Raw genomic sequence first — 53,078 nt, 5'->3', positions numbered from 1 at the left:
CATTGTTATAATCAATAGTTTTTGCTTCTTTTATTATGTCGAACTTATACATTCCACATAGGTATTTATGTGTGATATTAATTACTGTTGTCCGAGCAATATCGAACGTTTCATCGGCCGCTGTTGGTTTAATTGCAAAGTTTTTTTGTTCTTTTGACTCAACTCCAGGGTAAGAGATTGCATTAATGTTATTGTTTTTGAATATTAACTGGGATAGTGTTCTTGTATAAATATAATTGTTTTTTACTGCGTTTGAATCGGATAGTAATGAAGCCAGGAAGGTATCTGAAAAAATTAAACTATCTAAAGATGCTGGGTCTGTTTCCTCCACTACATTACGAATTATATCTTCGAATTTTGAGTCACCCCATCTAAAAAATTTTGATATTTCACCAATCGAGCAACAATTTATAAACCTATTCTCCTTAAATTTGAATCCTGTAAGCTGTATGTAGTCTCCCACATTTGCATGAACCTCTGACAAAGCGGCATGATGCCCTGTGGATAAATAAAAAATTGATTCATTTATATTGTTCAGCCTGCCTGCTTTTACTACATACTCTTCACGAGGATAAATTACATCACTAATGTTATTGAATCCATCGTGTTTATTATTGCATATCCTTGCTCTCCATAATGGAGTATCTACAGTATAATCATACATCATTATAGCTGTGTTTTTTCTGATGGTGTTTATTGTCTGATGAATGGTTTCTACATCATTGAATATATTTAGTCCAGAAGCCAAGTTGTTTAATTCATCCAATGGTAGTAGTTTTTTTAACACAGTCATTACATTCTCAATGTTCAGAATAAAACAATAGGGAATAATTCTAACTCCCCTTGATGTTTCATTTCATTAGCTATAGTCTGCGCATGTTACACCGTTGTCTCCGACAACAGCCAATGCTTCAGCGCAATCGGAACTGCGCCAGCGATTTGAGAGAAGCGCCTTCGGGTGATCGCAAGCCAATATCATAGGGAAAGAAGCGTGGCCTGAGACTGATGCCTTCGGGTGGCCGCAGCCAAAATCGTCGCAATCTGAGAGACGATGCCTTCGGGCGATAACACCGTTTAACCTTTGAGAACGGTGATCGCAAACGCGATAAAGGTACACTTCAACGCAGGGCAACAATGTCTGCCCGACATCCTTAAAGCTGTTTTCCTTTGGACTTACGTCCAGCTTATCCCGGCAACATTTGCGGCTCGTTGCTATGCCAATTGGAACATTTGGCATCTGCAAGAGCAGCATTTGGCGGCGGGATATGTGCAGCGTCACTTGTGTAAGAGCGGTTAGCGATACCAAGTGACGCTGCGCGAAAGGGCACCGTCTTAGCAGGCGGAATGCGGTCTTTCAGCACTCTGTACAGTCTGACGCACACGTAGCCACGGTGTTCAGACTGGGGAAATAGCATCTTTAAGCACACTTTTTAACCATAACGTCTTATCACGGAACGTATCCATTCACGGAGAAACCATGAGATCAGGCGTATCAACTTCAGGAGAAAATTCGACTCGGTATCGATGGCAATGTCAGTGAAAGCTGACGTATGGAGGTAGTCTGACTGACGTCAGGACGGCATACGCCGCGAACAGCTCTGCGAGCTGGGGAACCTCGTAAAAACTCAACATGTTGTCACCCCGATGCACAGATACCCGTCGAGACGCAGGAAGCGCAAAACCTAACCGTGCCGTCGGGGCCAGATGTATCACTCATGTTCTGTGTGAAGACTCGGAATATAGATCGCGCTTGTTTTCTTATTTTCGGAAGAAGAGCTTGATCTGTATTTCTTTGTGAAGGAGGACAGGTATGTCGAAATTAAGTAAGCAGCTGGTTACGTTGGCAAGGCAGGGAGGTGGTGGGTTCAAGACTATCGCGGATCGTTCAAAGATCGCCTCCCGTGTATCGGAGAGAATAGCCAAATTAAATATTCAGATCCGGGATGTGAAGCATATAAAAACTAATCATATTGAGCTGTATATCAGGAGTCGCCAGGCCGAAGGGATATCTAAAAGAACGATGCAGAATGAGATGGCAGCAATCAGAAATATGCTGACTGTTGCTGGTCGGACAAAACTTGCTGATCCTGGTCATGAGAAATTAAGTAATTCAGCTCTCGGATTAGCCGATGCCAGTCGTGACGGTACTAAAGTCGCAATAAGTAGCGAACGCTATCTCGCAGCGTTCGCTTATTCAGAGAGGCAAGACGTTGGCGTAGCCGCTGCAATGCAGGTTGCTCGTTATTTTGGTTTGAGGACAGAAGAAGCAGTGCAATCTGTTAAATCATTAAAAACCTGGCAACGTGCATTATCGTGTGGTGATGATCGTGTCAGGATCGTATTTGGCACAAAGGGAGGACGGCCAAGAGATACGACGATTATCGATCGCGATAAAATGCTAAGTGCTGTCAATTATGCGCTGAAAGTTGCTTCTGAAAATAATGGTAAGCTGGTTGATAAACCGGATCTGAAATCAGCGATTGACCGCTATCGAAATATTGTCAGAGATGCGGGATTAGTAGGAAAATATGCGCCTCATAGTCTGCGATATGCCTGGGCTGGTGAAGCGATGGAATATCATAAAAGCAAGGGGATGAGTGACGATGAGGCGAAAGCCATGGTGTCTATGGATCTGGGGCACGGTGATGGTCGGGGGCGTTATATTGAACGTGTTTATAATAAACCAGATATCGAGGAATAATTAAACCCGCTTGCCTCTGCGGAATATAAGCGATAGCATTTAAACGCTAACTCGTTGTCTTCGACAACAGCCAATGTCCCGGTAATCAGAGAGGGACGCCTTCGGGTGATTACCAGCCAAAATCGTCATGACCTGAGAGGCGATGCCTTCGGGCGGTAACGTTGTTTAGCCTTTGAAAACAGCGGTCGCTTTCGCGATGAAGGTACACTTCTCACCACAGCGGATTTTCCGCTATCAATGTTGTTACTCACCCTAAGGGAATACGCTTCCCGCAGGGGATCGGTGTTCCCTTTTTTACGTAAGGAATACACCGATGACGAATCGCTTATCTCTGGCATTTACGCCTGTTTCTATCACGCTCCCGGCCTGGGAACACGCTATTGAAGTGTTTGATTTTTCCCAGTGGGAACGTCGGCAATTTGCGCTGATTAAAGCTGCGCAGGATGCCTGGAACCATCGCTCAGATCCTGACATTCAGCAGGTGACATTTTCGCTGACGTTGTTTGTCCGTCTGGGAGGTGAAACTGCCGAACGGACGCAAAACTTTGTCGCCAGATATGTTGACGATGCACTGGTTGTAACTCTGGGAGAATGAGAGATGAAAATTCAGCTTGAACTGACTGATGACGAAGCGCTGGCATTGTCGCATCTGGCTCAAAGTCTGACATGGAACACGATGCGTGATTTTGTCATGACTAACAGCGAATGCGATGAAATGCTTGATGCGGTCCAGAAATTAGAAAGAACGTTGACGGAACATGGCTTCAGGCACCAGTACGGCTGTCTCGCTTAAACCTTAGCTTGACCCTTGCGGGGATTGATTTCCCGTCAGGGAGCAATCCCTGCTTTTATTCACAGGGATATCAATATGACATCGAAATACACTTATCTTCCGGTTGCGGATTATCGCAATACGACTGAGCGATTATTCCGTCAGGCGATTGTTCATTACAGTGCCTGCGTGGGGAATGATGAACGAGCTTCCTGGCGTAGTCAGTCCATTATGGCACTGGAAATCACAGCGGATATCAACTGCAAGCGTGCAACCGAACGTGACCGGCGAAATTTTCTTTCTGCCAGGAAGCGTTTACAGGAACGCGTTAACAGTGTGCTGGCTTCCGGGGAGGTATGTCATGGTTAACGTAACGATGATTGACATGCAGCCCGTTCCCTTTGGTCTGGTTCTTCTGAAATATCTGCATACTCCACGTCGCGTGGCTCCGTTTTTAGCGTGGGCTAAGCGTTTGGGTGATGATTATGAAGAAACCAGCCGGTGGGAAGGTCGGACGTTGTCAAACAACGGATTCTATCTTGTCCCAAACTCCCGTCTGACTTATGGCGTCAGCGTGGCCGGGAATGGCTATGAAGGCACCATGACGGCAGAGGCTTTTGGCATCACGCTGTCTTTATTTGCCCTCGGGCAGATCGCCAATACGACGGAAGAGGACAGCGATATCCTGCTTTACCACGCTTTGCGCGATTACGCGTTGGATCACTCTGAATCGGTCGAAATTATGGCCGCGATAGACTGATGTTCTACTTTAGCCCGTGCAGGGATTTTTCTGCCTGGTTACATCAATCCATATCGCCCCTACAGGGAACTCGTTTCCCGGTGGGGAGGACGGTTCCTTTTTAATTACTGAGGAACTGACCATGATGACAGACCAGACAAATAGCGTATTTTCTGTTGAAGATTTATGCGAGCTGGCAAAACTTGAAGGTGATTTATTGGTTGTGGCCGCATTCGAACGTCTGGATATCGGAACACAACCGGATGAGGATAACTTCACGGATAATCAGTGGACGATTGCCAGTCTGGCCCGAACTTTTGCACGGGGATGTGCTGGCGATTTGCCGCGTTATGCGCACCCTTCATGTAAAGCTCTTTTCGATGAGGTTATGGAGTTTGCCAGAACAGTATGTCCGGGAACTTGGGATCATTTTTTCAAGATTGGCCTGGATGAATCGATAGCTATGGCTGCGATGGACTGACTTTTTACTTTAACCCGAACGGGGATTGTTCCCCGTTCGGGAGCCATCCCCGTTTTTTTATTGACGGGAATGGCATATGACGAAGAAAACTACCAACCGCAAATCAGCCCCACGGCAGGATTTGTTCCAGACAGTTACTGATAAGATTATTACGGCGCTGGAGAACGGGACGACACCCTGGCGTAAAGCATGGCAAACCGGAAAAGAGGGTTTGCCTGCTAATGCCATCACTGGTCGGAACTACAGCGGTATTAACGTGATGCTGTTATGGATCGATGCCGCCGATAAGAGATTTCATTCCAATCGCTGGCTGACGTTCAAACAGGCGCTGGATGCCGGTGGTAATGTCCGGAAAGGTGAAAAATCGACGCTGGTGACGCTGTTTAAACCGTTCCAGAAAGAGGCTACGGATGACAGCGGTCAGCCGGTGTTTGATGAGAATGGTGAGGTGGTTATGCGGGATCGCTGTTTTATGACCAGCTTCCACCTCTTCAACGTTGAGCAGTGTGAAAACCTGCCCGACAACCTTTACCCGGAAATACCGGTTTTGCCCGACGTGGAACGTATCGCCCGGGCAGAACAGATCGCAGCCTGTAGCGGCGTGTCTGTGATACACCTCCATCAGGATCGTGCGTATTACCGCCCGGGTGTTGACCACATTATGATGCCGGAAGCCGCTCAGTTTGATTCGGCGGAAGACTACTACAGTACGCTGTTGCATGAACTGGTGCATTCCACCGGTCATACTTCACGGCTGGCACGTGAAGGCATTGTTTCTACCTCGCAGAAGTTTGGCGATCCAATTTATGGATTTGAAGAGCTCATCGCGGAGATGGGATCGGCATTTCTGTGTGCTGAACTTGGCATTCATGGCGACCTGCAACATGAGAGCTATATTGCCTCGTGGCTGCAAACGCTGAAGGAAGACAACCGCGCTGTATTTCGTGCCGCTCGCTTTGCCCGCGAAGCGTTTGAATATTTGGTGTTGCGTGAACAGGCGCTGGCAGCGTAACCCGCTTTACCAACGTTGATTTAATCAACCCGTCACCTCTCAGGGGAAACATTCCCCTGAGGGATGTTTCCCTTTATTTACGGAAACATCCTTATGGAAAACCACAATTCGCATATTGCGGAATTTATCTCTTTGTTTAACCAGACTGCGCGTTATCACCGTCGTTATGAAGTCTTTCGGGATTTTGTGCAAATGGCTGTATGTGCATTGCACAACGGTATTGTTCATTCTCCTGAACTGGAAAATGAGTACCTGTCGATTGTGAAACGTTATCAGCGTGAAGATGTTGAGCGATTGTCGCAATTACTGGGAATACTGGTACTTGGGTTGTCGATCACCCCGGGGGATTTTCTTGGCCGGGTATTTATGATGATGGAACTGGGAGAGTCGCAACGGGGACAGTTTTTCACGCCGTACGACGTTTCCCGGATGATGGCAAAGATGACATTCACCGGCATTGATAAAGTGATGGTGGGAAAACCGTTCATTACGGTCAGTGAGCCAGCTTGTGGGGCCGGTGGGATGGTTATTGCACTGGCAGAAGAGTTTGCTGCTGCGGGATACCATCTTCAGCGGCAGTTCTTCGTGGTTTGCGTGGATGTCGATCCTGTCGCCGCTGCGATGTGCTTTATCCAGTTAACTCTGCTGGGGATACCGGCAGAAGTGATAACCGGTAATTCGCTGACGCTTCAGCATACGCGAGCGTTGAGAACCGCAGCGTACTATCTGAATGGCTGGCAGAACCGTTTACAGGACAGTTAACAATAATTATTTATACCTGGATACTTCTGTGGGAATATCCAGGTGTTTTTTAAGATCTGACTCTCTCGAAAGAGAGATCTTTACCTTCAAATTCACCATGTTGTGACAAGGTAATCTTGAATCGTTTGAAGGTACTGAAAAATTCGTCTCTGCTCATCTCAATGTCGATTTTTTTAAGATTTTTTATGTTACTGCCTACGTAGGCATGAATTAAGACGCAATGAATGCCTGAGTAGAATTCAATAGCATGAAGCATTTCGTCTTGTGTCAGCTGACCACTATTTTCCAGGTAACGATGGAAGTCTGTCAGGTCAGCGTTATCGGCTGCGACAGATCCCTTCCAGTCATCATATTGGACGCTTGCTGTAAAATTGGTGGTTTCCATTCTCATCCTCTAAGTGGATTTTTTATTCAGGGAGTATCTGATCATATCGAACCTGGAACGATATGGACTATATGTCAGATGACCTACACTATAGGCATCCTCTTCATGGGAGGTACTTATTGTTCTGGATAAATAATTATTGATTGCCTGATTATCAGAGAGATTTAACGTAGCAATTTTGTCTTATGACAGGTTTCCACTATGTTGAATCTGAAATCTTTTCTCCGTCCGGGACGTTCACGCCCGGATGCTCTCCCGGACGTTGAGGCGACAAAACCCTCTTTGCCTCCTGGATACTTCCGCCCCATGACAGCCAGCGAACTGCTGGCGACAACCCGCCGCCAGCAATGGCTGCAATCACTCTGGGATTATTCGTCTCTGCCAAAAGACATGTATCGACAGTATTACCTTGCTCCGCTGGAGCATTGTGTGACGCTGATGCAGCAGTTTCCTCTTACGGAAAGTGGGCCGTATGCCCGTCCCGGAGGGATGGCTGACTATATGCTGGAAACGGTGTCGTATGCAGCACGATTGTCGAAAAGCTACATGTTGCCGGTTGGCGCTCCGCCTGAAGAACAGGCGGCGCAAAACGCGGTCTGGAATGCGGTGGTGGTTTATGCGGCAATGCTGCCTTCGCTTGAATATCTTTGTCACCTCCACGTCGAGCTGGAGAACGGTAAATGCTGGTTTCCTCTGCTGGATGTACCTCCAGAACCTTATCGCTTTTGTTTTGCGCCGGAACAGTCTCCGGAACGGTTGCAAAGTTTTGGCGCAATGCTGGCATGGAAGATTATTCCTCCTGAAGCGATTAACTGGTTGAGTAGCTGGCCGGAAGCCATCAGGAACCTTTCAACATACCTGACCGGTTTTCGGGCGCAGTCGGGCGTAGTCAATGCCATTGTGTCTGAGGCTATACGCCTCACTGCCGGAGCGCCGGAAAGTGAGACACTGGTTGCACCGGTGGCAATAGTTTCGGTTCAGGCGGAACCATTGCAGGGGGACGCGTTGTTGTCCGGATTAGCTGATGATGTGCCAGCGCTGATGGCATCGTATTCCGAAGCGGAAACCCTTCCGGCAGCGGAACCTGTTCCCGCAATGGATGCGGGCCTGGTATTACCGGATGTGCAGGAGGAGCGGGACGATACTGATGCGTTGCTGGTAATGATGGGCTTCGCCACCGCTGATGCAGCAGAAACCGGAGAAATCACACCATCCGCCGAGTCGAATGAACCCGGAGAGGCATTCTGGCAATGGCTGGTCAAGGGATGTCGTTCCGGTAGTCTGATTCCGAACAAATCTGACGGGCGGATTCATCTGGTCGCCGGTTACGTGTTTCTGCGTGCGCCGGGGATTTTTCACCAGTATCTGACAGAGACGAATGCGCCGGGAGAGGATAAGGCCCGGCTTCAGAAAGCATTTGAGAGACTGGGGCATCATCGGCAGGACAATGGCACGATGTATACCTGCCAGCTGTACCAAAACGAGCAACGGGAAGGGCGCTTTCAGAAACTGAGTGGCTACCTGGTACTTGCCAGTAAGGTCTATGACAGCGATAACAATCCAGGGGATAACCCGTTATTGATTGTTATATAAGGATATTCTAATGAATTCGTGTACCTTTGGGCTTCTTACTGAACAGTATTTTTACAGCAAATCATTACGACCGGCGACGGAGTGGAGCTACCAGAAAGTGGTTCGTTCATTTGAAGGGTTTACATCGTTTAACCCGACTAAGATCGATCACCTGACGGTGCTGAAATGGCGTCATACAGTGCTGAATGACCAGAACTGCGCGACCCGAACGTGGAATAACAAAGTTGCCCACATGAGGGCGTTGTTTAATTTTGGCATCAAGCAGGGGCTTTTGCCGCAGACTGAAAATCCCTTCAATGGCGCGGTTGTTCGCCCGGGCACGAAAAAGAAGAAGACGCTGACACAGACGCAAATGGACGCGATGTACCGACTGATGGAACAACATCTGGACGCAGAGACAGGGAAGGGGAACAGCAGCATGTTCAATGGTCGCAGAAATGCGCTACTCCCGGCGTGGTTCTGGCTGACGGTGGTAAATGTTTTTCGTTATACCGCGATACGGCAAAACCAGCTTCTGCATATCCGGCTGGGTGACATCAATCTTGAGGAGAAGTGGATTGATCTGAATATCGAGGGGGCGAAAAACCATCGCGAGCATCGGGTTCCGATTGTTTCGTCGTTGTATCCTTCGCTGGAGGAACTGGTGAGAAAAGCCGGTGAGGCAGGGATGGAGTCGGGTGATCAGGTGTTCAATGTGGGTTGGTTCGACCTGATGAGAAAAAGTAAGTACCCGAAGGTGATGAACGAGTACCCGCTGAGAGCGTTCTTCCGGCGTTTATCCCGGGAATGTAAGTTTACAATCACACCGCATCGGTTCCGACATACGGTGGCAACACACATGATGAAATCACCTGAGCGTAATTTGTACGCGGTGAAGAAACTGCTGGGTCATGTCAGCATTACATCGACGCTTGAATACATTGATGAAAGTGTTGATAGCCTGCGGGATATACTCGAAACCGAATTGATGTAGTGAGGAAGGCTTCAGGAATGGCGTCAAATACTTACATTATTTGACATTGAAAAGATTTCTTGCAAATATCAGACGTGAAAAAACAGACTTGCTCGAACAAGTCTGTTTCTCAAGAGCCTTTCTTTCAACAACAAGTAACAGCGTTACATCGTGTTTTTACTGGCTCGCCTTCTTGTCCGTCAAGATTGCGTCATGCAAATCTGACCAACCGGCTTTGAATAGTGGTGCCCGGACTCGGAATCGAACCAAGGACACGGGGATTTTCAATCCCCTGCTCTACCGACTGAGCTATCCGGGCAACGGGGCGCATTAAACCGTATTCACGTCTGTCAGTCAATCAAATTTCTGGAAACATTGTTCAACCGCTTAATATTGCGGCAATCTGCATGGTTATGCCTGAAGTTTGCACAAATCTTTCCGACAGAGGCGACGAAAACAGATAATGCTCGCTTAGGTCAGCGCACCGCCCATTCGACACTGGGCAAAGCGCAGGATATCTTCAGCCAGGCGGTGTGCCGTTTCGACATCTGCATGGCTACGATTAACCAGCATGCGGCTCAGGCAGCCTTCCAGCACCAGTTCCATCTGTTTGGCGACCATTGCCGGGTCGTCAACTTCCAGCGTCGTCAGCAGCTCATGGGTGAAGTCATGTGCCGCCTTTTTTTGCTGATCGGCTAACTGATGGATCGGATGCCCGGGATCGGGGTAAAACGTACAGGCGGCGATGAACAGACAGCCGGGATAGCGATTATTGCTCACGCATTCGGACAGCGCAGTGTAGCGCGCCAGTAATTTCTGCTCAGCGCTCAGCGTGTCATCCAGTAAAAGCTGACGCCGCCAGATATCCACCCGCTGGCTGAGGTAACGTAGCGCATCGTACAGAATGGCCTCTTTATCGGGCCAAAAGCGCTGCAGTTCATCCAGAGGATAATCGATGCGTTCGGCCACCATTTCCAGCGTGGTATTGGCTATCCCTTGCACCTCAAGTAATTTCAGGGCTTCTCCCAGGACATCTTCACGTTGCACGGTATTCTCCTCCGTATTTCCTGTTGCAAGTGTCGCTCACGGTTGACGATCGCGCAAATGTGCGCTGAAGGTCGCGGCATCCATAAAGCCCGTAACCCGAGCTTCCGGGTGCTCTTTCCCCTCGGCATCAAAGAACAAGATAGTCGGCAAACCTAAAACCTGTAGATGTTTCAGGAGAGCGACATCCTGGGTATTGTTTGCTGTCACATCCGCCTGCAATAGCACCGTGTTGCCTAGCGCTTGCTGAACTTGCGGATTACTGAACGTGTACTTTTCAAATTCCTTACAGGCTACACACCAGTCGGCATACAGATCCAGCATGACTGGCCTGCCTTTAGCTTGCGCCAGTGCTTGATTTAACGCATCTACCGATGCCACCGGCGTGAAGTTAAGATGTGCCTGGGTTTGAGCATGTGGCGCGCCGAACGCCCAGTCTTGCAATGGACGCACGCTTACCAGTGCTGCGGCTAACAGGACAATCTGCACGATACGCATCCAGGCGTGCTTTGCCTGTAGGCTGGTGATGAACGCCCAGCCAAAGAACGCGACGCTTAGCAGTGACCATAAGCGAACGCCCCACTCGTCGCCAACGATACGTTCGAGTAAGAAGACGGGAAGCGCCAGAATGACAAAGCCAAAAGCGGTTTTGACATGTTCCATCCATGGGCCACTTTTAGGCAGCAAGCGGTTGCCAAATACGGTAATCAGCATCAGGGGTAATCCCATCCCCAACGCATACAGATACAGTGTGCCACCTCCCAGCCACATGTTCCCGCTCTGAGCGATATACAGCAAAATCGCGCTTAGCGGGGCCGTTGTGCAAGGAGAACAGATGAGGCCAGCAATCGCCCCCATCGCAAAGACGCTGCCGGGAGATCCGCCTTGCTGGCGGTTACTCATTAGCGTGAGGCGCGTTTGCAGTGATGAAGGCAGTTGCAGCGTGAACAAGCCAAACATCGACAGAGCCAGCAGCGTAAAGATGACGGCAAGGCCAATCAGGACGTAGGGATGCTGAAGCGCAGCCTGGAACTGCAAACCGGCGGCTGCAACAACCAAACCCAGCGTGGTATAGGTGAGCGCCATTCCTTGAACGTAGATAAACGTCAGCAGCAGTGCCCGTCCGGTTGATAAGCGTTGCTTGCCACCCAGTACGATACCGGAAATCAACGGATACATCGGCAGTACGCAAGGCGTAAACGCGATACCAATTCCGATCAGCAATGCCCACAGCGCGGAGAAGGGGAGTTGGGCCGCGGGCTGCGGTTTCTCTTGCGGATCTGCAGTGGTTGAGGCTGGCGCAGAGGCGGCCGCGGAACCAGCAGACACTTCACTTAATGGCACCGTTTTTGTTTCTGGCGGATAGCAAAATCCGGCGTCGGCGCAGCCCTGATATGTGATCGTTAATGTTGCGCCAGACTTAGCCTGATTGACTGTGATCGGGACAGTCAGCTGTTTACGGTAAATCTCACTTTTGCCGTAAAACTCATCTTCATGCCAAACGCCTGGCGGCAGTTTTACCTCAGCAATATCGGCCTGAGATGGCGTAATGCTTATCTGTTTGCGATACAGATAGTAGCCATCTTTAACCTGCCATGTGAGGTTCAGATCGTGTTGGTTTTGCTGAAAATCAAAAACAAACGCCCGATCGGCAGGAACAAACTGCGAGCGGCCAGGCGCGTCAAATAATCCGGCAAAGGTAGATGTGCTGCACAGCAGCAGGATCAGCGTAAGGATGCGTTGAGCCATGAGCGGTAATCAAAGTCTCCGTGAGTGACGGGTAAAACCAGAAGTTCAGGCGTTTGATACGGATGATGTGACTTCAGGCAATCGAGAAGGGCTTGCTGGTGTGTGACGGTGGTTTTTAAAATCATCTGGACTTCATATTCCTGTTCCAGTTTGCCTTCCCAATAGTAGAGGGAGGTCGCACCGGGTAGCAGGGTCACGCAAGCAGCCAGCTTTTCCGCCAGCACTTTGGCGGCGAGATCCTGGGCGGTTGCTTCATCCGGGGCGGTACAGAGCACCACAACGGTATCGGGGATGGAAATATCCTGACTCTTTACATCAAGCATAAACACCTCGAAAGAACAGAGTAACCAGCAAAAGAATGGTCACTATACAACGGACGAGGGAAGGATGTTAGTTAAAGCGGGGTGGGGAGGAGGAACTGCAGGGCGCCCAGGCACCCTGCAGGAAAAACTTACAGCATGAAGCTGCCCAGCAAGAAGCCGAAGCAGACAGCCAGAACCACACCCAGAGTACCCGGGATGAAGAACGGATGGTTAAAGACGAATTTACCAATGCGAGTTGTACCGGTGTCATCCATCTGAACTGCCGCAACCAGAGTTGGGTAGGTTGGCAGAATGAACAGGCCAGAAACCGCGGCGAAAGACGCAACAGCAGTCAGTGGGGAAACGTTCAGAGCCAGAGCCATCGGCATCAGTGCTTTAGCGGTTGCAGCCTGAGAGTACAGCAGTGCAGAAGCAAAGAAGAAGATGACAGCCAGCAGCCACGGATGACCCTGAATTACGCTACCTGCAGTATCTTTGATCCAGTCAATGTTGTGAGATACGAAGGTATCACCCAGCCATGCAACACCCAGGATACAAATACAGGCGCTCATACCGGCTTTGAAAGTGCTGGAGTTCAGGATGGAGTCAGTTTCAACGCGGCAGATGATCGTGGTCAGCGTCGCGATGCTCAGCATGATGATCAAGATTGCGTTGGTGGTGTTCATCAGCGGTTTAGCGACCAGACCGAGGCTTGGGCTGTTGACGATCGCATATACGACGACACAAACCACGCCCAGCAGGAACAACCAAACAGAAGTTTTTGCGCCCGCTTTGATTTCAACTTGTCTTTCACCACGCAGTTCAACCAGGCCTTCTTCCAGACGCTTACGATAAATCGGATCGTCAGACAGTTTGGAGTTGAACAGCGCAGTTACCAGGAAGGACATGACCAGAACAGCCAGCAGGGTGGACGGAATGACCACGGACAGCAGGTGAATGTAGCTGATGCCATGACCTTCCATTACGGAAGACATGTAAACCACGGCTGCGGAGATTGGAGAAGCCGTAATCGCAATCTGTGCAGAAACCACTGCAGTAGAGAGCGGACGGCAAGGTTTGATCCCTTGTTCTTTCGCAACTTCAGCGATAACTGGCAGCGTTGCCAGAGAGATGTTGCCGGTACCTGCGAAGATAGTCAGGAAATAGGTCACGATAGGTGCAAGGATCGTGATGTATTTCGGGTTTTTACGCAGCAGTTTTTCAGTTTGATGAACCAGATAGTCCAGACCACCTGCAATCTGCATAGCTGAAATGGCAGCGATAACCGCCATGATGATGGAAATAACATCGAACGGGATATTACCGGGTTTTACGCCGATAGCGGCGAGAACCAGAACACCCAGCCCACCTGCAAATCCAATACCGATACCCCCAAGTCTGGCACCTAAAAAGATTGCCAGCAAAACGATGATAAGTTCTAAAACTATCATATTAGCCTTCCTTGTTGTTTAACAAGTTGATATTAAATTGTTGTTTTTAAGTAACTTCGAGTAAGAAAAAAGGCACGTCATCATGACGTGCCTTCTCCGGTACTACCCTACACGATTACTGTTCGCTTTCATCAGTATAACGTTTTGCTTTATAAGCAGGGTGCATCAGGTTCTGTGCAGAGAAGATATCGTCCAGTTCAGACTCGGTCAACAGACCGCGCTCCAGGACAACTTCACGTACGCTCTTACCAGTTTCGGCACAAATTTTACCGACGATGTCGCCGTTGTGGTGACCAATGAACGGGTTGAGGTAAGTAACGATGCCGATGGAGTTGAATACAAACGCTTCACAGACTTCTTTGTTAGCAGTGATACCACTAACGCATTTTTCCAGCAGGTTGTAGCAAGCATTGCTCAGAATGTGAATGGATTCAAACATTGCCTGACCAATGACCGGCTCCATTACGTTCAGCTGCAGCTGACCAGCTTCAGATGCCATGGTTACAGTGATGTCGTTACCGATGACTTTGAAGCACACCTGGTTTACGACTTCCGGAACAACCGGGTTCACTTTAGCTGGCATGATAGAAGAACCAGCCTGCAGTTCCGGCAGGTTGATCTCGTTCAGACCCGCACGCGGACCAGAGGAGAGTAAACGCAGGTCGTTACAGATTTTGGACATCTTCACAGCCAGACGTTTCAGTGCGCCGTGCACCATAACGTATGCGCCACAGTCAGAAGTTGCTTCAATCAGGTCTTCTGCAGGAACACAGGCGAAGCCGGTGACTTCAGCCAGTTTCTGTACTGCCAGCGGAGAGTACTCTTTCGGCGTGTTCAGACCAGTACCGATTGCTGTCGCGCCGAGGTTAACTTCCAGCAGCAGCTCAGCGGTACGGCTAATGTTTTTCACTTCTTCTTTCAACAGTACGCTAAAAGCATGGAATTCCTGACCGAGGGTCATCGGTACAGCATCCTGCAGCTGGGTACGACCCATTTTCAGGATGTCCTGGAATTCAACAGCTTTTTTCTCGAAGCCTTCGCGCAGCTGGTTCAGTGCATCAACCAGTTTGATGATGGATGCGTATACAGCGATACGGAAGCCAGTTGGGTATGCGTCGTTGGTAGACTGACATTTGTTAACGTGGTCGTTCGGGTTCAGGTACTGATATTCACCTTTCTGGTGACCCATCAGTTCCAGACCGATATTGGCCAGAACTTCGTTGGTGTTCATGTTGACGGAGGTACCCGCACCACCCTGGTAAACGTCTACCGGGAACTGATCCATGCATTTTCCGTTATTCAGGACTTCATCACACGCCGCGATGATGGCATTTGCCACACTCTTAGGAATGGTTTGCAGCTCTTTGTTGGCCATAGCCGCTGCCTTTTTAACCATTACCATACCGCGAACAAATTCAGGAATATCGCTGATTTTGTTGTTGCTAATGTAGAAGTTTTCAATCGCTCTCAGAGTGTGGACACCGTAGTAGGCGTCCGCTGGAACTTCCCTGGTACCCAACAAGTCTTCTTCGATACGAATGTTGTTTAACATGTGAACCTTCTTTTTCAAGCTGCCAATGATTTGACTAAACACACAGGATATATGTGATTTCGATTGTTTCTCGACCGACGATTATCCCCTGCATCGGTCTGATACCCGAGATCATATGCTGGTTCAGGATTTCTACCGTAATCTGGATCACTTAAAGCGTGGAATTTACCCCTTATTTATTATTCTGTGAAATGGATCACCCCTTTGTGATTAACCCCAAATATTAGTGTACAAGCCACTTGAAATTTTGCTAACCACCACAATATCAAATCGATGCGATTAACATAATTTTTCGAACAGAAGTTGAACAAAACGGCTGTTATTAACAGGAGATCCCTTTGCGCTGGATACCATTACTTGCCATTTTTCTCTATGTTTACATAGAGATATCTATTTTTATTCAGGTTGCCCATGTGATGGGCGTCCTGATGACGCTGATTTTGGTTATTTTTACATCGGTTATCGGTATGTCTCTGGTTCGTAATCAGGGATTTAAGAACTTTTTACTGATGCAACAGAAAATGGCGGCAGGTGAAAGTCCGGCTGCAGAAATGATCAAAAGCGTATCGCTGATTATTGCCGGTCTGCTGTTGGTGCTGCCCGGATTTTTCACCGATTTCCTCGGTCTTCTTCTTTTATTACCCCCGGTGCAAAAACATCTGACGATGAAACTGCTGCCACATTTGCGTTTTTCGCGTATGCCTGGCGGTGGTTTTAGCGCCGGAACGGGTGGCGGTGAGACTTTTGATGGTGAATTTCAGCGCAAGGATGACAAGCGCGACAGCATCGAACATAAAGACGATCGTCGGGATTAAGCATCAGTATGTAGGCCGGATAAGCGTTAGCGTCATCCGGCAAAAGTGTTTATAGGCCGGATGATGGCGTCAACGTTGCCTTATCCGGCCTGCGGGGTAAAAACAGCCACAGTCCTGCCAGCATAATCAACGCGTACAGACTCTTCCAGCCGACCATCGCCAGTAGCAGTAGGCACAGCAGACCGCCAATGACTGCCAGTACGCGATAATGCCCTTTCAGTAATCGACAACCTGCCAGCATGCACAGCAGATAAATCATAATAAAGATGCCGTTGGCGTAGACGATTAACGCATCGAGATTGATTTGCAGCATATAGATGCACAGAGTACTGATTACGCAGCAGCCCAATACGGCGTTTAGCGCATTGCGCGGAAGGTGTCGGGGGGACAGACGAGCCAGATAACTCTCCGGCTTATACTGCGCTTGTGACCAGACCAGCCGGGCGAAGCTTTGTATATAAATGTTGAGGCTGGCAAAACAGGCCAGATAACCAATGATGCAGGCGACCCACAGAGCTTGTACGCCAAACAGTTGCACGACGATCTCTGGCAGCGACGCTGCGGCCGCCATTTGCTCGCCGTAGGCACCAAAATGGAGAACGACAACGGTGCATGCCCAATAAACAGACCCTGCCAGCAGCAGGCCGATCATCAGTGCGCGTGGGAAGTCTCGCTCCGGATTTTTGAATTCAGACGCCAGGTGAGCAAACGCTTCAAGGCCGACAAAGCACCAGAACATGACCGACAACGCGGCGAACAGGCCGGGAAGCTCAATATCGGTAATCGCAGGGAAGGGGATTTCGCCAGGTGTCAGATCGCCCGCCCACCAGATAGCAACAATCAGGGCAACAATCAGTCCTGCAATGACCGTTTGTAGATTCGCGCTGGAGCTTGCGCCGCGAGAGCCGATGTACCAAACCAATGCCAGCGTACCGAGCTCAGCCAGCAAAAGCTGCTCGTCATGCCAGCCAAACATCGCCTGACCGAATCCGGCGGCGATATGCAATGCCGCAGGCAAACCGACAGGAATGACCGACAAAAATAGCCATCCGGTGACGCGCTCCAGGCGTGAACCAAAGGCCATGCCGACAAAATGCGCCACACCGCCTGCGCTGGGAAAATGACGACCCAGTACGGCGAAGACAATCGCTACGGGAAAGACCAAAACAATCAGCACCGGCCATGCCCACAGGCTGTTGTTGCCCGCAACCAGTGCGGCCAGCGCGGGGACGGCAAAAACGCCTGTACCTAACAATGATGTCGACAACAGGCCAACGCCCTGAGCCAGTCCCAGCTCTTGTTTCAGTCCGCTCATAAGTTGTTATCCGGTTATGCCCATTGACCGGGCTACAGCGCAGATTTTTGATGGTATCACAATCAGATTTGCTTATGACGACGTGACTGAAATCGTTATGAAATGTGAGGTGCGTCGGCGTTTTGACGGGATTTTCTGCTGATAAAAAATTTTTTTCGCTTGCCCCCTTGAAGGCACAAAACCCCATCCCCATCTCTCTGGTCACTAGCCGGGAAACCGTTTACGGGCCGGCGTCACCCATAACTGATAAAGACTTTCTCAAAGGAGAGCTATCAATGAGTATTCGTCCGTTACATGATCGTGTGATCGTCAAACGTAAAGAAGTTGAATCCAAATCTGCTGGCGGCATCGTACTGACTGGTTCTGCAGCAGGTAAATCAACTCGTGGCGAAATCATCGCTGTCGGTAAGGGTCGCATCCTGGACAACGGTACCGTACAGCCGCTGGACGTGAAAGTCGGCGATATCGTTATTTTCAACGATGGCTACGGTGTTAAATCTGAGAAGATCGACAATGAAGAAGTGTTGATCATGTCTGAAAGCGACATCCTGGCGATTGTTGAAGCCTAATCCGCGAACGACACTGAACATACGAATTTAAGGGAAAGAGAAAATGGCAGCTAAAGACGTAAAATTCGGTAACGACGCTCGTGTGAAAATGCTGCGCGGCGTAAACGTACTGGCAGATGCAGTGAAAGTTACCCTCGGTCCAAAAGGCCGTAACGTAGTTCTGGATAAATCTTTCGGTGCACCGACCATCACTAAAGATGGTGTTTCCGTAGCACGTGAAATCGAACTGGAAGACAAGTTCGAAAACATGGGTGCGCAGATGGTGAAAGAAGTTGCCTCTAAAGCGAACGACGCTGCAGGTGACGGTACCACCACCGCAACCGTACTGGCTCAGTCCATCATCACTGAAGGTCTGAAAGCCGTTGCTGCGGGCATGAACCCGATGGATCTGAAACGTGGTATCGACAAAGCTGTCGCTGCTGCTGTTGAAGAACTGAAAGCACTGTCCGTACCGTGCTCCGACTCTAAAGCTATTGCTCAGGTTGGTACCATCTCCGCTAACTCCGACGAAACCGTAGGTAAACTGATCGCTGAAGCGATGGACAAAGTCGGTAAAGAAGGCGTGATCACCGTTGAAGACGGTACCGGTCTGCAGGACGAACTGGACGTGGTTGAAGGTATGCAGTTCGACCGTGGCTACCTGTCTCCTTACTTCATCAACAAGCCGGAAACTGGCGCAGTAGAACTGGAAAGCCCGTTCATCCTGCTGGCTGACAAGAAAATCTCCAACATCCGCGAAATGCTGCCGGTTCTGGAAGCTGTAGCGAAAGCAGGCAAACCGCTGCTGATCATCGCTGAAGATGTTGAAGGCGAAGCGCTGGCAACTCTGGTTGTTAACACCATGCGCGGTATCGTGAAAGTCGCTGCAGTTAAAGCACCTGGCTTCGGCGATCGTCGTAAAGCAATGCTGCAGGATATCGCTACCCTGACCGGTGGTACCGTTATCTCTGAAGAGATCGGTATGGAGCTGGAAAAAGCAACTCTGGAAGATCTGGGTCAGGCGAAACGCGTTGTTATCAACAAAGATACCACCACCATCATTGATGGCGTGGGCGACGAAGCTGCAATCCAGGGTCGCGTGACTCAGATTCGTCAGCAGATCGAAGAAGCAACTTCCGACTATGATCGTGAAAAACTGCAGGAGCGCGTAGCGAAACTGGCAGGCGGCGTTGCGGTTATCAAAGTTGGTGCTGCGACTGAAGTTGAAATGAAAGAGAAGAAAGCCCGCGTTGAAGATGCCCTGCACGCTACCCGTGCTGCGGTAGAAGAAGGCGTGGTTGCTGGTGGTGGTGTTGCGCTGATTCGCGTAGCGTCTAAAATTGCCGGCCTGAAAGGTCAGAACGAAGACCAGAACGTAGGTATCAAAGTTGCGCTGCGCGCAATGGAATCCCCACTGCGTCAAATCGTACTGAACTGCGGCGAAGAGCCGTCTGTAGTGGCTAACACCGTGAAAGCGGGTGACGGTAACTACGGTTACAACGCTGCAACTGAAGAATACGGCAACATGATCGACATGGGTATCCTGGATCCAACCAAAGTAACTCGTTCTGCTCTGCAGTACGCGGCTTCTGTTGCGGGTCTGATGATCACCACCGAGTGCATGGTTACCGACCTGCCGAAAAGCGATGCGCCTGACTTAGGTGCTGCCGGTATGGGTGGTATGGGTGGAATGGGCGGCATGATGTAATTGCCTACACCCTGCATCCTTCAGGCTGCAGATGCGTTGGCTGCGTTTGCTAACCCCAGTCACTTACTTGAGTAAGCTCCTGGGGATTAACAAACTGGCCGCCTTCCTGCAACCAGAATGATTTGGGTGCTCATCTCCCAGAATTGAGAAACCCTCGGGCAGAAATGTCTGGGGGTTTTTCTTTTGGTCATCTTTTTAGTATATGATTCAGCTACGGACATAAGGTCCAACTAATTGAATATGGGGAATGACATGCACGTGAAATATTTAGCAGGGATCGTTGGTGCCGCGCTACTGATGGCGGGTTGTAGCTCCAGCAATGAACTGAGTTCTGCCGGGCAAAGCGTACGTTTTGTTGAAGACAAGCCTGGCGCAGAGTGCCAACTGATAGGCACCGCAACCGGTAAGCAAAGCAACTGGCTTTCAGGCCAGCACGGCGAAGAGGGCGGCTCAATGCGTGGCGCAGCAAACGATCTGCGTAACCAGGCTGCGGCAATGGGCGGTAACGTGATTTATGGCGTCAGCAGCCCATCGCAGGGAATGCTGTCCAGCTTTGTTCCTACCGCCAGCGAGATGATTGGACAGGTTTATAAGTGCCCTAATTGAGAACTGCTGCTGATGCCGGATGGCGACGCTAAAGCGTCTTATCCGGCCTACGGTACGAATGATCGTAGGCCTGATAAGCGCAGCGCCATCAGGCATTCTGAGTCTTATGCGCAGACTGAACGCGTAAATGATGCAATGCGCGCAGGCACTGATCCTGATTGAGCTTTTGCGTCTTATCACCCGTCAACGTTCTGACAAACACCTGGCACGGTACACCGGCAAGTTTTTTCAGCCGCGGGCTGAAGTCGAGAAGACGGCGAGTAATGGCTTCGGCTTCTTTGCTACCGGAAAGGGCGCGAGTTTTCACTACCGAACCACAGAACTGGGCTTTTCCTTTATCATCTGTATAGCGGTAAATAATAGCCAGATAATGATTAAACAGGTTATGTTTCCATTCGGGGTGTGTATAAGAGTCGTATTCCAGATTGTCGTTTTGCTGACAATCAACATCGTACAGCGGCAGGAAATCCAGCAGCGATGTTATTTGTAGCGCGAGTTCTCTCATGCCAGCATTATTTATTGCGTGAATAATTACATGCGCCAACACCTGAATCTGTAATTCATTAACCAGTAATTCGCATGTTTGTCCGTCATGTAACGTCAGAGAAAATGTTAAATTCTCGCCTTTGTCATCCACTAACATCAGCGAATTTATGCGACGGTTAATATCCGCATTTTTTAGTTCATCTTCCTGAATTGACGGAATATTCTCGTGCATTTTTTTGCTGGCTTTATCACATGCCTTTTCATATTGCATACGCTCGTCTTTGTTTAGCTGAGAAATAGCGTACAGCCGGCTCTCCAGCGCGATAAGCAGGTCTCTAAGTCCAAGTGGAGAGAGAAAAAAGAGAGATTCTTTGTTTCTTGGTTCTTTTATTTTTAATGCCATGGCAACAAATTCATTCTTTTGGCGAATAATGCCAGTATTAACGCCCTTAATACTTATAGCCATAAAAGGTTCTCCCTAACCATATATTTATTAATATTCTGCATTTGAAACTATTGATAAAATTTACGAATGAATAATTGAACTGCGCTAATTAAAATAGCACAGATTAAAAGCGAGGCTCCACTTGTGGGTATTTAAATAATAAGTAATCGTGGTGAGTGTCCGGAATCGGACACTCAGTAATAGCTATTGTTGACGTAACTGCAGATCCAGCGGTGTTTTACTTGGCTCTCCACCAATTTCACGTGCCAGTTTGGGGACCATATAGCCGGAAACTAGCGTCAGAAGCTCACGCATAATGCGACGCGCTTCATCGTCGCTGACCATAAAGTGTGCGGCACCCTGCACTTTATCCAGCACGTGCAGGTAATAGGGCATCACACCGGCATCAAACAGTGCGTTGCTAAGGTTAGCCAGGGTTTGTGCGTTATCGTTCACGCCACGCAGCAATACGCTTTGGTTGAGTAACGTAACGCCCACGGCGCGCAGACTGCTCATCGCCTGGCGAAACGTCTCATCAATTTCATTGGCATGGTTAATGTGATTGACCAGCAGAATCTGCAAGGAGGAGTGCGCAAAGCGCTCGACCAGTCCTTCTGTAATGCGCGCCGGGATCACTATCGGCAAACGGCTGTGAATACGCAGACGCTTAATGTGCGGGATAGCTTCCAGTTGCGTGAGCAACCAGTCCAGTTCGTGGTCCTTGGCCATTAACGGATCGCCACCAGAGAAGATGATTTCATCCAGCTCAGGGTGCGCGTTAATGTAGTCGATGGCGACCTGCCAGTTGCGCTTATTGCCCTGATTTTCGGCGTATGGGAAATGCCGGCGGAAGCAATAGCGACAATTTACCGCGCAACCGCCTTTAACCAGCAGCAGTGCCCGATTGCGATATTTATGCAGCAGACCGGGAACCACGCTGTGCTGTTCTTCCAGTGGGTCGGTTGAGTAGCCTGGCGCGGCCACAAACTCTTCCTGGGCAGTCAGTACCTGACGTAAAAGCGGATCGTCCGGGTTGCCTTTCTCCATGCGGGCAATAAACGCACGCGGCACGCGCAGGGCGAAAAGCCGTCTCGCGTCGCGTCCGGCCAACAGTTTTTCATCTGCATCTATGTTCAAAAGATGCAGAAGTTCATCGGGATCGGTCACAACATCGGCAAGTTGCGATAACCAATCTTCTCTGGATGGGGTATTTAGGGTTACAATATGCGCCATTTTGTGGCTTAGCTACCAGTTAACAATTTTCAGAGGGCCTTATGGCAACGTACTATAGCAACGATTTTCGTGCTGGTCTTAAAATCATGTTGGACGGCGAACCTTATGCGGTTGAAGCCAGCGAATTCGTTAAACCAGGTAAAGGCCAGGCGTTTGCGCGCGTTAAGCTGCGTCGCCTGCTGACCGGTACTCGCGTAGAGAAAACCTTCAAGTCTACTGACTCCGCTGAAGGCGCAGACGTAGCCGACATGAACCTGACCTTCCTGTATAGCGACGGTGAGTTCTGGCACTTTATGAATAACACCACTTTCGAACAGCTGGCTGCAGACGAGAAAGCGGTAGGCGATAACGCTAAATGGCTGCTGGACCAGGCTGAATGCATCGTGACCCTGTGGAACGGTCAGCCGATCTCCGTAACTCCGCCGAACTTCGTTGAGCTGGAAGTTGTTGAAACCGACCCAGGTCTGAAAGGCGATACCGCTGGTACTGGCGGCAAACCGGCTACCCTGTCTACCGGCGCAGTCGTTAAAGTTCCGCTGTTCGTACAGATCGGCGAAGTGATCAAAGTGGATACCCGCTCCGGCGAATACGTTTCTCGCGTAAAATAAGTCTTCCATTTGATCTTATGGCGCAGGTTGCTGCGCCATACTTTTTCCAGGGCAGGAATGATGAAACGTCTTCTCGGTCTTGTAATGCTACTCCTTTTCACCAGCACCCTTCTGACAGGATGCAATACCGCACGCGGCTTCGGTGAAGACATCAAACATCTTGGCAACTCAATTTCACACGCCGCCAGCTAATCCTTTCATATAGTCTTAAAAACGGTTGTTTATCCATCACACTCCCGGATCTTGTCTATTATTAAGTAGCTATACACAAACAATATTGGCTAGAAAAGGAAGACGTTATGGTTAAGAAGACAATTGCTGCGATCTTTTCTGTGTTGGTACTTTCTTCCGTTTTAACCGCGTGTAATACCACACGAGGCGTAGGACAGGATATCTCTGAAGGCGGTAGCGCAATCTCTGGTGCAGCGACAAAAGCTCAGCAATAGCAATAATGAAGAACGGTACGACGTCGTGTCGTACCGTTAATCACCCTTCCTTGGGAGTGACAGGAACGGCGAGAAGCGGTTCCCCAGGTGCAGTTTCATACGGATATTCCGCTTATAGGTGTAGACCGTTTTGCCATGAATGCTGAGCGCGGCGGCAATGGCATTGTTACTCACACCATCCATCCACATTGATAATACTTTCTCCTCTTGCGGCGTAAGCAAAGGCGTGGCGTTTTTGGCTATTTCTAATGCGGGGCGAACCTGAAGCGCTTCCTGAATTGTGTGGGAGAGTGTGTTCAGCGTGGTGTGCTTGGTCAAGACCGAATGGGCTACGGATTGAGAGGGCACGATGGGGGCATGCTGTCTGTCTGCTGATTGCAGTAAAATCAGTGGGATGACGCCACAACTCATAAAAAAAGGTTTAATTGGCGGACTGGAGTGCGTCTCGCTAATAAAACTGTATAAATCCGCGATCACCAGATGCGGTTTCCATTGCAAAATATGCTCTTTTGCTAACAGGAGATTATTGATTCCTGATACCAGAAATGAGGAGCTGAACCTGCCAGAATGATTAAGCAAGGCCTCTATCCCTGTGCGGGTAAAGTGGCACCGGTCAATCACTAAAATTTTAAGCATAAACGTTTCGCATTCAGAAGAGGGGCAATCGACTTTCTGGTTTCAGAAAGCCCTTCATCATAGAGAACTCCGATGAGTGCCAAATGCGGGAACTACGCCGCTAATTATGCTTAATTCTTGCTTTTAGCAGGCAGTGAATAAAAAGGTTGAAATTCATTTTCTTCCGGGCAAAAATGCCATTTCACACATCAGCTTTGCAGGACGACCTGCAAACGCTTCATTCACCGGGGACGGCCCCATAGTTCTGGAGCCTGATATGTCCTGGATCGTTTTATTAATTGCAGGTTTGCTCGAAGTCGTATGGGCGATTGGCCTGAAATACACCCACGGTTTTACGCGTCTTACGCCAAGCATTATCACTATTGCGGCGATGATCGTCAGCATCGCCATGCTCTCCTGGGCAATGCGCACGTTGCCTGTTGGAACAGCTTATGCGGTCTGGACCGGTATTGGCGCTGTTGGGGCGGCCATTACAGGGATTTTACTGCTGGGTGAGTCTGCCAGCCCGGCACGTTTGCTGAGCCTTGGGCTGATCGTTGCTGGTATTATTGGTCTGAAGCTGAGCACTCACTAAGCGCCAGGCTGTTTCACCCAAATCAGTTTATTCACTTCAAACCCTTCCCGGGTCGCGATGGCTAACATTTGCTGTTTCATTTCATCTGAAATAGTAGGGGTCCGTGAAAGGATCCACAGGTAGTCGCGATCCGGGCCACAAACCAGCGCGTGACGATATTCCCGGTCGAGTGCAATTACGTTATACCCGCCATAGAAGGGGCCGAAAAAAGAAACCTTAAGCGCGGCTCTGCTTGGGTCGCCGGTGAAATAGGCTTTCCCTTCCGTTTTCTGCCACATCTCCCTGTCAGGGTTATAGCCCTTGTTAATAACGTTGATGCCGCCGTCGTCGCGCAAGCTGTATGTTGCGGTCACTTTATCCAATCCGCGCTCGAAACGATGGTCGAAGCGCGCAATTTCATACCAGGTTCCCAGATAGCGTTTGGCATCAAAGTTATTTACCACGGTAACGCCTTTCGGCGGTGTCGGGGAGCTACACGCGACAACCAGGAATGCAGCCGTAACTGCAGCAACGACGGGCAAAATGCGCATGGGATTTTCCTTGCTGTATTTTTGTTAAGTGTAGATGACAACAGGAAAAAAAGAGAAAGAAAGGAGGCCCAATATCCTGGGCCTCATCGTTAGTTATTGCAGCTTTTCAAGAATGCGCCAGGCCGCCTCGACACGGACAGGGTTAGGATAGCTTTTGTTTGCCAGCATCACGATGCCAAGGTTTTTTTCTGGAACGAAGGCTACGTAGCTGCCAAATCCTCCAGTGGATCCCGTTTTATGCACCCATGAGGCTTTCACAGCGGGGGCAGGCGGGTTTACCTCAACGGCGGGAAGCGCTGCCAATGCCACTTTGCTGTCGCTACCGTTGATGATTGAATCAGCTTTCAGCGGCCAGTTCAGCATCTCCCAGCCTAATCCCTGGTACATATCGCCAATACGCCAGTAGCGAGACTGCGCAAGCGCAATGCCCTGCTGGAGCGTTTTCTCCTGAACGCGGCTGGCGTCCATGTTGACCTGAACCCAGCGGGCCATATCAATAACGCTGGATTTCACGCCATAGGCTTCGGCGTCAAGTTGTCCCGGAGAAACGTGTACAGCCTTCCCTTCGCGATAGCCCCAGGCATAATCTTTTTGTTCGTTCTGCGGAACTGTAATCCAGGTATGCGCCAGTTTTAATGGTTGCAGGACGCGTCTGGTCATTGCCTCTTCGTAACTCATTCCTGAGGGTTTCACCGCCAGCGCGCCAAACAGACCAATGCTGGAGTTAGCGTAAAGACGCTTAGCGCCCGGGGCCCATTGCGGCTGCCAGTTTTGATAAAAACGCAGTAATGCGGCTTTATCAGTAACGTCATCGGGGATCTGCAGCGGTAGGCCGCCTGCCGTATAGGTGGCTAAGTGCAGCAGGCTGATACCCTGCCACTGTTTGCCTGTCAGTTCTGGCCAGTATTTCGTGACCGGATCGCTGAGCTTAATTTCGCCGCGGGCGATAGCATCGCCGCCCAACACGCCGTTAAACGTCTTACTGACCGACCCTAGCTCAAACAGCGTTTGCTGCGTGACTGGGTGGTTATTGGCGATATCGGCTTTACCCCAGGTGAAATAATAGGGTTTTCCCTGGTAGATAATGGCAACGGCCATACCCGGAATAGCCTGCTCCTGCATCAACGGGGTGATGGTGCGATTAACGATATCGGCAATCTGTTGTTCTGTTTTGGCGGAGGCAAACGTGGAGAAAGAGGCTGTCAGCAGCAGAGCGCAGCATAACGATTTTTTCATCATGAAATCAGTTCCGTAATTAAAAGCAAAAGGGTGTCCGGGCCCGTCAGACGCAATCAGTGTGTTTGATTTGCACCGTGTTGACAAACGGTTAAATTTAGCAGCAGATATAAGTTTTTCTAACAGGCCGGATGATGACGCGTAGCTATATCCCTCTTAACTCGCTGCGGGCTTTTGAAGCCGCGGCCAGACATCTCAGTTTTACCCGCGCCGCGATTGAGCTCAACGTGACGCATTCTGCCATCAGTCAGCATGTAAAAGCGCTGGAGCAGCAGCTAAATTGTCAGCTTTTTGTGCGCGGTTCTCGTGGATTAATGTTGACGACTGAAGGGGAAAGTCTGTTACCTGTACTTAATGACTCTTTCGATCGTATGGCGGGGATGCTGGATCGTTTTGCCACCAAACAGACCCAGGAAAAACTTAAAATTGGCGTGGTGGGGACCTTTGCGGTTGGGTGTCTGTTTCCTCTACTGGGCGATTTTAAGCGCAGTTACCCGCATATTGATTTGCATATTTCTACCCATAATAACCGCGTGGATCCCGCTGCCGAAGGGCTGGATTATACCATTCGCTACGGAGGGGGAGCCTGGCACGATACCGACGCGCAATATTTATGTAGCGCGTTGATGTCTCCACTGTGTTCGCCAACATTGGCTTCGCAGATTCAAACGCCTGCGGACATCCTGAAATTTCCGTTATTACGATCGTATCGGCGGGATGAATGGACGCTTTGGATGCAGGCCGCCGGAGAGGCGCCCCCGTCACCGACGCACAACGTGGTGGTGTTTGATTCGTCCGTCACCATGCTGGAAGCCGCGCAGGCGGGGATCGGTGTGGCAATTGCACCAGTCAGAATGTTCACGCATTTACTCAGTAGGGAACGAATCGTTCAACCGTTTTTAACGCAGATTGATTTGGGAAGTTACTGGATAACGCGTTTGCAATCGCGTCCGGAGACACCCGCGATGCGTGAATTTTCCCGTTGGTTGACAGGAATGCTGCACAAATAAAAAGGCCCGCCAATGGCGGGCCTGATAATTAACGCATGTACTTAGATGGTCAGAATGCCAATAGCCGTTACGACGGTCAGGATTGCTGCCAGTCCGTAGAATACCCATTTGCCAGCAGGCACGTGGATTTTCAGGTCATGCATCGCGTGGTGCATACGGTGTAAACCACACCACAGCGGCAGAACGATCATCAGGAACAGAAACGCACGTCCGATGAAGCTCTGAGCGAATGCCAGTACGCGTTCATAGCTGAAAGCATCAGGAACAAAGCCCAGCGGCAGCATAATGCCTACCAGCAGGATCATTACTGGCGCAATGATTGCGCTCCACATACCGCCTGCACCAAACAGGCCCCAGAATACGGGTTCGTCAGAGCGTTTTGGATTTGGATTAATCATTCCGGACTCCTTACCAGAACAGGGCAACAAACAGTATGACTACTGTCGCAACCACAGTAACTGCCCAGAGACCTTTGATGATCGGCTCTGGCCCCATTTTTTCGTCTTTTACGATGATGTTGGCTGCTTTTGGCGCCAGCTCAAACCAGGTTTTGGTATGCAGCAGCGCTGCTGCCAGGGCGATAATGTTAAGGATTACCACCACCGGGTTTTGCAAAAAGGCGACAAAGCCCATCCAGGACTCTGCACCATGCTTGAGTGCAAACAGGCCGATAATCAGTTCAATGCTGAACCAGACTGCCGGAACTGCCGTGCCTTCACGCAGCATGTAAAAACGATAAAATGGCAGCTTTTTCCACCAGGTGGACGTCATTGGCCGCACATAGGCTTTACGTTTAGTCGTCATCGTGCACTCCTTAGCGTGGTTTCAGGGTAGCGATAAGAAAGTCTTTTGAACTTTCAACTTTACCCTGCTGAATGGCCGCAGCCGGATCGACGTGTTTCGGGCAGACTTCGGAGCAGTAGCCCACGAAAGTACAGGTCCAGACGCCGTTCGGGCTGTTCAACTGAGCCATACGCTCCTTCTTACCGTGGTCGCGGCTATCTTCGTTGTAACGATGCGCCAGCGTAATCGCAGCCGGTCCAATGAACTCAGGGTTCAGGCCGAACTGCGGACACGCGGCATAGCACAGACCACAGTTGATGCAACCGGAGAACTGATGATACTTCGCCATCTGCGCCGGAGTCTGGGTGTTTGGACCCTGATCCGGTGTGCGCGGGTTACCGATAATGTACGGTTTGATTGCTTCCAGGCTTTCGATAAAGTGCGTCATGTCGACGATCAGATCGCGCTCAATCGGGAAGTTGCCCAGCGCTTCAACCTTCATGCCGTTGGTGTAATCACGCAGGAAGGTTTTGCATGCCAGTTTCGGTACATTGTTGACCATCATGCCGCAGGAGCCGCAGATCGCCATACGGCAGGACCAGCGGTAGCTCAGGTCCGGTGCCAGGTTATCCTTGATGTAGCCCAGCGCATCCAGCAGTGACGTGGTTTCATCATAAGGAACTTCGTAGAAAGCACTGTGCGGCGCGGTATCGGTTTCCGGGTTATAGCGCACCACCTCAACTTTCAGGTTTTTCATCTCAGCCATTCGCCTTCTCCTTCTTATCGGCTGCTTCCGCTTCGCCACCGTAAACACGTTTAGCCGGTGGCAGAGTGGTGATTTTCACGTCGCTATATTCCAGGCGAGTCGTGCCGTCAGCATCGCGGAAGGCGAGGGTGTGTTTGAGGAAGTTCACATCGTCACGCTCGGTGCAGCCTTCATCCAGACGCTGGTGCGCGCCGCGGGATTCTTTACGCGCCAGAGCAGAGTGCGCCATACATTCAGCAACGTTCAGACCGTGACCCAGTTCGATGGTATACAGCAGGTCGGTGTTGAAGACGCTGGAGGTATCAGTGATACGTACGCGCTTGAAGCGTTCCTGCAGTTCCGCCAGCTTATCAACGGTTTTCTGCATGAGTTCCGGCGTACGGTAGATACCGCAACCTTCTTCCATGGACAGGCCCATTTCGTCACGGATCTTAGACCAGTTTTCGTTACCTTCCTGGTTAACCAGATCTTTCAGACGTTTTTCAACGCCAGCAACCTGTGCATCAAGAGCGGCACTGTTTGCAGCGCCAGCCGTTGCAGCGCGTTCTGCTGCCTGCTCACCGGCCATACGACCGAAGACCACCAGTTCTGCCAGGGAGTTAGAGCCCAGACGGTTAGCGCCATGCAGACCAACAGAGGAACATTCGCCGACAGCGAACAGACCTTTAATGCGGGTTTCACAGTGCTGATCGGTTTCGATACCGCCCATGGTGTAGTGCGCGGTCGGACGTACCGGGATCGGTTCTTTAACCGGATCGACACCCACGTAAGCTTTCGCCAGTTCGCAGATGAACGGTAAACGTTCGAGCAGTTTTTTCTCGCCGAGGTGACGCAGGTCGAGGTGAACCACATCGCCACGCGGAGTTGAAATGGTGTTGCCTTTGCGCCATTCGTGCCAGAACGCCTGAGAAACTTTGTCGCGCGGACCGAGTTCCATGTATTTGTTTTTTGGCTCGCCCAGCGGGGTTTCCGGACCCATGCCGTAGTCTTGCAGATAACGGTAGCCGTTTTTGTTGACCAGAATACCGCCTTCACCACGGCAGCCTTCAGTCATCAGGATACCGGATCCTGGCAGACCTGTTGGGTGATACTGAACGAATTCCATATCACGCAGCGGAACGCCGTGGCTCAGCGCCATGCCCATACCGTCGCCGGTTACGATGCCGCCGTTGGTGTTGTAACGGTAAACACGACCTGCGCCGCCCGTTGCCATCACGACAGCGTTAGCACGGATTTGCACCAGCGTGCCTTCCATCATGTTCATGGCAACCAGGCCGCGAGCATGACCGTCGTCAACCAGGATATCCAGAACGAAGTGTTCGTCAAAGCGCTGAATCTGCGGGAACTGCAAAGATGTTTGGAACAGCGTATGCAGCATGTGGAAGCCGGTCTTATCCGCGGCAAACCAGGTACGCTCGATTTTCATACCGCCGAAGCGACGTACGTTGACGCTACCGTCTTCACGACGGCTCCATGGGCAGCCCCATTGTTCCAGTTGCGTCATTTCAGTTGGGCAGTGGTGGACAAAGTAATCCACGACATCCTGCTCACACAGCCAGTCTCCGCCTGCTACCGTATCGTGAAAATGGTAGTCAAAGCTGTCATGATCCTGCGCGACAGCAGCAGAGCCGCCTTCGGCAGCAACGGTATGGCTGCGCATTGGGTACACTTTTGAGATCAGTGCGATTTTAGCGTTGGGATTTGCTTGTGCGGCAGCAATTGCAGCACGTAATCCCGCGCCACCGGCGCCTATAATGGCAAGATCGGCTTGAAAGGTTTGCACGACATTCCTCCAGATTGTTGTTATTTCATCCCTGCCTGAAATCAGATGCTTCATCGGCTTCAAACAGGTTATGAACGCGTTTCCACTGCTCCTTTATAGGTACAATAGTATAGTCTTAGGGATGTGCGGGAAATTTGACGTGTTCGATTTTTTTAGCGTGTCATAGGGGGGAATTATCATTGAATTTGATTAATTTAATTACTAAACCACCCTAAGTCGCTTTTTTTATCCAATTGCCAGTGATGATTAGTGCTGCCTGAAATTTGTCTCGTTAGCGCGATACGAGTAGACTTCGTGCCCTTGTCATAAATCGGAGAAACAACCATGAGCGAAACGGCAACCTGGCAGCCGAGCGCGTCCATCCCCAATCTGTTGAAACGTGCAGCAATTATAGCGGAGATTCGCCGCTTTTTTGCCGATCGTGGCGTGCTTGAGGTTGAGACCCCTTGTATGAGTCAGGCAACGGTAACGGACATCCACCTGTTCCCGTTCGAAACGCGTTTCGTTGGCCCTGGACACTCCCAGGGAATGAATCTCTATTTAATGACCAGCCCTGAATACCATATGAAGCGCCTGCTGGTGGCAGGATGCGGCCCGGTGTATCAACTGTGCCGCAGCTTCCGTAATGAAGAGATGGGGCGCCATCATAACCCTGAATTCACCATGCTTGAGTGGTATCGTCCGCACTACGATATGTATCGCCTGATGAATGAAGTGGATGATTTGCTCCAGCAGGTGCTGGACTGCTCACCTGCGGAAAGCCTTTCTTACCAGCAGGCCTTCCAGCGCCATCTGGAGATTGACCCGCTGTCTGCGGATAAAACCCAACTGCGGGAAGTGGCGGCGAAATTGGATCTCAGCAATATCGCTGATACCGAAGAAGACCGGGATACCTTACTGCAACTGCTGTTTACGATGGGTGTTGAACCGCATATTGGTAAAGACAAGCCGACGTTTGTGTATCATTTCCCGGCCAGCCAGGCATCACTGGCGCAAATCAGTACCGAAGATCACCGCGTGGCTGAACGTTTCGAGGTTTATTACAAAGGTATTGAGCTGGCGAATGGTTTCCATGAATTGACCGACGCGCGCGAACAGCAGCAGCGGTTTGAACAGGATAACCGCAAACGTGCCGCACGAGGCTTACCACAGCAACCTATCGATACCAACCTGCTGGAAGCGCTGAAAGTCGGCATGCCGGATTGCTCAGGCGTGGCGCTGGGCGTTGACCGTCTGGTGATGCTGGCGCTGGGCGCAGAGAGCCTGGCCGAGGTAATCGCATTTACCGTCGATCGCGCATAACTTACTCTTCTGCAATACAAAGTGGTGGCTTAATCGCCACTTTGTAGCATATTTTTTCATTTCCCCTCTAATAGCCACAATTTACACCTGGATATTTGATATCGTTTAGGTATCAATTCTGTGTTGTTTTTTTTATCGCTGAACTCTGCAAAGAGAGCAGTGCCAACCGGTGAGCGGCGTTTGTTAAACGCTTGCCAGAGTAAGGGATGGTTTAATGACCCAAACAATAAAAAAGATGAGCCTGATAGGTCTCATTCTCATGATATTTACGTCAGTTTTCGGTTTTGCTAATAGCCCCTCCGCGTTCTATTTAATGGGGTATAGTGCAATACCGTGGTATATATTTTCTGCATTATTATTCTTTATTCCATTTGCTTTAATGATGGCGGAAATGGGTTCTGCCTATCGGAAAGAAGAGGGGGGAATCTATTCGTGGATGAATAATAGCGTTGGACCACGCTATGCGTTTATCGGCACGTTTATGTGGTTTTCTTCTTATGTGATATGGATGGTTAGTACTGCGGCGAAAGTCTGGGTACCTTTTTCAACCTTCTTGTTTGGCGCAGACATGACGCAGCACTGGCGTATCGCAGGGCTTGAGCCTACGCAGGTTGTCGGACTGCTCGCAGTCGGTTGGATGATCCTGGTGACCTGCGTGGCATCCCGGGGTATTAATAAGATTGCGCGTATTACGGCTGTAGGTGGAATTGCCGTAATGTGTCTTAATTTAGTTCTGTTGTTAGTGAGTGTCGCTATTTTGTTATTAACTGGTGGCCACTTTGCACAGGATATTAATTTCATCTCTTCGCCTAATCCAGGATATCAGTCAGGACTGGCAATGTTGTCATTTGTTGTGTTTGCCATTTTTGCTTACGGCGGAATTGAAGCTGTAGGGGGACTGGTTGATAAAACAGAAAAACCAGAAAAGAACTTTGCTAAAGGCATTGTCTTTGCCGCTATTGTCATTTCTGTTGGTTATTCACTGGCCATCTTTTTATGGGGCGTTAGCACTAACTGGCAGCAGGTATTAAGTAATAGCTCAGTTAACCTCGGGAATATTACCTATATCCTGATGAAAAGCCTCGGAATGACGTTGGGTAACGCGCTACATCTTTCCCCTGATGCCGCAATGGTGATGGGCGTATGGTTTGCACGTATTACCGGGCTTTCCATGTTCCTTGCCTATACCGGCGCTTTTTTCACCCTCAGCTACTCACCGCTGAAAGCGATTATTCAGGGCACGCCGAAGGCGTTGTGGCCCGCGCCGATGACCAAACTGAATGCCGTAGGGATGCCGACGACGGCAATGTGGTTACAGTGCCTGCTGGTGAGCCTGTTTATCCTGTTGGTTTCATTTGGTGGCGATACGGCTTCAGCGTTCTATAACAAACTGACGCTGATGGCGAATGTCTCGATGACGCTGCCATATCTGTTCCTGGCGCTGGCGTTCCCGTTCTTTAAATCCCGTCCGGGTCTGGAAAGGCCGTTTGTTGTCTTTAAAACCCGAGCGGCGACGCTGCTGGCAACGGGAGTGGTCGTGCTGGTGGTGACATTTGCCAACGTGTTCACCATCATCCAGCCGGTGATTGAAGCCGGAGACTGGAACAGCGCACTGTGGATGACCGGCGGTCCGATCTTCTTCTCACTGCTGGCGATGGCGATTTATCAGAACTACAGCCGTCGCACGACCAACGAGCCTGAGTGGGCGGTGGAATAAAGGCCATCTGGCGTTTATTGCCTGTTGCCGATCCGGACGCATATTAATCTCGAAAATGTCTGTAATCGGCGATGAAATGCCCGATGGCGCAAGCTTATCGGGCCTACAGGTTAATTGCAGACCCGTAGGCCGGATTAGACCCAACGGGTCGCCATCCGGCATTTCTTGCCTGCATTGTGCGTTACAAACTCCCTGCCGGGCGACTGCCTCTTCCTGCAGAACTTAATGTTCTCCCTGTTTGCTTACCGCCGAGGCTCTCCAGACGCATCTGGAACGGAGGGAACGGCATATCAATACCGTGCTCGCGGAAGCCTGCCAGAATCAGTTGATGGATTTCATGGCGCAGCGGCATGCGATGTCCCATCTCTGCGGCATAAATACGCAGTTCGAAGATTTGAATCCCCTGCTGCAGGTCAACCAGGAAGACTTCAGGTGCCGGATTATCGATAACCAGCGAACAGCGCTGCGCGGCAGTCAGCAGGATCTGCGTAACCTCCTCGCTGTTCGCCTCTGACGGTGCCGGGATGGTTAACACCACACGGGTGACTGAATCGGATAACGACCAGTTGATAAACTGTTCGGTGATAAAGGCTTTGTTGGGCACGATGATCTCTTTGCGGTCCCAGTCGCTGATAGTGGTGGCACGGGTATTAATCTTCGTCACGCTACCGGTAAGATCGCGAATCGTCACCGTGTCGCCAATGCGGATTGGTTTTTCAAACAGGATAATCAGGCCGGAAATAAAGTTGGCGAAGATCTCCTGCAAACCAAAGCCCAGACCGACACCGAGAGCCGCCACCAGCCATTGCAGTTTGGACCATTCAATACCGATCATTGAGAAGCCAACCAGACCGCCAATCAGCATCAGCAGATACTTGGTGATGGTGGTGATGGCATAACCGGTGCCGGGGGTTAAATCCAGATGTTGCAGTAGTGCCAGCTCCAGCAGTGCGGGTAGGTTGCGCACTAACTGGGTGGTGATGATAAATACCAGAATCGCGATAAGCACCGCGCCCAGCGTTATCGGTTCTAAGCTTTCCACGCCCTGAACCGTGGAGGTGACATCCCACAACGAGATGTTTTCCAGGAAGCCGAAAGCGGAATGAATTTCTGACCACAGTACAATGACCGAGAGCAGGGCGATAAGCATCAGGATAGAACGCACCAGGCGCAGCGATTGCGCGCTGATAGCATCCAGATCCACTTCGCTTTCATCAACGTCAATCGCGCCTTCAAGGCTGGTGGAATGCGGTGGTTCTTCTTCGCCCCGCGCGCGCTGCGCCAGCATTTCAGCGCGTCGATGCTTGGCGCGGTCAAACGCCAGGCGGCGACGCTGAATCAGCATCCAACGGCGGATAACGTGATACACCACCAGTAATAAGAACCAAATCGCTACAGACGTTTCCAGACGTGCCAGCAGGGCTTGTGACGTGGCGAGGTAGCCTACTGCCGCGGCGAGAATGGCAATCAGCGGCGCACCCATCAGCATATTCCACAGCATGCTGTTGACCATGTTATCGCTGTTGCCCTCTTTATCGAGGTACAGCGGTATCCCGGCGCGTTTCAGGCTCAGGGTTACGACAGCCAGCGCACCGCAAATCAGAATAAAGCACAGACGCCCCAGTGAGGCGGAGAATTCCCGGTCATTGAGGTTATCAAACATAATCACCGCCATGATCAACGGGACAATCAGCCCGATGCTCATCAGGTAATAGTGCATGGCTTTCGCGACGCGGTTCCGCGGCCAGCCAAAGTGGGCAATGAACAGACCGTTGGGACGTGCAAAGGTGGCGCAGATCATTACTGCCCACAGCATGGGCACCGTGGCGGTAACGCCATCGCCGATCGCGACAGCCAACGGATAAGGCCAGGCTTCCTGCAATCCGTAACCGAGCGTTGCCCACAGCACTGGCAACGGCGAAGCGACGAGTATTGACCAGAATACCGTGCGTATTGTCAGCCAGAAGTGATCCTGGGTGACTTTCCCGACCCGCGCGGACGAGCGTTCAAGGAAACGGGTGAAGTGCTTGCGCGAAGAGAGGCTAAAGCCAACTAACACCAACGCCGCGAACAGCGGTAGCAGCGTTTCTTTGCTGGTCAGCATCATGATGCTGGCTTTGCCCAACTGATTAAACGTATCTAATGAGATCAGACGCCGCAGATCCTGAACGATGTCGACAGGCCAGGAGAGGGAGATAGGGCTAACGTCTGACGTCCAGAACAGGTAGCGGTGCGTCGCTTCGTTGACCTCTTTTAGCGCATCTTCCAGTTGGCTGTTGGAAACTTTGAGCTTGGTCAGCTCAAGGATCAGCGTATCGCCACCCTGTAACAATGAGTTCAGCAGCTCACGCTGGGTGCGTAGCTGGGCGTTGAGGATGCTGCTCTGTTCAGCGGTCAGCGGTTGTCCATCGGCCTGATGAATCTGACGCAGCTGCGGCTGTTTGTTGAGGAGATCCTCATAGCGCATGCGGTGTACGCGAAGCTGCGCCATTTCGGTATCCAGCTGCTGAGGCTTGGGCATTTCCGGTAAACGGGATACCTGCGCTCGCAGCGCTTCTCCCAGCATATTTGAAACCCCAAGCCACTGAGACTGCTCTCGCAGCGTATTCAATGCCTGACGCACCTGCAGCGTTTGGCTGGCGGCCTGACGCTGCTGCGAAGCGACCAGGTCCATACGCTGTGCTTGCTGGTTTAAGGCCTGAGACAGCTCGCGGTTTACCTTGAACTGGTCGACAATACCCTCCGGCAGTCCCGCGCTGTTTTCCGCCAGCAGTTCGGTGCTTTCCAGCGCTCGCTCAGCTTCACGCTGACGTTGACTGTTAAGCTGGTTGCGCAAAGCCTGCAGGTAAGCGTCGAGTTGTTGACTCTGTTTTTCCGCCAGTTCGGAGCGCATACGCGCCAGTTCCTGACGGTTATTGGCGGAAAGCTGCGCCAGCTCCAGTTCATCGACCTGGGCTTTAAGTTTGGCGGATTCAGCCTGCATCGCCTGATTCTGTGCGGAATTACCGTTGGCGGTACCAATGCGTCGCTCAAGCTCATTGAGCTGGCGGCGGGCATCGGTTTGCTGTTGAGGAAGCTGGCTTAACGAGTCGGCGATTTCCCGGGCGCGATCCTGCTCCTGTTGGGCCTGACGACTCTTTTCCAGCAGTTGGCTGCTAACCTGGAGGATCTCCTGGTTTAACGCATCGGTAGTGAGTCCGGTTGGCACATTGCGCGGTTCATCACGCAGGTTGCTAAGCTGCGCGCGTAACGTTGCGGACAGCTTGGGGAAGTTATCAATAACCTGCTGATATTGCTGGGCACGCTCGAGAGAGCCTTTACGCTCCTCAAGGGCATTCAGCGCGGACTGGAGCGCCTCAACGGTTTCTGGCTGAGCGGGTTTTGCCGCTTTTGCCTGCTCCAGTTCCTGGGTGAGTTGTTTGGCATCGGGGGCCGTCGCAGCGTACGCCCCCAGGCTGAGGCACCAGGCCATCAGAAAAGTGATAATCAGGCGCACAGCAGCGATTCCTATGTTTAACTTTCGTCTTTTTTGTCGTCAACCAGCGGGCTGGCATCGTGTTCTGCTTCGATCTCTTCTTTCGCCAGCGGGGCCGGTTCTGCCTCTGGCGTCACGAAAGTCTCGGTCGAGATGGCCATTGGCTGGCCGATTTTGGTCACGGACAGATCCTGCAACTGCTCAACCAGGTTAACTTTGCCAGGTGCGAACAGGTTGATGACGGTGGAACCGAGCTTAAAGCGGCCCATTTCCTGACCTTTCAGCAGCGCCACCGACCCTTCGCTTTCGCCTTCCGGCCAGGTCCAGCGCTTGATGACGCCTTCACGCGGTGGAGTAATGGTGCCAGCCCATGCGGTTTCAATACTGCCGACGATGGTCGCGCCGACCAGAATCAGCACCATCGGGCCAAATTCGGTATCAAACAGACAGATTACACGTTCGTTGCGGGCAAACAGGTTCGGTACGTTTTGCGCAGTCAGGATGTTTACAGAGAAGAGATCGCCCGGCACATACATCATTTCACGCAGGATACCGTTACACGGCATGTGTACACGGTGGTAATCGCGTGGAGACAAGTAAGTGGTTACAAACGTACCGTTGCGGAATTTGTCCGCCATCTGATAGTTGCCTGCCAGCAGCGCTTCAAGGGTATAGCTGTGCCCTTTAGCCTGCAGCAGTTTGTCTTCCTCGATGTTGCCTAACTGGTTAATCACACCGTCAGCGGGCATGACCAGTACGTTTGGATCGGTATTAATCGGGCGAGCATCATCGCGCAGCGGGCGAACAAAGAAGTCGTTGAAGGTGCGATAGCTGGCGGTGTCCGGCTTTTGCGCCTCTTTCATATCGACCTTGTAATATTTCACGAACAGATCGATAACCAGTTTGGTCAGCCATCCCGCTCGTTTGCTCGCACCCCAACCCGCCAGGCGAGTGAGCCATAGTTTCGGCAGAATGTATTGTAGCGAAAGCTTAAATGAGTTTAACAAGGTAGCCTCCAGGCCATAATTTGTTCCCGATCCGGCATACGGGCCGGATCCTGAAAAAAGGGGGACGATTCTAGCGATGCTTAGCTTAGTTGTCAGTTGTCTGTATCAGAAAAGTTTTTACGCGTTTTTACCTGCGCCATGCTTTCCAGGATGCGGTGATAATTTTCAAACCGGGTTTCGGCTATGGCCCCTTTTTCTACAGCCTCACGGATAGCGCAGCCTGGATCGGTATCATGCTTGCAGTCGCGGTATTTGCAATGGCCCAGGTAGTCATGAAATTCGACAAAGCCATGCGTGATTTGTTCCGGCTCCAGATGCCACAGTCCAAACTCACGTACGCCAGGGGAGTCGATAACGTCGCCGCCGTGCGGGAAGTGATACAGGCGAGAGGCCGTGGTGGTGTGCTGTCCAAGGCCGGAGTTGTCAGAGACATCATTGGTCAGGATCTCTTCCTGCAGGCCGAGGAGATTATTGAGCAGGCTGGATTTACCTACGCCCGATTGACCGGCAAAAATGCTGATGCGATCGGTTAATGCTTCTTCAAGCGGTTTCAGGCCGTCTTTAGTGCGGCTTGATACCATCAACACCTGATAGCCAATGTTGCGATAGATATCCATCTGTTCGTTAACGAAGGCCATGCCTTCATCATCCAGCAGATCGATCTTATTCAGAACGATAATCGGTTCAACGTGTAGCGTTTCGCAGGCTACCAGATACCGGTCGATAATATTGAGTGACAGCTCGGGTAAGATGGCTGAGACAATAACGATCTGGTCGATGTTGGCGGCAATAGGCTTTACCCCGTCGTAAAAGTCGGGGCGTGTCAGTACCGAGGTACGATCGTGTACCGCTTCAACGATACCTTTGACATTCACGCCTTCAGCTGCCGCTTTACCCGGGCGCCAGACTACGCGATCGCCAGTAACCAGTGAGCGAATTGTACGGCGGATGTTGCAACGGTGAATTTCACCGTCAGCAGACTCTACGTCGGCATGCATGCCAAAACGGCTGATAACGATGCCTTCGGCGGTTTCGCCAAACAGGTTGTCGTCGTAGTCGGGCTTCTCCGTGGACGTTTTAAGACGACGCTGGTGATTGGCGTTCACACGGCGCTGTTGGCCTTTGGAGAGTTTATTCTTACTCAATCGGACTGGCTCCTGGTCGCCCATGATGGGCAAAACATTTATGATACACACAATTTTAGATCAATGTAGTCACACTGAATGTGACGCTGAAGGGTGGAAAATAGCATGAGTGCCAATGAAAACAACCTGATTTGGATCGATCTGGAGATGACAGGTCTGGATCCCGAGCGCGATCGCATTATTGAGATCGCCACGCTGGTGACGGATGCCAACCTGAATATTCTGGCTGAAGGACCGACAATTGCGGTGCACCAGTCTGACGAACAGCTGGCATTAATGGATGACTGGAACGTACGTACGCATACTGGTAGCGGGCTGGTGGAGCGCGTGAAGGCGAGCACCATGGGCGATCGTGACGCTGAACTGGCCACGCTGGCTTTTTTGAAAGAGTGGGTTCCGGAAGGGAAATCACCTATCTGCGGCAACAGCATCGGGCAGGATCGTCGTTTCCTGTTTAAATACATGCCGGAGCTGGAGGCGTATTTCCATTATCGCTATCTGGACGTCAGCACGCTCAAAGAACTGGCGCGTCGTTGGAAGCCGGAAATCCTTGCGGGCTTCACCAAGCAGGGAACACATCAGGCGATGGACGACATTCGTGAATCTGTTGCTGAGCTTGCTTACTATCGCGAACATTTTATTAATCTTTGATTTTGTCCTCCGGTGGCTTGCGTCACCGGTTTTTTGACGCTAAATTGTTCAGCTTGATTGTAAATTAATCACTTGAACGAATTTTCGAAAAAAACGCTTTCAGGGGGGTTGCAGCTAAACGGATTTCTCGTATAATGCGCCTCCCGTAACGACGCAGAAATGCGAATTACGACAGCAACAAAAGCAGTACAGATTTGCGGGAATAGCTCAGTTGGTAGAGCACGACCTTGCCAAGGTCGGGGTCGCGAGTTCGAGTCTCGTTTCCCGCTCCAAAATTTGAAAATGCTTGTAAAGCACAGACCACCAATCGCAGGATTTCGAATTGCGACAAGGCGGCAACTGAATGAGTCCTTAGGAGCTTACTAAAGTAAGTGACTCAGGCGAATGAAGGCAGCCAACGCAGTAGCGGTTCGAAAGACGAAGATTATGCGGGAATAGCTCAGTTGGTAGAGCACGACCTTGCCAAGGTCGGGGTCGCGAGTTCGAGTCTCGTTTCCCGCTCCAAAATTTGAAAGTGCTTGTTAAGCACAGACCACCAAATCGCAGGATTTCGAATTGCGACAAGGCGGCAACTGAATGAGTCCTTAGGAACTTACTGAAGTAAGTGACTCAGGCGAATGAAGGCAGCCAACGCAGTAGTGGTTCGAAAGACGAAGATTAAGCGGGAATAGCTCAGTTGGTAGAGCACGACCTTGCCAAGGTCGGGGTCGCGAGTTCGAGTCTCGTTTCCCGCTCCAAATTCTTACCCCAATAAAAATATCCACAACGAATAATCGCGTTGGGGACGTTTTGTTTCGTCATTGACATACTCTTGTAAACAGACTTATCCACAGGTTCGGGTATTATTCCTGGAATGCAAAAAACTTCGCCGGGTGAATAGTATCATTTTAACTATTTGAAATTATTAATTTAATTATCATTTCAAATTGTTAATACGATCACTTGACGATTTTTTCCCTCTTGAATATCAATGTGTTTTTATTTTTATACACAAGCTGTGGATGACTTAAGCGTCGCGCGGCAGACCCTTCTCAATGACCCTGACCAAACGTTGTTTCTGCGGTAGCTGCACCTCAACTACGCAGGCATTTCGCTTCTCGATTTGCTGAGCAACCGCCCACTCTATGTGTTCGTCGAGAAGTGGGTGCTCACCTCTGCGACTTTCCAGTGCGTGAAGAATGGCTTCATCCCAGGGAGCATTGCCCAACGCAACGGCGATATTTCGCAGCCAGCGCAGGTGGCCAATACGACGAATGGCAGACCCCTCCGTGACTTTTAAAAACCACGCTTCGCTCCAGCTAAACAGCTCTATTAACTCCGGAGCATGAAGCTGCTTGCGCGGGTTGAAGTCATCCTCTGCCGTCAACTGTGAATAGCGGTTCCACGGGCAAATAAGCTGGCAATCATCGCAGCCATAAATTCGATTCCCCATCAAGGGACGAAATTCTTCCGGGATCGCGCCTTCCAGTTCGATAGTGAGATAAGAGATACAGCGGCGCGCATCCACCGTATAGGGTTCAACAATGGCCCCGGTGGGACAGATGGTCATGCAGGCGACGCATTTCCCGCATCCTTCTTCTACTGGTTGGTCGATCGGCAAGGGTAAATCGATCAGTAATTCACCGAGGAAGAAAAATGAACCGGCTTCGCGATTGAGGATAAGTGAGTGCTTACCTGTCCAGCCAAGCCCGGCTTTTTCCGCTAACGGACGCTCAAGAATGGGCGCAGAATCGACAAAAGGTCTAAAATTCAGCGAAACGCAGTGCTGTTGAATCATCTCTCCCAGCTTTTTTAAGCGGTTACGTAGCAGCTTATGATAGTCGCGCCCCAGCGCGTAACGGCTGACGTAACCCAGAGAAGGATTCTTCAATGTGCTGGCGAAGGCCGCATTGGCTGGAAGATAGTTCATACGTACGCTGATGACACGTAGCGTACCGGGCAATAATTCGTGAGGTCGGGCGCGCATCATGCCGTGACGGGCCATCCAGTCCATCTCGCCGTGGTATTGTTTATCCAGCCAGGCCTGCAGTTTGGGCTCCGCTTCGCTGAGGTCGGTATCGGCAATACCGACCTGCTGAAAGCCAAGCTCCAGCCCCCACTGCTTAATATTTTGCGCTAACTGATTGAGATCGAGGGGCTCTGACATGACGGACCATACAATGAAGAAAAACCCCGCAAGTATACCACACTCCATCTGGCACGCCGATGACATCAGGCGGATGGAGCGAGAGGCGGCAGACAGTTCAGGGCTGACGCTGTACGAACTGATGCAACGGGCGGGAGAGGCGGCGTTTCAGGTCACTCGTGAGGCTTATCCGAACGCCCGGCACTGGCTGGTGCTATGTGGTCATGGCAACAACGGCGGTGATGGTTACGTAGTGGCAAGACTTGCCAAAGCGCTGGGTCTTGAAGTTACGTTGCTGGCGCAGGAAAGTGACAAACCGCTCCCCGAGGAGGCGCAGCAGGCGCGTGATGCCTGGCTTAACGCTGGTGGCGTCATTCACGCGGCGGATATCAATTGGCCAAATAACGTGGACGTCATTATTGATGCGCTGTCAGGCACTGGCTTAAAACATGCGCCGCGTGAGTCTCTCTCGGTATTGATTGAACGTGCCAATTCTCACCCAGCCCCCACCGTGGCGATAGATATTCCCTCCGGCCTGCTGGCGCAGACGGGAGCGACGCCGGGCGCGGTCATCAACGCAGCGCATACCATTACCTTTATTGCACTCAAGCCGGGCCTGCTCACCGGTAAAGCGCGCGATGTCACCGGGCGTCTGCATGTTAACGCACTTGGGCTGGACGACTGGCTGGCGGGACAGAATGCGCCAATTCAACGTTTTGATGTTCAACAGCTTGCGCACTGGCTAACGCCGCGTCGACCCACCTCGCACAAGGGTTCCCACGGTCGACTGGTGATTATCGGCGGTGACCACGGTACGGCAGGCGCAATACGCATGGCCGGGGAAGCCGCGCTGCGAGCAGGTGCCGGGCTGGTCAAAGTGCTGACGCGCAGTGAAAACATTGCGCCTATTTTGACAGCCAGACCGGAACTGATGGTCGATGCGCTGACGCCGCAGACGCTGGAAGAGAGCCTGGCGTGGGCGGATGTAGTGGTGATAGGCCCCGGGCTTGGTCAGCAGGAGTGGGGCAAAAAAGCGCTGCAAAAAGTGGAGAATTTTCGCAAACCGATGCTCTGGGATGCGGATGCGCTGAACCTGCTGGCAATCAACCCCGATAAACGTCACAATCGCGTGATCACGCCGCATCCGGGAGAAGCCGCGCGACTGCTGGGCTGTTCCATTGCAGAAATTGAAGACGATCGCTTACTTTGTGCACAACGTCTGGTAAAACGGTACGGAGGCGTGGTGGTGCTGAAAGGCGCGGGTACGGTTATTGCTGCTGAACAGGCGGAGTTGGGTATTATTGATACCGGCAATGCCGGGATGGCCAGCGGCGGAATGGGGGATGTGCTTTCCGGTATTATTGGCGCATTGCTCGGACAGAAGCTTACCCCGTATGATGCAGCATGTGCGGGATGTGTTGCGCACGGAGCGGCGGCGGATGTGCTGGCGGCGCGTTTTGGTACGCGCGGCATGCTGGCGACAGATCTCTTTACCACGCTACAGCGTATTGTTAACCCTGATGTGATTGACGTTTATCATGATGAATCGAGTAATTCCACTACCTGATGAGCAGGCGACTTTAGACCTGGGACTGCGGGTAGCCAAAGCCTGTGACGGCGCGACGGTTATATATTTGTACGGCGACCTGGGGGCGGGTAAAACCACCTTCAGCCGGGGATTTCTGCAGGCGTTAGGTCATAAAGGTAATGTAAAAAGCCCCACCTACACGCTGGTTGAACCCTATTCACTCGATAACTTGATGGTATATCACTTCGATTTATACCGACTTGCGGACCCAGAGGAGCTGGAATTTATGGGGATCCGCGATTATTTTGCCAATGATGCCATCTGCCTGGTGGAATGGCCGCAACAAGGTAAAGGTGTACTGCCAGACCCGGACGTCGAAATACACATTGAATACCAGGCGCAAGGTCGAGAGGCGCGTGTAAGCGCAGTCTCCTCATCAGGTGATTTATTGCTGGCGCGTTTAGCCGATTAACCTTAAGGGTGGCGGGATGATTTATCGCATCAGAAACTGGCTGATGGCAACCCTGGTCCTGCTGTGCGCGCAGGCAGGGGCCGCCAGCCTCTCCGATCTTCAGGTGTCCAATGGCGATCAACAGGCGCGGATTACGCTGAGCTTTATTGGCGATCCTGAATATGCCGTTTCGCAGGACGGGAAACGAACCGTCGCGCTGGATATTAAACAAACCGGTGTGATTCAGGGGTTACCGCTGCTGTTTAGCGGCAATAATCTGGTGAAATCTATCCGTTCCGGCACGCCAAAAGATGCGCAGTCTCTGCGCCTGGTGGTGGATTTAACCGAGAACGGTAAAGCCGAAGCAGTAAAACGCCAGAACGGCGGCAATTATACCGTCGTGTTTACCATCAACGCTGATGCGCCGCCGCCGCCTCCACCTCCCGTGGTTGCAAAGCGTGTTGAAGCGCCGATTGTTGCCCCACGTCCTGTCGAGCCAGCGCGCAATCCGTTTAAAGCAGAAAACGATCGCACTACGGCTGTGACTAACAGCAATACCTCCACGCGCCCTGCGGCGCGCGCCAGCACCAGCAACGGCGATAAGGTGGTGATTGCCATTGATGCCGGACACGGTGGACAGGATCCTGGCGCTATTGGTCCTGGCGGCACGCGTGAGAAAAACGTCACGATTGCCGTGGCGCGCAAGCTGCGCAGTTTGCTCAATGATGATCCGATGTTTAAAGGCGTACTCACCCGTGATGGTGATTACTTTATCTCGGTGATGGGGCGTTCAGACGTCGCGCGTAAACAAAACGCCAATTTCCTGGTTTCTATTCACGCGGATGCCGCGCCAAATCGTGATGCCACAGGTGCTTCCGTTTGGGTGCTGTCAAACCGTCGGGCGAACAGTGAGATGGCCGGCTGGCTGGAACAGCACGAGAAGCAATCGGAGTTGTTGGGCGGCGCGGGCGATGTGCTGGCAAACAGCCAGTCCGATCCTTACCTCAGCCAGGCCGTACTGGATCTGCAGTTCGGTCATTCGCAGCGCGTCGGGTATGATGTGGCGACCAGCATGATCGGCCAGTTAGAACGTATTGGTTCGATGCATAAGCGTCGTCCTGAACACGCCAGTCTTGGCGTACTGCGTTCGCCTGATATCCCGTCAGTGTTGGTTGAAACTGGCTTTATCAGTAACAACAGCGAAGAACGTCTGTTGGCGAGCGATGATTACCAGCAGCAACTGGCTGAGGCGATTTACAAAGGATTGCGTAACTATTTCCAGGCGCACCCGATGCAAACCGGGCCGCAGGGCGCACCGGCGCAAACCGCCAGCGCCATATCGCCGGGTAACACGTTAACAAATTAAGGATTAGCCATGCCGATTCAGGTTCTACCGCCACAGCTGGCGAACCAGATTGCCGCAGGCGAGGTGGTAGAACGGCCTGCGTCAGTGGTGAAAGAGCTGGTGGAAAACAGCATCGATGCCGGTGCGACGCGCATTGATATCGATATTGAACGCGGCGGAGCGAAGCTTATCCGTATTCGTGACAACGGCTGCGGGATTAAAAAAGACGAGCTGGCGTTGGCGTTGGCGCGTCATGCCACCAGTAAAATAGCCTCGCTTGACGATCTTGAAGCCATCGTAAGCCTCGGATTTCGCGGCGAAGCGTTGGCCAGTATCAGCTCCGTGTCTCGCTTAACCCTGACGTCGCGTACGCAAGAACAACCCGAAGCCTGGCAGGCGTATGCCGAAGGGCGTGACATGGATGTCACAGTTAAACCCGCTGCGCATCCGGTGGGAACCACGCTGGAGGTGCTAGATCTGTTCTACAACACCCCGGCGCGGCGCAAATTTATGCGCACCGAGAAAACCGAATTTAATCATATCGACGAGATTATTCGCCGCATTGCGCTGGCACGTTTTGATGTGACGATAAATTTGTCGCACAACGGCAAAGTGGTGCGACAGTACCGGGCAGTGGCCGCGGATGGGCAGAAAGAGCGCCGACTGGGCGCGATTTGCGGCACGCCGTTTCTGGAGCATGCGCTGGCGATCGAATGGCAGCATGGCGATTTAACATTGCGCGGCTGGGTGGCCGATCCTAACCACACAACGGCAGCACTGGCAGAAATCCAGTACTGCTATGTGAATGGTCGGATGATGCGCGACCGGCTGATCAACCATGCTATCCGCCAGGCCTGTGAAGATAAGCTGGGAGCCGATCAACAGCCCGCTTTTGTGCTGTATCTGGAAATCGATCCGCATCAAGTGGATGTCAACGTACACCCAGCTAAACATGAGGTCCGTTTCCATCAATCCCGCCTGGTGCACGATTTTATTTATCAGGGCGTGTTGAGCGTCCTGCAACAGCAGCTTGAAACGCCGCTGCCGTTGGCTGATGACGACGAACCCGCCCCAAGGCACATCCCGGAAAACCGCGTTGCTGCTGGACGCAACCATTTTGCCGAGCCGGCTCCCGCGCGTGAACCTGCGACACCGCGGTACTCAGCATCCGCTGGCACTGGAAGTGGCAGTAGCGGTGGCAGTAGTGGTGGCGGTGGCCGTCAGGCGGGGGCCAGTTGGCCTCATGCTCAACCCGGATACCAAAAGCAGCAGGGCGAAATTTATCAGCAACTGATGCAGACGCCTGCTCCAACGCGTAAAACGCCGGTCTCTGAAACGCCATCGACGCCTCTGACTGGCAACAGTCAGGGCTTTGGCCGGGTGCTAACGATTGTTGGTGCAGACTGCGCGTTACTCGAGTGTGATGGCCATATTCGGTTGTTGGCATTACCGGTGGCTGAGCGTTGGTTGCGTCAGGCGCAGTTAACGCCGGGTCAGGGAGCGGTTTGTGCTCAACCGTTACTGATCCCTTTACGTCTAAAAGTGACCGCCGATGAAAAAGCAGCACTGCAAAAAGGACAGAGCCAACTGGCTGAGTTGGGCATTGAATTTCAGCTGGATGCGCAGCATGTGACCATCCGGGCGGTGCCTTTACCCTTACGCCAACAAAATTTACAAATCTTGATTCCTGAACTGATAGGCTACCTGGCGCAGCAATCCGTATTCGAGCCGGGCAATATTGCACAGTGGATCGCACGTAACCTGATGAGCGAGCATCCACAGTGGAGCATGGCACAGGCGATTACGCTGTTAGCGGATGTTGAGCGGCTCTGCCCACAACTCGTGAAGGCACCGCCGGGTGGTCTGTTACAACCTGTTGATTTACATTCGGTAATGAATGCCCTGAAACATGAGTGATACCCGTAAGGCGAGCCTGCCAAAGGCGATTTTTTTGATGGGGCCAACGGCCTCCGGTAAAACGGCATTAGCAATTGAATTGCGTAAAGTTTTGCCCATAGAGTTGATAAGCGTTGATTCCGCCCTTATTTACAAGGGGATGGATATCGGTACAGCTAAGCCTGATGCAGCTGAATTACAGGCCGCACCGCACCGATTGCTGGATATCCGCGATCCATCGCAGGCGTACTCCGCTGCGGATTTTCGTCGCGATGCGTTAGCCGAAATGGCCGACATCACCGCCACGGGCCGTATCCCGTTGCTGGTGGGCGGCACAATGTTATATTTCAAAGCCTTGCTTGAAGGACTGTCGCCGTTACCGTCGGCGGACCCGGTAGTCAGGGCCAGAATTGAGCAGCAGGCGGCAGAGCAGGGTTGGGACGCGTTACACCGACAGCTTCAGGACATCGATCCCGTGGCAGCGGCGCGTATTCATCCAAATGATCCGCAAAGACTTTCCCGGGCACTGGAAGTTTTTTTCATTTCGGGTAAAACTTTAACGGAGCTGACGCAAACGTCAGGAGATGCTTTGCCGTATCAGGTGCATCAGTTTGCAATCGCCCCGGCGAGCCGTGAACTGCTCCATCAGCGAATTGAGCAGCGTTTTCATCAGATGTTAGCTTCAGGTTTTGAAGCAGAAGTCCGGGCGCTTTTTGCCCGTGGAGATTTGCATACGGATTTGCCTTCCATTCGTTGTGTAGGGTATCGCCAGATGTGGTCATACATTGAAGGCGAAATTTCATACGATGAAATGGTTTATAGAGGTGTTTGCGCCACGAGGCAGTTGGCGAAGCGACAGGTAACCTGGTTGCGTGGTTGGGAAGGGGTGCACTGGCTTGACAGTGAAAAGCCTGACCAGGCGCGAAACGAAGTATTACAGGTTGTTGGTGCTATCGCGAACTGAATGTGTACAATTGAAACGTATCGTGCGCAATTTTTCAGAATCGAAAGGTTCAAAGTACAAATAAGCATATAAGGAAAAGAGAGAATGGCTAAGGGGCAATCTTTACAAGATCCGTTCCTGAACGCACTGCGTCGGGAACGTGTTCCAGTTTCTATTTATTTGGTGAATGGTATTAAGCTGCAAGGTCAAATCGAGTCTTTTGATCAGTTCGTGATCCTGTTGAAAAACACGGTCAGCCAGATGGTTTATAAGCACGCGATTTCTACTGTTGTCCCGTCTCGTCCGGTTTCTCATCACAGCAATAATGCCACCGGCGGCACAGGCAGCAACTACCATCACGGTAGCAACGCGCAAGGTTCATCTGCGCAACAGGACAGCGAAGAAACCGAATAAGGTTATTAGCTGTTTTACATACGGGGAGCCAGCGATCCTGTGTTCCCCGTTGATTTATATTAAGGGGTTGACGCTTGTTTGACCGTTATGATGCCGGTGAGCAGGCGGTACTGGTACACATCTATTTTTCGCAAGACAAAGATATGGAAGACCTCCAGGAGTTTGAATCTCTGGTTTCTTCCGCCGGTGTCGAAGCAATGCAGGTGATTACCGGGAGCCGTAAAGCACCGCACCCGAAGTATTTTGTTGGTGAAGGTAAGGCAATCGAAATTGCCGAAGCCGTAAAAGCGACTGGCGCTGCGGTGGTGATTTTTGATCATGCTCTAAGCCCTGCCCAGGAACGTAACCTGGAACAGTTGTGCCAGTGTCTTGTTATCGACAGGACTGGTCTCATTTTAGATATTTTTGCCCAGCGTGCGCGAACCCATGAGGGTAAGTTGCAGGTTGAGCTGGCGCAGTTGCGCCATATGGCTACGCGTCTGGTCCGTGGCTGGACTCACCTTGAACGGCAAAAGGGCGGGATTGGTTTGCGCGGTCCGGGTGAAACCCAGCTCGAAACCGACCGTCGTTTGCTGCGTAATCGCATTTTGCAGATACAGTCGCGCCTGGAAAAAGTTGAAAAGCAACGTGAGCAGGGGCGACAGTCGCGCAAGAAAGCGGATGTCCCAACCGTATCACTGGTGGGATATACCAACGCCGGAAAATCCACCCTGTTCAACCAGATCACCGAAGCCCAGGTCTACGCAGCGGATCAGCTGTTTGCGACCCTGGACCCGACGCTACGCAGAATAGACGTGGCGGACGTGGGTGAGACCGTGCTGGCGGATACCGTTGGGTTTATCCGTCATTTGCCGCACGACCTGGTGGCGGCGTTTAAGGCCACCTTGCAGGAAACACGTCAGGCGACATTGTTGCTGCACGTTATTGATGCAGCAGATTTTCGTGTGCAGGAAAACATTGAGGCCGTCGATACGGTGCTCGAAGAGATCGATGCGCATGAGATCCCGACCCTGCTGGTGATGAATAAAATCGATATGTTGGATGACTTTGAGCCGCGTATCGACAGAGATGAAGAGAATAAACCCATTCGCGTTTGGGTATCAGCGCAAACGGGGATTGGTATACCACAACTTTTTCAGGCTTTGACTGAGCGACTTTCCGGTGAGGTGGCGCAGCATACGTTGCGTTTGCCGCCGCAGGAAGGGCGTTTGAGAAGCCGGTTTTATCAACTTCAGGCAATAGAAAAAGAGTGGATGGAGGAGGACGGCAGCGTAGGTCTGCAGGTTCGAATGCCGATCGTAGACTGGCGTCGCCTCTGTAAACAAGAACCGGCACTGGAAGACTATGTTGTCTGATCTGACGGATATGGCCTGAAGATTTTTTCGCCTCTATACCTTGTGGATTTTGTGCGGCAGGAAGGCGGCAAGTCCTGAAATCTCCAGGAGCATAGTCAACTATGTGACTGGCGTTGAGGGACGCAGCCAACGCAACGGCAGCGCAAAAGACGCAGGTATAGCATCGCATAACAAATATGGAGCACAAAAATGGCGTGGAATCAGCCCGGTAATAACGGACAAGACCGCGACCCCTGGGGAAGCAGCAAACCTGGCGGCAACCCTGAGGGAAATGGAAACAAAGGTGGTCGCGAGCAGGGACCTCCCGATCTGGACGATATCTTCCGCAAACTGAGTAAAAAGCTCGGTGGTCTGGGTGGCGGTAAAGGTACTGGCTCTGGCGGCGGTAGTTCATCGCAAGGCCCGCGTCCGCAACTGGGCGGTCGAGTCTTTACTATCGCAGCGGCCGCTATCGTCATTATCTGGGCGGCCAGCGGTTTCTATACCATTAAAGAAGCGGAACGCGGCGTGGTGACACGCTTCGGTAAATTCAGCCATTTGGTTGAACCGGGTCTGAACTGGAAACCGACCTTTGTCGACGAAGTGACACCGGTCAACGTTGAAGCCGTGCGTGAACTTGCCGCATCCGGCGTCATGCTGACCTCTGACGAAAACGTCGTGCGCGTCGAAATGAACGTACAGTACCGCGTGACCGATCCGCAGCGTTACCTGTTTAGCGTAACCAGCGCGGATGACAGTCTGCGTCAGGCTACCGACAGTGCCCTGCGTGGGGTTATCGGTAAATACACCATGGACCGTATCCTGACCGAAGGTCGTACCGTTATTCGTAGCGATACCCAACGTGAACTGGAAGAAACGATCCGTCCGTACAACATGGGTATCACCCTGCTGGACGTCAACTTCCAGGCTGCACGTCCGCCGGAAGAAGTAAAAGCCGCGTTTGACGATGCTATCGCAGCACGTGAAAACGAACAGCAGTACATCCGTGAAGCGGAAGCGTACACCAACGAAGTTCAGCCGCGTGCAAACGGTCAGGCGCAGCGTATTCTGGAAGAAGCGCGTGCGTATAAGACTCAGACAATCCTGGAAGCACAGGGTGAAGTGGCTCGCTTCGCAAAAATTCTGCCGGAATATAAAGCCGCACCGCAAATTACCCGCGAGCGTCTGTATATCGAAACCATGGAAAAAGTGCTGAGCAATACCCGCAAAGTCCTGGTTAACGATAAAGGCAGCAATTTGATGGTTCTGCCGCTGGATCAAATGCTGAAAGGTGGTAGTGCGCCAGCAGCAAAGACTGACAGCAGTTCAAACCTGCTGCGTCTGCCGCCAGCAACGACTTCCAGCACTGGAGCAAGCAACACATCGTCCACCAGTCAGGGCGATATTATGGACCAACGCCGCGCGAATGCGCAGCGTAACGACTACCAGCGTCAGGGGGAATAACGATGCGTAAGTCAGTTATTGCGATTATCATCATCGTTCTGGTAGTTCTGTTCATGTCTGTCTTTGTGGTCAAAGAAGGCGAGCGCGGTATTACTCTGCGCTTTGGTAAAGTTCTGCGTGACGATGAAAACAAGCCGCTGGTCGTTGCACCAGGCCTGCACTTCAAGATTCCGTTTATTGAATCTGTGAAGATGCTGGATGCGCGTATTCAGACCATGGACAACCAGGCCGATCGCTTTGTTACCAAAGAGAAGAAAGACCTGATCGTTGACTCCTACATCAAGTGGCGCATCAGTGACTTTAGCCGTTACTACCTGGCAACGGGCGGTGGCGATGTTTCTCAGGCGGAAGTCCTGCTGAAACGTAAGTTCTCTGACCGTCTGCGTTCTGAAATTGGTCGTCTGGACGTGAAGGACATCGTTACCGATTCCCGCGGTCGTCTGACCCTGGAAGTTCGTGACGCGCTGAACTCCGGTTCTGCTGGCACGGAAGATGAAGTGGCGACTCCGGCAGCAGATAGCGCGATTGCCGAAGCGGCTGAACGTGTTCAGGCTGAAACGAACGGTAAAGTACCGGTCATCAACCCGAACAGTATGGCGGCATTGGGCATCGAAGTGGTTGACGTGCGTATTAAGCAAATCAACCTGCCTGCTGAAGTGTCCGAGGCTATCTACAACCGTATGCGCGCTGAGCGTGAAGCGGTAGCGCGTCGCCATCGTTCACAAGGCCAGGAAGAGGCGGAAAAACTGCGTGCAACGGCTGACTATGAAGTCACTAAAACGCTGGCAGAATCTGAGCGTCAGGGCCGTATTATGCGCGGTGAAGGCGATGCAGAAGCCGCTAAGCTGTTTGCCGATGCGTTCAGTCAGGATCCGGACTTCTACGCCTTCATCCGTAGCCTGCGTGCTTACGAGAAGAGCTTTGAAGGGAATCAGGACGTAATGGTCATGAGCCCGGACAGCGATTTCTTCCGCTACATGAAGACACCAAATACCGCGACACGCTAATCGCGTTCCAGCGGTTTTAAAGCAGCAAAACCACCGGCATCTCCAGGGATGCGGTGGTTTTCTTTTTATACAAGGGCGATGGATGAATTCAACAATTTTGCTGGCGCTCGCGCTGGTTTTGGTGCTGGAAGGGCTGGGTCCGATGCTTTATCCCAGCGCATGGAAGAAAATGATCTCTGCAATGGCGCAACTTCCCGAAAATATTTTGCGTCGTTTTGGTGGGGGTCTTGTGGTTGCGGGCGTTGTGGTCT

53 protein-coding genes and 4 tRNA genes (1 of these 57 running past the window's edge) are annotated in these 53,078 nt (G+C 51.4%); 35 read left to right on the top strand and 22 right to left on the bottom strand.

Annotated elements, in window-relative coordinates; all coding sequences use genetic code 11:
• Positions 1-793, bottom strand: a 793-nt coding sequence (locus BZK40_RS08760; protein ID WP_079934496.1) for a hypothetical protein, incomplete at its 3' end; no start/stop codon positions are given.
• A gap of 1,017 nt (positions 794-1,810) precedes the next feature.
• Here BZK40_RS08760 and BZK40_RS08755 point away from each other — a divergent pair.
• The 8 genes from BZK40_RS08755 (at position 1,811) to BZK40_RS08720 (ending at position 6,467) form a co-directional block, all read left to right on the top strand.
• Positions 1,811-2,701: an integrase domain-containing protein gene (locus tag BZK40_RS08755; protein WP_079934495.1), complete on the top strand. Its 891-nt coding sequence runs from the start codon at positions 1,811-1,813 to the stop codon at positions 2,699-2,701.
• A 313-nt stretch (positions 2,702-3,014) separates the two neighbouring features.
• Positions 3,015-3,296: a hypothetical protein gene (locus BZK40_RS08750; protein WP_079934494.1), complete on the top strand. Its 282-nt coding sequence runs from the start codon at positions 3,015-3,017 to the stop codon at positions 3,294-3,296.
• A 3-nt stretch (positions 3,297-3,299) separates the two neighbouring features.
• A complete protein-coding gene (locus BZK40_RS08745; RefSeq protein ID WP_079934493.1) occupies positions 3,300-3,494 on the top strand; it encodes a DUF7706 family protein in 195 nt (64 codons plus the stop codon).
• Between the two features lie 75 nt (positions 3,495-3,569).
• Positions 3,570-3,842: a hypothetical protein gene (locus BZK40_RS08740; protein WP_079934492.1), complete on the top strand. Its 273-nt coding sequence runs from the start codon at positions 3,570-3,572 to the stop codon at positions 3,840-3,842.
• The gene (locus BZK40_RS08735; RefSeq protein ID WP_079934491.1) at positions 3,835-4,233 is read left to right on the top strand and encodes an antirestriction protein; all 399 of its coding nucleotides are present in this window, start codon (positions 3,835-3,837) and stop codon (positions 4,231-4,233) included. Before BZK40_RS08740 ends, BZK40_RS08735 begins: the two co-directional genes overlap by 8 nt.
• A 121-nt stretch (positions 4,234-4,354) precedes the next feature.
• Positions 4,355-4,693: a hypothetical protein gene (locus BZK40_RS08730; RefSeq protein WP_079934490.1), complete on the top strand. Its 339-nt coding sequence runs from the start codon at positions 4,355-4,357 to the stop codon at positions 4,691-4,693.
• A gap of 76 nt (positions 4,694-4,769) precedes the next feature.
• Positions 4,770-5,705, top strand: coding sequence for an ArdC family protein (locus tag BZK40_RS08725; RefSeq protein WP_079934489.1), 936 nt, complete (start codon positions 4,770-4,772; stop codon positions 5,703-5,705).
• A 93-nt stretch (positions 5,706-5,798) separates the two neighbouring features.
• Positions 5,799-6,467 carry an N-6 DNA methylase gene (locus BZK40_RS08720; protein ID WP_079934488.1) on the top strand — a complete coding sequence of 223 codons (669 nt, stop codon included), beginning with the start codon at positions 5,799-5,801 and terminating at the stop codon, positions 6,465-6,467.
• Positions 6,468-6,516: 49 nt separating this feature from the next.
• Here BZK40_RS08720 and BZK40_RS08715 read toward each other — a convergent pair whose 3' ends face one another.
• A complete protein-coding gene (locus BZK40_RS08715; protein ID WP_079934487.1) occupies positions 6,517-6,852 on the bottom strand; it encodes a hypothetical protein in 336 nt (111 codons plus the stop codon).
• Between the two features lie 201 nt (positions 6,853-7,053).
• On the opposite strand from BZK40_RS08715, the gene BZK40_RS08710 reads away from it, so the two are divergent.
• Positions 7,054-8,445, top strand: coding sequence for a TraI domain-containing protein (locus tag BZK40_RS08710; RefSeq protein ID WP_079934486.1), 1,392 nt, complete (start codon positions 7,054-7,056; stop codon positions 8,443-8,445).
• Between the two features lie 10 nt (positions 8,446-8,455).
• Positions 8,456-9,418 (top strand): tyrosine-type recombinase/integrase, encoded by a 963-nt coding sequence (locus BZK40_RS08705; RefSeq protein ID WP_079934485.1) that lies wholly within the window; start codon positions 8,456-8,458, stop codon positions 9,416-9,418.
• A gap of 222 nt (positions 9,419-9,640) precedes the next feature.
• Here BZK40_RS08705 and BZK40_RS08700 read toward each other — a convergent pair.
• The 6 genes from BZK40_RS08700 to aspA form a co-directional block, all read right to left on the bottom strand.
• A tRNA-Phe gene (locus BZK40_RS08700) sits at positions 9,641-9,716 on the bottom strand.
• A 152-nt stretch (positions 9,717-9,868) separates the two neighbouring features.
• A complete protein-coding gene (locus BZK40_RS08695) occupies positions 9,869-10,444 on the bottom strand; it encodes a transcriptional regulator (protein ID WP_008785982.1) in 576 nt (191 codons plus the stop codon).
• A gap of 36 nt (positions 10,445-10,480) precedes the next feature.
• Complete coding sequence (locus tag BZK40_RS08690) at positions 10,481-12,190, bottom strand: protein-disulfide reductase DsbD (protein WP_079934484.1); 1,710 nt, start codon at positions 12,188-12,190, stop codon at positions 10,481-10,483.
• Positions 12,166-12,513, bottom strand: coding sequence for a divalent cation tolerance protein CutA (cutA, locus tag BZK40_RS08685; protein ID WP_003025447.1), 348 nt, complete (start codon positions 12,511-12,513; stop codon positions 12,166-12,168). The genes BZK40_RS08690 and cutA overlap by 25 nt, the downstream gene beginning before the upstream one ends.
• A gap of 128 nt (positions 12,514-12,641) precedes the next feature.
• Positions 12,642-13,943 (bottom strand): anaerobic C4-dicarboxylate transporter DcuA, encoded by a 1,302-nt coding sequence (gene dcuA, locus BZK40_RS08680; protein WP_003830670.1) that lies wholly within the window; start codon positions 13,941-13,943, stop codon positions 12,642-12,644.
• Between the two features lie 115 nt (positions 13,944-14,058).
• Complete coding sequence (aspA, locus tag BZK40_RS08675) at positions 14,059-15,495, bottom strand: aspartate ammonia-lyase (protein WP_003830668.1); 1,437 nt, start codon at positions 15,493-15,495, stop codon at positions 14,059-14,061.
• Between the two features lie 338 nt (positions 15,496-15,833).
• On the opposite strand from aspA, the gene BZK40_RS08670 reads away from it, so the two are divergent.
• Positions 15,834-16,310, top strand: coding sequence for an FxsA family protein (locus tag BZK40_RS08670; protein WP_003025457.1), 477 nt, complete (start codon positions 15,834-15,836; stop codon positions 16,308-16,310).
• A gap of 49 nt (positions 16,311-16,359) precedes the next feature.
• Here BZK40_RS08670 and yjeH read toward each other — a convergent pair whose 3' ends face one another.
• Complete coding sequence (yjeH, locus tag BZK40_RS08665) at positions 16,360-17,625, bottom strand: L-methionine/branched-chain amino acid transporter (protein ID WP_008785985.1); 1,266 nt, start codon at positions 17,623-17,625, stop codon at positions 16,360-16,362.
• A 275-nt stretch (positions 17,626-17,900) separates the two neighbouring features.
• Between yjeH and BZK40_RS08660 the strand changes: the two genes are divergently transcribed.
• The 3 genes from BZK40_RS08660 (at position 17,901) to BZK40_RS08650 (ending at position 20,487) form a co-directional block, all read left to right on the top strand.
• Complete coding sequence (locus BZK40_RS08660; RefSeq protein WP_000027827.1) at positions 17,901-18,194, top strand: co-chaperone GroES; 294 nt, start codon at positions 17,901-17,903, stop codon at positions 18,192-18,194.
• Positions 18,195-18,237: 43 nt separating this feature from the next.
• Positions 18,238-19,881 (top strand): chaperonin GroEL, encoded by a 1,644-nt coding sequence (gene groL / locus BZK40_RS08655; protein WP_079934483.1) that lies wholly within the window; start codon positions 18,238-18,240, stop codon positions 19,879-19,881.
• Positions 19,882-20,133: 252 nt separating this feature from the next.
• The gene (locus BZK40_RS08650; protein ID WP_003025468.1) at positions 20,134-20,487 is read left to right on the top strand and encodes a DUF4156 domain-containing protein; all 354 of its coding nucleotides are present in this window, start codon (positions 20,134-20,136) and stop codon (positions 20,485-20,487) included.
• 88 nt (positions 20,488-20,575) lie between these two features.
• On the opposite strand, the gene yjeJ is transcribed toward BZK40_RS08650, so the two are convergent.
• Entirely contained in the window at positions 20,576-21,439 is an 864-nt protein-coding gene (gene yjeJ, locus BZK40_RS08645; protein WP_079934482.1) for a YjeJ family protein, read from the bottom strand.
• Positions 21,440-21,622: 183 nt separating this feature from the next.
• Positions 21,623-22,651, bottom strand: coding sequence for an EF-P beta-lysylation protein EpmB (gene epmB, locus BZK40_RS08640; RefSeq protein ID WP_079934481.1), 1,029 nt, complete (start codon positions 22,649-22,651; stop codon positions 21,623-21,625).
• 41 nt (positions 22,652-22,692) lie between these two features.
• Between epmB and efp the strand changes: the two genes are divergently transcribed.
• The 3 genes from efp (at position 22,693) to ecnB (ending at position 23,705) form a co-directional block, all read left to right on the top strand.
• The gene (efp, locus tag BZK40_RS08635; RefSeq protein ID WP_003025478.1) at positions 22,693-23,259 is read left to right on the top strand and encodes an elongation factor P; all 567 of its coding nucleotides are present in this window, start codon (positions 22,693-22,695) and stop codon (positions 23,257-23,259) included.
• A gap of 57 nt (positions 23,260-23,316) precedes the next feature.
• Positions 23,317-23,451, top strand: coding sequence for a lipoprotein antitoxin entericidin A (gene ecnA / locus BZK40_RS08630; protein ID WP_003830568.1), 135 nt, complete (start codon positions 23,317-23,319; stop codon positions 23,449-23,451).
• 107 nt (positions 23,452-23,558) lie between these two features.
• The gene (gene ecnB, locus BZK40_RS08625; RefSeq protein WP_003025482.1) at positions 23,559-23,705 is read left to right on the top strand and encodes a lipoprotein toxin entericidin B; all 147 of its coding nucleotides are present in this window, start codon (positions 23,559-23,561) and stop codon (positions 23,703-23,705) included.
• Positions 23,706-23,741: 36 nt separating this feature from the next.
• Here the strand turns inward: ecnB and BZK40_RS08620 are convergent, their stop codons facing one another.
• Positions 23,742-24,341: a LuxR C-terminal-related transcriptional regulator gene (locus tag BZK40_RS08620; RefSeq protein WP_048236298.1), complete on the bottom strand. Its 600-nt coding sequence runs from the start codon at positions 24,339-24,341 to the stop codon at positions 23,742-23,744.
• A gap of 256 nt (positions 24,342-24,597) precedes the next feature.
• Between BZK40_RS08620 and sugE the strand changes: the two genes are divergently transcribed.
• Entirely contained in the window at positions 24,598-24,915 is a 318-nt protein-coding gene (gene sugE / locus BZK40_RS08615; RefSeq protein ID WP_000118520.1) for a quaternary ammonium compound efflux SMR transporter SugE, read from the top strand.
• Here the strand turns inward: sugE and BZK40_RS08610 are convergent.
• Positions 24,912-25,445 (bottom strand): lipocalin family protein, encoded by a 534-nt coding sequence (locus BZK40_RS08610; RefSeq protein WP_001221666.1) that lies wholly within the window; start codon positions 25,443-25,445, stop codon positions 24,912-24,914. The two genes, sugE and BZK40_RS08610, sit on opposite strands and share 4 nt — an antisense overlap.
• 93 nt (positions 25,446-25,538) lie before the next feature.
• The gene (blaCMY, locus tag BZK40_RS08605; RefSeq protein WP_079934480.1) at positions 25,539-26,684 is read right to left on the bottom strand and encodes a CMY-2 family class C beta-lactamase; all 1,146 of its coding nucleotides are present in this window, start codon (positions 26,682-26,684) and stop codon (positions 25,539-25,541) included.
• Between the two features lie 131 nt (positions 26,685-26,815).
• Here blaCMY and ampR point away from each other — a divergent pair, with 131 nt between their 5' ends.
• The gene (ampR, locus tag BZK40_RS08600; RefSeq protein WP_020996269.1) at positions 26,816-27,691 is read left to right on the top strand and encodes a LysR family transcriptional regulator AmpR; all 876 of its coding nucleotides are present in this window, start codon (positions 26,816-26,818) and stop codon (positions 27,689-27,691) included.
• A 41-nt stretch (positions 27,692-27,732) separates the two neighbouring features.
• Here ampR and frdD read toward each other — a convergent pair whose 3' ends face one another.
• Genes frdD through frdA form a run of 4 tightly spaced genes read right to left on the bottom strand, consistent with a single transcriptional unit; the run spans position 27,733 to position 31,023 of the window.
• Entirely contained in the window at positions 27,733-28,089 is a 357-nt protein-coding gene (gene frdD, locus BZK40_RS08595) for a fumarate reductase subunit FrdD (RefSeq protein WP_003025535.1), read from the bottom strand.
• Positions 28,090-28,099: 10 nt separating this feature from the next.
• Positions 28,100-28,495, bottom strand: a complete 396-nt coding sequence (gene frdC, locus BZK40_RS08590; protein WP_003025537.1) for a fumarate reductase subunit FrdC — start codon at positions 28,493-28,495, stop codon at positions 28,100-28,102.
• 10 nt (positions 28,496-28,505) lie between these two features.
• A complete protein-coding gene (frdB, locus tag BZK40_RS08585; RefSeq protein ID WP_008785993.1) occupies positions 28,506-29,240 on the bottom strand; it encodes a fumarate reductase iron-sulfur protein in 735 nt (244 codons plus the stop codon).
• Positions 29,233-31,023, bottom strand: a complete 1,791-nt coding sequence (frdA, locus tag BZK40_RS08580) for a fumarate reductase (quinol) flavoprotein subunit (protein WP_003830519.1) — start codon at positions 31,021-31,023, stop codon at positions 29,233-29,235. The genes frdB and frdA overlap by 8 nt, the downstream gene beginning before the upstream one ends.
• Positions 31,024-31,347: 324 nt before the next feature.
• Between frdA and epmA the strand changes: the two genes are divergently transcribed.
• Together epmA and yjeM are read left to right on the top strand one after the other, a co-directional pair.
• Positions 31,348-32,325, top strand: coding sequence for an elongation factor P--(R)-beta-lysine ligase (gene epmA, locus BZK40_RS08575; RefSeq protein ID WP_003830517.1), 978 nt, complete (start codon positions 31,348-31,350; stop codon positions 32,323-32,325).
• A gap of 214 nt (positions 32,326-32,539) precedes the next feature.
• Entirely contained in the window at positions 32,540-34,042 is a 1,503-nt protein-coding gene (yjeM, locus tag BZK40_RS08570) for a glutamate/gamma-aminobutyrate family transporter YjeM (RefSeq protein WP_008785995.1), read from the top strand.
• Positions 34,043-34,223: 181 nt separating this feature from the next.
• Here yjeM and mscM read toward each other — a convergent pair whose 3' ends face one another.
• The 3 genes from mscM to rsgA all read right to left on the bottom strand — a co-directional run bounded on the left by mscM (position 34,224) and on the right by rsgA (position 39,669).
• Positions 34,224-37,538: a miniconductance mechanosensitive channel MscM gene (gene mscM, locus BZK40_RS08565; RefSeq protein WP_008785996.1), complete on the bottom strand. Its 3,315-nt coding sequence runs from the start codon at positions 37,536-37,538 to the stop codon at positions 34,224-34,226.
• 17 nt (positions 37,539-37,555) lie between these two features.
• On the bottom strand, positions 37,556-38,524 hold the full coding sequence (asd, locus tag BZK40_RS08560) for an archaetidylserine decarboxylase (RefSeq protein ID WP_079934479.1): 969 nt from the start codon (positions 38,522-38,524) through the stop codon (positions 37,556-37,558).
• A 92-nt stretch (positions 38,525-38,616) separates the two neighbouring features.
• On the bottom strand, positions 38,617-39,669 hold the full coding sequence (gene rsgA / locus BZK40_RS08555; protein WP_172111153.1) for a small ribosomal subunit biogenesis GTPase RsgA: 1,053 nt from the start codon (positions 39,667-39,669) through the stop codon (positions 38,617-38,619).
• 105 nt (positions 39,670-39,774) lie between these two features.
• Here rsgA and orn point away from each other — a divergent pair, with 105 nt between their 5' ends.
• From orn to BZK40_RS08535, 4 genes are all read left to right on the top strand, one after another.
• On the top strand, positions 39,775-40,320 hold the full coding sequence (orn, locus tag BZK40_RS08550; protein WP_071446082.1) for an oligoribonuclease: 546 nt from the start codon (positions 39,775-39,777) through the stop codon (positions 40,318-40,320).
• A 196-nt stretch (positions 40,321-40,516) separates the two neighbouring features.
• Positions 40,517-40,592: transfer RNA gene (locus BZK40_RS08545), tRNA-Gly, on the top strand.
• A gap of 156 nt (positions 40,593-40,748) precedes the next feature.
• A tRNA-Gly gene (locus tag BZK40_RS08540) sits at positions 40,749-40,824 on the top strand.
• Positions 40,825-40,981: 157 nt separating this feature from the next.
• Positions 40,982-41,057, top strand: a tRNA-Gly gene (locus BZK40_RS08535).
• A 269-nt stretch (positions 41,058-41,326) separates the two neighbouring features.
• Here BZK40_RS08535 and queG read toward each other — a convergent pair.
• Positions 41,327-42,466, bottom strand: a complete 1,140-nt coding sequence (gene queG, locus BZK40_RS08530) for a tRNA epoxyqueuosine(34) reductase QueG (protein WP_079934478.1) — start codon at positions 42,464-42,466, stop codon at positions 41,327-41,329.
• On the opposite strand from queG, the gene nnr reads away from it, so the two are divergent.
• The 10 genes from nnr to BZK40_RS08480 all read left to right on the top strand — a co-directional run.
• Positions 42,465-44,012, top strand: coding sequence for a bifunctional ADP-dependent NAD(P)H-hydrate dehydratase/NAD(P)H-hydrate epimerase (nnr, locus tag BZK40_RS08525; RefSeq protein ID WP_079934477.1), 1,548 nt, complete (start codon positions 42,465-42,467; stop codon positions 44,010-44,012). The two genes, queG and nnr, sit on opposite strands and share 2 nt — an antisense overlap.
• Positions 43,984-44,445, top strand: a complete 462-nt coding sequence (gene tsaE / locus BZK40_RS08520) for a tRNA (adenosine(37)-N6)-threonylcarbamoyltransferase complex ATPase subunit type 1 TsaE (RefSeq protein ID WP_008786002.1) — start codon at positions 43,984-43,986, stop codon at positions 44,443-44,445. Before nnr ends, tsaE begins: the two co-directional genes overlap by 29 nt.
• 16 nt (positions 44,446-44,461) lie before the next feature.
• On the top strand, positions 44,462-45,790 hold the full coding sequence (amiB, locus tag BZK40_RS08515) for an N-acetylmuramoyl-L-alanine amidase AmiB (protein ID WP_048215090.1): 1,329 nt from the start codon (positions 44,462-44,464) through the stop codon (positions 45,788-45,790).
• A gap of 9 nt (positions 45,791-45,799) precedes the next feature.
• A complete protein-coding gene (gene mutL / locus BZK40_RS08510; protein ID WP_079934476.1) occupies positions 45,800-47,686 on the top strand; it encodes a DNA mismatch repair endonuclease MutL in 1,887 nt (628 codons plus the stop codon).
• A complete protein-coding gene (gene miaA, locus BZK40_RS08505) occupies positions 47,679-48,629 on the top strand; it encodes a tRNA (adenosine(37)-N6)-dimethylallyltransferase MiaA (protein ID WP_071446740.1) in 951 nt (316 codons plus the stop codon). Before mutL ends, miaA begins: the two co-directional genes overlap by 8 nt.
• An 84-nt stretch (positions 48,630-48,713) precedes the next feature.
• The gene (hfq, locus tag BZK40_RS08500) at positions 48,714-49,022 is read left to right on the top strand and encodes an RNA chaperone Hfq (RefSeq protein WP_003025584.1); all 309 of its coding nucleotides are present in this window, start codon (positions 48,714-48,716) and stop codon (positions 49,020-49,022) included.
• Between the two features lie 74 nt (positions 49,023-49,096).
• The gene (gene hflX, locus BZK40_RS08495; RefSeq protein ID WP_003830495.1) at positions 49,097-50,377 is read left to right on the top strand and encodes a ribosome rescue GTPase HflX; all 1,281 of its coding nucleotides are present in this window, start codon (positions 49,097-49,099) and stop codon (positions 50,375-50,377) included.
• A gap of 189 nt (positions 50,378-50,566) precedes the next feature.
• Positions 50,567-51,820, top strand: coding sequence for an FtsH protease activity modulator HflK (hflK, locus tag BZK40_RS08490; protein ID WP_008786005.1), 1,254 nt, complete (start codon positions 50,567-50,569; stop codon positions 51,818-51,820).
• Positions 51,821-51,822: 2 nt separating this feature from the next.
• Positions 51,823-52,827 (top strand): protease modulator HflC, encoded by a 1,005-nt coding sequence (gene hflC / locus BZK40_RS08485; RefSeq protein WP_003830491.1) that lies wholly within the window; start codon positions 51,823-51,825, stop codon positions 52,825-52,827.
• An 82-nt stretch (positions 52,828-52,909) separates the two neighbouring features.
• Positions 52,910-53,078, top strand: the 5' portion of a protein-coding gene (locus tag BZK40_RS08480; RefSeq protein WP_003025602.1) for a DUF2065 domain-containing protein. 29 nt of this gene lie beyond the right edge of the window; only the first 169 of its 198 coding nucleotides appear in the window; its start codon is at positions 52,910-52,912; its stop codon lies off the right edge, out of view.

Source organism: Citrobacter portucalensis (assembly GCF_002042885.1).
GTDB lineage: Bacteria > Pseudomonadota > Gammaproteobacteria > Enterobacterales > Enterobacteriaceae > Citrobacter > Citrobacter portucalensis.
Note: the sequence above shows the minus strand (reverse complement) of the source record. Positions and strands in the feature narration are given on the sequence as shown.

Coding starts and splice junctions, on each gene's coding strand:
- BZK40_RS08755 (WP_079934495.1), top strand. CDS start 1,811: ATGTCGAAATTAAGTAAGCAGCTGGTTACGTTGGCAAGGCAGGGAGGT.
- BZK40_RS08750 (WP_079934494.1), top strand. CDS start 3,015: ATGACGAATCGCTTATCTCTGGCATTTACGCCTGTTTCTATCACGCTC.
- BZK40_RS08745 (WP_079934493.1), top strand. CDS start 3,300: ATGAAAATTCAGCTTGAACTGACTGATGACGAAGCGCTGGCATTGTCG.
- BZK40_RS08740 (WP_079934492.1), top strand. CDS start 3,570: ATGACATCGAAATACACTTATCTTCCGGTTGCGGATTATCGCAATACG.
- BZK40_RS08735 (WP_079934491.1), top strand. CDS start 3,835: ATGGTTAACGTAACGATGATTGACATGCAGCCCGTTCCCTTTGGTCTG.
- BZK40_RS08730 (WP_079934490.1), top strand. CDS start 4,355: ATGATGACAGACCAGACAAATAGCGTATTTTCTGTTGAAGATTTATGC.
- BZK40_RS08725 (WP_079934489.1), top strand. CDS start 4,770: ATGACGAAGAAAACTACCAACCGCAAATCAGCCCCACGGCAGGATTTG.
- BZK40_RS08720 (WP_079934488.1), top strand. CDS start 5,799: ATGGAAAACCACAATTCGCATATTGCGGAATTTATCTCTTTGTTTAAC.
- BZK40_RS08715 (WP_079934487.1), bottom strand. CDS start 6,852: ATGGAAACCACCAATTTTACAGCAAGCGTCCAATATGATGACTGGAAG.
- BZK40_RS08710 (WP_079934486.1), top strand. CDS start 7,054: ATGTTGAATCTGAAATCTTTTCTCCGTCCGGGACGTTCACGCCCGGAT.
- BZK40_RS08705 (WP_079934485.1), top strand. CDS start 8,456: ATGAATTCGTGTACCTTTGGGCTTCTTACTGAACAGTATTTTTACAGC.
- BZK40_RS08690 (WP_079934484.1), bottom strand. CDS start 12,190: ATGGCTCAACGCATCCTTACGCTGATCCTGCTGCTGTGCAGCACATCT.
- cutA (WP_003025447.1), bottom strand. CDS start 12,513: ATGCTTGATGTAAAGAGTCAGGATATTTCCATCCCCGATACCGTTGTG.
- dcuA (WP_003830670.1), bottom strand. CDS start 13,943: ATGATAGTTTTAGAACTTATCATCGTTTTGCTGGCAATCTTTTTAGGT.
- aspA (WP_003830668.1), bottom strand. CDS start 15,495: ATGTTAAACAACATTCGTATCGAAGAAGACTTGTTGGGTACCAGGGAA.
- yjeH (WP_008785985.1), bottom strand. CDS start 17,625: ATGAGCGGACTGAAACAAGAGCTGGGACTGGCTCAGGGCGTTGGCCTG.
- BZK40_RS08660 (WP_000027827.1), top strand. CDS start 17,901: ATGAGTATTCGTCCGTTACATGATCGTGTGATCGTCAAACGTAAAGAA.
- groL (WP_079934483.1), top strand. CDS start 18,238: ATGGCAGCTAAAGACGTAAAATTCGGTAACGACGCTCGTGTGAAAATG.
- BZK40_RS08650 (WP_003025468.1), top strand. CDS start 20,134: ATGCACGTGAAATATTTAGCAGGGATCGTTGGTGCCGCGCTACTGATG.
- yjeJ (WP_079934482.1), bottom strand. CDS start 21,439: ATGGCTATAAGTATTAAGGGCGTTAATACTGGCATTATTCGCCAAAAG.
- epmB (WP_079934481.1), bottom strand. CDS start 22,651: ATGGCGCATATTGTAACCCTAAATACCCCATCCAGAGAAGATTGGTTA.
- efp (WP_003025478.1), top strand. CDS start 22,693: ATGGCAACGTACTATAGCAACGATTTTCGTGCTGGTCTTAAAATCATG.
- ecnA (WP_003830568.1), top strand. CDS start 23,317: ATGATGAAACGTCTTCTCGGTCTTGTAATGCTACTCCTTTTCACCAGC.
- ecnB (WP_003025482.1), top strand. CDS start 23,559: ATGGTTAAGAAGACAATTGCTGCGATCTTTTCTGTGTTGGTACTTTCT.
- BZK40_RS08620 (WP_048236298.1), bottom strand. CDS start 24,341: ATGCTTAAAATTTTAGTGATTGACCGGTGCCACTTTACCCGCACAGGG.
- sugE (WP_000118520.1), top strand. CDS start 24,598: ATGTCCTGGATCGTTTTATTAATTGCAGGTTTGCTCGAAGTCGTATGG.
- BZK40_RS08610 (WP_001221666.1), bottom strand. CDS start 25,445: ATGCGCATTTTGCCCGTCGTTGCTGCAGTTACGGCTGCATTCCTGGTT.
- blaCMY (WP_079934480.1), bottom strand. CDS start 26,684: ATGATGAAAAAATCGTTATGCTGCGCTCTGCTGCTGACAGCCTCTTTC.
- ampR (WP_020996269.1), top strand. CDS start 26,816: ATGACGCGTAGCTATATCCCTCTTAACTCGCTGCGGGCTTTTGAAGCC.
- frdD (WP_003025535.1), bottom strand. CDS start 28,089: ATGATTAATCCAAATCCAAAACGCTCTGACGAACCCGTATTCTGGGGC.
- frdC (WP_003025537.1), bottom strand. CDS start 28,495: ATGACGACTAAACGTAAAGCCTATGTGCGGCCAATGACGTCCACCTGG.
- frdB (WP_008785993.1), bottom strand. CDS start 29,240: ATGGCTGAGATGAAAAACCTGAAAGTTGAGGTGGTGCGCTATAACCCG.
- epmA (WP_003830517.1), top strand. CDS start 31,348: ATGAGCGAAACGGCAACCTGGCAGCCGAGCGCGTCCATCCCCAATCTG.
- yjeM (WP_008785995.1), top strand. CDS start 32,540: ATGACCCAAACAATAAAAAAGATGAGCCTGATAGGTCTCATTCTCATG.
- orn (WP_071446082.1), top strand. CDS start 39,775: ATGAGTGCCAATGAAAACAACCTGATTTGGATCGATCTGGAGATGACA.
- nnr (WP_079934477.1), top strand. CDS start 42,465: ATGACGGACCATACAATGAAGAAAAACCCCGCAAGTATACCACACTCC.
- queG (WP_079934478.1), bottom strand. CDS start 42,466: ATGTCAGAGCCCCTCGATCTCAATCAGTTAGCGCAAAATATTAAGCAG.
- tsaE (WP_008786002.1), top strand. CDS start 43,984: ATGATGAATCGAGTAATTCCACTACCTGATGAGCAGGCGACTTTAGAC.
- amiB (WP_048215090.1), top strand. CDS start 44,462: ATGATTTATCGCATCAGAAACTGGCTGATGGCAACCCTGGTCCTGCTG.
- mutL (WP_079934476.1), top strand. CDS start 45,800: ATGCCGATTCAGGTTCTACCGCCACAGCTGGCGAACCAGATTGCCGCA.
- miaA (WP_071446740.1), top strand. CDS start 47,679: ATGAGTGATACCCGTAAGGCGAGCCTGCCAAAGGCGATTTTTTTGATG.
- hfq (WP_003025584.1), top strand. CDS start 48,714: ATGGCTAAGGGGCAATCTTTACAAGATCCGTTCCTGAACGCACTGCGT.
- hflK (WP_008786005.1), top strand. CDS start 50,567: ATGGCGTGGAATCAGCCCGGTAATAACGGACAAGACCGCGACCCCTGG.
- hflC (WP_003830491.1), top strand. CDS start 51,823: ATGCGTAAGTCAGTTATTGCGATTATCATCATCGTTCTGGTAGTTCTG.